38 protein-coding genes and 1 pseudogene are annotated in these 46,681 nt (G+C 71.9%); 17 read left to right on the forward strand and 22 right to left on the reverse strand.

The window, feature by feature from the left end:
- Positions 1-283 precede the first annotated feature (283 nt).
- Genes ACFQE5_RS16775 through meaB form a run of 3 tightly spaced genes read left to right on the forward strand, consistent with a single transcriptional unit; the run spans position 284 to position 5,366 of the window.
- Complete coding sequence (locus ACFQE5_RS16775; protein ID WP_379586209.1) at positions 284-2,191, forward strand: methylmalonyl-CoA mutase family protein; 1,908 nt, start codon at positions 284-286, stop codon at positions 2,189-2,191.
- On the forward strand, positions 2,188-4,386 hold the full coding sequence (gene scpA, locus ACFQE5_RS16780) for a methylmalonyl-CoA mutase (protein ID WP_379586211.1): 2,199 nt from the start codon (positions 2,188-2,190) through the stop codon (positions 4,384-4,386). The genes ACFQE5_RS16775 and scpA overlap by 4 nt, the downstream gene beginning before the upstream one ends.
- Positions 4,386-5,366, forward strand: coding sequence for a methylmalonyl Co-A mutase-associated GTPase MeaB (gene meaB / locus ACFQE5_RS16785; RefSeq protein ID WP_379586213.1), 981 nt, complete (start codon positions 4,386-4,388; stop codon positions 5,364-5,366). The genes scpA and meaB overlap by 1 nt, the downstream gene beginning before the upstream one ends.
- Before the next feature lie 36 nt (positions 5,367-5,402).
- Here the strand turns inward: meaB and speB are convergent, their stop codons facing one another.
- The 7 genes from speB to ACFQE5_RS16820 form a co-directional block, all read right to left on the reverse strand.
- On the reverse strand, positions 5,403-6,419 hold the full coding sequence (gene speB, locus ACFQE5_RS16790; RefSeq protein WP_379586215.1) for an agmatinase: 1,017 nt from the start codon (positions 6,417-6,419) through the stop codon (positions 5,403-5,405).
- 1 nt (position 6,420) lies between these two features.
- Complete coding sequence (locus tag ACFQE5_RS16795) at positions 6,421-7,866, reverse strand: aminobutyraldehyde dehydrogenase (RefSeq protein ID WP_379586217.1); 1,446 nt, start codon at positions 7,864-7,866, stop codon at positions 6,421-6,423.
- 19 nt (positions 7,867-7,885) lie between these two features.
- Positions 7,886-9,793 (reverse strand): primary-amine oxidase, encoded by a 1,908-nt coding sequence (locus ACFQE5_RS16800; RefSeq protein WP_379586219.1) that lies wholly within the window; start codon positions 9,791-9,793, stop codon positions 7,886-7,888.
- 11 nt (positions 9,794-9,804) lie between these two features.
- Entirely contained in the window at positions 9,805-11,343 is a 1,539-nt protein-coding gene (locus ACFQE5_RS16805; protein ID WP_379586221.1) for an APC family permease, read from the reverse strand.
- The gene (locus ACFQE5_RS16810) at positions 11,340-12,284 is read right to left on the reverse strand and encodes a universal stress protein (protein ID WP_379586290.1); all 945 of its coding nucleotides are present in this window, start codon (positions 12,282-12,284) and stop codon (positions 11,340-11,342) included. Before ACFQE5_RS16810 ends, ACFQE5_RS16805 begins: the two co-directional genes overlap by 4 nt.
- Before the next feature lie 102 nt (positions 12,285-12,386).
- Positions 12,387-13,955, reverse strand: a complete 1,569-nt coding sequence (locus ACFQE5_RS16815; protein ID WP_379586223.1) for a biotin carboxylase — start codon at positions 13,953-13,955, stop codon at positions 12,387-12,389.
- 32 nt (positions 13,956-13,987) lie between these two features.
- Positions 13,988-15,409 (reverse strand): amidase, encoded by a 1,422-nt coding sequence (locus ACFQE5_RS16820; RefSeq protein WP_379586225.1) that lies wholly within the window; start codon positions 15,407-15,409, stop codon positions 13,988-13,990.
- A gap of 212 nt (positions 15,410-15,621) precedes the next feature.
- On the opposite strand from ACFQE5_RS16820, the gene ACFQE5_RS16825 reads away from it, so the two are divergent.
- Together ACFQE5_RS16825 and gabT are read left to right on the forward strand one after the other, a co-directional pair.
- Entirely contained in the window at positions 15,622-17,130 is a 1,509-nt protein-coding gene (locus ACFQE5_RS16825; protein WP_379586226.1) for a PucR family transcriptional regulator, read from the forward strand.
- A gap of 124 nt (positions 17,131-17,254) precedes the next feature.
- On the forward strand, positions 17,255-18,592 hold the full coding sequence (gene gabT, locus ACFQE5_RS16830) for a 4-aminobutyrate--2-oxoglutarate transaminase (protein WP_379586228.1): 1,338 nt from the start codon (positions 17,255-17,257) through the stop codon (positions 18,590-18,592).
- A gap of 20 nt (positions 18,593-18,612) precedes the next feature.
- On the opposite strand, the gene ACFQE5_RS16835 is transcribed toward gabT, so the two are convergent.
- Positions 18,613-19,623, reverse strand: coding sequence for a C45 family autoproteolytic acyltransferase/hydolase (locus tag ACFQE5_RS16835; RefSeq protein ID WP_379586292.1), 1,011 nt, complete (start codon positions 19,621-19,623; stop codon positions 18,613-18,615).
- A gap of 136 nt (positions 19,624-19,759) precedes the next feature.
- Here ACFQE5_RS16835 and ACFQE5_RS16840 point away from each other — a divergent pair, with 136 nt between their 5' ends.
- Complete coding sequence (locus ACFQE5_RS16840) at positions 19,760-20,707, forward strand: YihY/virulence factor BrkB family protein (RefSeq protein WP_379586231.1); 948 nt, start codon at positions 19,760-19,762, stop codon at positions 20,705-20,707.
- Between the two features lie 16 nt (positions 20,708-20,723).
- Here the strand turns inward: ACFQE5_RS16840 and ACFQE5_RS16845 are convergent, their stop codons facing one another.
- Positions 20,724-21,014, reverse strand: a complete 291-nt coding sequence (locus tag ACFQE5_RS16845) for a hypothetical protein (RefSeq protein ID WP_379586232.1) — start codon at positions 21,012-21,014, stop codon at positions 20,724-20,726.
- Between the two features lie 285 nt (positions 21,015-21,299).
- Entirely contained in the window at positions 21,300-22,046 is a 747-nt protein-coding gene (locus ACFQE5_RS16850) for an HpcH/HpaI aldolase family protein (protein ID WP_379586234.1), read from the reverse strand.
- Between the two features lie 149 nt (positions 22,047-22,195).
- Between ACFQE5_RS16850 and ACFQE5_RS16855 the strand changes: the two genes are divergently transcribed.
- Positions 22,196-22,996 carry a metal-dependent hydrolase gene (locus ACFQE5_RS16855; protein ID WP_379586236.1) on the forward strand — a complete coding sequence of 267 codons (801 nt, stop codon included), beginning with the start codon at positions 22,196-22,198 and terminating at the stop codon, positions 22,994-22,996.
- A 26-nt stretch (positions 22,997-23,022) separates the two neighbouring features.
- Entirely contained in the window at positions 23,023-23,871 is an 849-nt protein-coding gene (locus ACFQE5_RS16860) for an NAD(P)-dependent oxidoreductase (RefSeq protein ID WP_379586238.1), read from the forward strand.
- On the opposite strand, the gene ACFQE5_RS16865 is transcribed toward ACFQE5_RS16860, so the two are convergent.
- The 3 genes from ACFQE5_RS16865 to ACFQE5_RS16875 all read right to left on the reverse strand — a co-directional run bounded on the left by ACFQE5_RS16865 (position 23,853) and on the right by ACFQE5_RS16875 (position 27,421).
- Positions 23,853-23,996: a hypothetical protein gene (locus ACFQE5_RS16865; protein ID WP_379586239.1), complete on the reverse strand. Its 144-nt coding sequence runs from the start codon at positions 23,994-23,996 to the stop codon at positions 23,853-23,855. The genes ACFQE5_RS16860 and ACFQE5_RS16865 overlap by 19 nt on opposite strands.
- A 10-nt stretch (positions 23,997-24,006) precedes the next feature.
- Positions 24,007-24,684, reverse strand: a complete 678-nt coding sequence (locus ACFQE5_RS16870) for a PadR family transcriptional regulator (RefSeq protein ID WP_379586241.1) — start codon at positions 24,682-24,684, stop codon at positions 24,007-24,009.
- Between the two features lie 199 nt (positions 24,685-24,883).
- Positions 24,884-27,421, reverse strand: a complete 2,538-nt coding sequence (locus ACFQE5_RS16875) for a DEAD/DEAH box helicase (protein WP_379586243.1) — start codon at positions 27,419-27,421, stop codon at positions 24,884-24,886.
- Between the two features lie 133 nt (positions 27,422-27,554).
- Here ACFQE5_RS16875 and ACFQE5_RS16880 point away from each other — a divergent pair, with 133 nt between their 5' ends.
- The gene (locus ACFQE5_RS16880) at positions 27,555-29,093 is read left to right on the forward strand and encodes an ATP dependent DNA ligase (protein ID WP_379586244.1); all 1,539 of its coding nucleotides are present in this window, start codon (positions 27,555-27,557) and stop codon (positions 29,091-29,093) included.
- 96 nt (positions 29,094-29,189) lie between these two features.
- Here ACFQE5_RS16880 and ACFQE5_RS16885 read toward each other — a convergent pair whose 3' ends face one another.
- Positions 29,190-29,579 carry a hypothetical protein gene (locus tag ACFQE5_RS16885; RefSeq protein WP_379586246.1) on the reverse strand — a complete coding sequence of 130 codons (390 nt, stop codon included), beginning with the start codon at positions 29,577-29,579 and terminating at the stop codon, positions 29,190-29,192.
- A 468-nt stretch (positions 29,580-30,047) separates the two neighbouring features.
- Between ACFQE5_RS16885 and ACFQE5_RS16890 the strand changes: the two genes are divergently transcribed.
- The 3 genes and pseudogenes from ACFQE5_RS16890 to ACFQE5_RS16900 form a co-directional block, all read left to right on the forward strand.
- Entirely contained in the window at positions 30,048-30,794 is a 747-nt protein-coding gene (locus tag ACFQE5_RS16890) for a beta-phosphoglucomutase family hydrolase (RefSeq protein ID WP_379586248.1), read from the forward strand.
- Positions 30,791-33,154 (forward strand): glycoside hydrolase family 65 protein, encoded by a 2,364-nt coding sequence (locus ACFQE5_RS16895; protein ID WP_379586250.1) that lies wholly within the window; start codon positions 30,791-30,793, stop codon positions 33,152-33,154. Before ACFQE5_RS16890 ends, ACFQE5_RS16895 begins: the two co-directional genes overlap by 4 nt.
- A gap of 117 nt (positions 33,155-33,271) precedes the next feature.
- Positions 33,272-33,571, forward strand: a pseudogene (locus ACFQE5_RS16900) (DJ-1/PfpI family protein); the annotation flags it as partial.
- Between the two features lie 18 nt (positions 33,572-33,589).
- On the opposite strand, the gene ACFQE5_RS16905 reads toward ACFQE5_RS16900, so the two are convergent.
- Positions 33,590-34,369 (reverse strand): RNA polymerase sigma factor SigF, encoded by a 780-nt coding sequence (locus ACFQE5_RS16905; protein WP_379586252.1) that lies wholly within the window; start codon positions 34,367-34,369, stop codon positions 33,590-33,592.
- A gap of 245 nt (positions 34,370-34,614) precedes the next feature.
- Between ACFQE5_RS16905 and ACFQE5_RS16910 the strand changes: the two genes are divergently transcribed.
- Together ACFQE5_RS16910 and fgd are read left to right on the forward strand one after the other, a co-directional pair.
- A complete protein-coding gene (locus tag ACFQE5_RS16910) occupies positions 34,615-36,870 on the forward strand; it encodes a HelD family protein (protein WP_379586294.1) in 2,256 nt (751 codons plus the stop codon).
- 134 nt (positions 36,871-37,004) lie between these two features.
- Positions 37,005-38,009, forward strand: a complete 1,005-nt coding sequence (gene fgd / locus ACFQE5_RS16915) for a glucose-6-phosphate dehydrogenase (coenzyme-F420) (RefSeq protein WP_379586253.1) — start codon at positions 37,005-37,007, stop codon at positions 38,007-38,009.
- Between the two features lie 83 nt (positions 38,010-38,092).
- Here fgd and ACFQE5_RS16920 read toward each other — a convergent pair whose 3' ends face one another.
- On the reverse strand, positions 38,093-38,389 hold the full coding sequence (locus tag ACFQE5_RS16920; RefSeq protein WP_379586254.1) for a transglycosylase family protein: 297 nt from the start codon (positions 38,387-38,389) through the stop codon (positions 38,093-38,095).
- A gap of 654 nt (positions 38,390-39,043) precedes the next feature.
- Between ACFQE5_RS16920 and ACFQE5_RS16925 the strand changes: the two genes are divergently transcribed.
- Positions 39,044-40,222 (forward strand): M20 metallopeptidase family protein, encoded by a 1,179-nt coding sequence (locus tag ACFQE5_RS16925; protein ID WP_379586256.1) that lies wholly within the window; start codon positions 39,044-39,046, stop codon positions 40,220-40,222.
- 78 nt (positions 40,223-40,300) lie between these two features.
- Here the strand turns inward: ACFQE5_RS16925 and ACFQE5_RS16930 are convergent, their stop codons facing one another.
- Entirely contained in the window at positions 40,301-40,678 is a 378-nt protein-coding gene (locus tag ACFQE5_RS16930) for a hypothetical protein (RefSeq protein WP_379586258.1), read from the reverse strand.
- A 355-nt stretch (positions 40,679-41,033) separates the two neighbouring features.
- Between ACFQE5_RS16930 and ACFQE5_RS16935 the strand changes: the two genes are divergently transcribed.
- The gene (locus tag ACFQE5_RS16935) at positions 41,034-41,414 is read left to right on the forward strand and encodes a histone-like nucleoid-structuring protein Lsr2 (protein WP_379586259.1); all 381 of its coding nucleotides are present in this window, start codon (positions 41,034-41,036) and stop codon (positions 41,412-41,414) included.
- Here ACFQE5_RS16935 and ACFQE5_RS16940 read toward each other — a convergent pair.
- A complete protein-coding gene (locus tag ACFQE5_RS16940; RefSeq protein WP_379586261.1) occupies positions 41,411-41,704 on the reverse strand; it encodes a three-helix bundle dimerization domain-containing protein in 294 nt (97 codons plus the stop codon). The two genes, ACFQE5_RS16935 and ACFQE5_RS16940, sit on opposite strands and share 4 nt — an antisense overlap.
- Before the next feature lie 262 nt (positions 41,705-41,966).
- Here ACFQE5_RS16940 and ACFQE5_RS16945 point away from each other — a divergent pair, with 262 nt between their 5' ends.
- Entirely contained in the window at positions 41,967-42,170 is a 204-nt protein-coding gene (locus tag ACFQE5_RS16945; RefSeq protein ID WP_379586263.1) for a DUF1918 domain-containing protein, read from the forward strand.
- Positions 42,171-42,335: 165 nt separating this feature from the next.
- Here ACFQE5_RS16945 and ACFQE5_RS16950 read toward each other — a convergent pair whose 3' ends face one another.
- The 4 genes from ACFQE5_RS16950 to ACFQE5_RS16965 all read right to left on the reverse strand — a co-directional run bounded on the left by ACFQE5_RS16950 (position 42,336) and on the right by ACFQE5_RS16965 (position 46,503).
- The gene (locus ACFQE5_RS16950) at positions 42,336-43,187 is read right to left on the reverse strand and encodes an AfsR/SARP family transcriptional regulator (RefSeq protein ID WP_379586267.1); all 852 of its coding nucleotides are present in this window, start codon (positions 43,185-43,187) and stop codon (positions 42,336-42,338) included.
- Positions 43,188-43,357: 170 nt separating this feature from the next.
- Positions 43,358-44,311, reverse strand: a complete 954-nt coding sequence (locus ACFQE5_RS16955) for an ATP-binding protein (protein ID WP_379586268.1) — start codon at positions 44,309-44,311, stop codon at positions 43,358-43,360.
- Positions 44,308-45,300 carry an MEDS domain-containing protein gene (locus tag ACFQE5_RS16960; protein ID WP_379586270.1) on the reverse strand — a complete coding sequence of 331 codons (993 nt, stop codon included), beginning with the start codon at positions 45,298-45,300 and terminating at the stop codon, positions 44,308-44,310. Before ACFQE5_RS16960 ends, ACFQE5_RS16955 begins: the two co-directional genes overlap by 4 nt.
- A gap of 162 nt (positions 45,301-45,462) precedes the next feature.
- A complete protein-coding gene (locus ACFQE5_RS16965) occupies positions 45,463-46,503 on the reverse strand; it encodes an SAM-dependent methyltransferase (protein ID WP_379586272.1) in 1,041 nt (346 codons plus the stop codon).
- Positions 46,504-46,681: the final 178 nt, after the last annotated feature.

The raw sequence follows: 46,681 nt of genomic DNA on the forward strand, positions 1-46,681 counted from the left end.
TCTGTAGTAGTTCTACACCTTGTAGAACCAAGGGGCTCGTCGGTGTGCGCGGAACTGCACTGTGGGTCCGGACACGCGGGGCCGATCGGCCCCGTCCGGCGGGGTGTGCGATCGATCGTCTCGATCGCGATGATCGCTCGGCGTGAGCCGCCTGACACATGCCGTGTCGCGGTCCGCCGTCCGCCCTAGACTCGGATGATTCGTTGCGGCAGGACACCTGCGTCCGCGACGACCACGCTGAACAGATGCCCGTCGCGGCCGCGGTGGCCGGTGAGGAGCACGGATGAGTACCCCCCAGGTGGATACGGACGCGCTGGACCGGGCCGGCCCGGATCAACCGGACGAGCTGGTGCTCGCCGGGGAGTTCCCCGCAGCCACCCGGGCGCAGTGGGCCGGGCTCGTCGACGGGGTCGTGCGCAAGACCGGCCGCATCGCGGCCGACGCGCCCGCGGGCGCGGGCGTGGCGAAGATCGCCTGGACGACCCCGGACGGGATCGCGGTGCGGCCGCTCTACACCGCCGAGGACCTCGCCGCGGCGATGCCGGTCGGCGTCCCGGGGGCACTGCCGTTCGTCCGCGGCTCCCGCGCTCACGGGCCCGCCCCGGCCGGCTGGGACGTCCGGGGGCACTATGCCGACCCGGACCCGCAGGCGGCGAAGAACGCGATCATGACCGATCTCGAGAACGGCGTGACCTCGCTGTGGCTGGCGGTCGGGGACAACGGCACCGCAGTCGCCGACCTGGCGCGGGTGCTCGCCGACGTGCGGCTCGATCTGGCGCCCGTCGTGCTCGAGGCGGGCACCGAGGCACCGGCCGCAGCGGAGGCGTTCCTCGCGCTGGCCGAGGAGCGGGAGGTGTCCGCCGGGGACCTGCGCGGCAACCTCGGCCTCGACCCGATCGGGCTGCACGCCCGCACCGGTTCCGGGCCCGCCGCCGACTCGGTCGTCGACCTGGCGCGCCGGGTCGCGCAGCGGTGTGCGGGGTTGCGCGCGATCGTCGTCGATGCCCTGGCCGTGCACGGCGCGGGCAGCTCCGACGCCCAGGAGCTGGGCTACTCCCTCGCCGCCGGGGTCGGCTACCTGCGTGCGCTCGTGGACGCCGGGCTCGACGTCGCCGCGGCCGCGGCGCTGCTGGAGTTCCGCTACGCCGCCACCGTGGATCAGTTCGCGACGATCGCGAAGCTGCGCGCCGCGCGCCGGCTGTGGGGCCGCGTGCTCCAGGCCTGCGGGGCGGACGGGCCCGGGCAGGCCCAGCACGCGGTCAGCTCGCCGGTGATGCAGACCCGCCGGGACCCGTGGGTGAACCTGCTGCGCGGCACCGTCGCCGGATTCGCGGCCGGCGTCGGGGGCGCCGACGCGGTGACCGTCGCGCCGTTCGACGCCGCGATCGGGGTGGCCGAGCCGTTCTCCCGGCGCATCGCGCGCAACACCCAGACGCTGCTGATCGAGGAGTCGCACCTGGCCAGGGTGATCGACCCGGCCGGCGGTTCCTGGTACGTCGAGCACCTCACCGACGACCTCGCCAAGGCGGGCTGGGCGTTCTTCCAGGAGATCGAGGCCGCCGGCGGCGCGGTCGCCGCGCTCGGCTCCGGCCTGGTGGCCGATCGGGTCGCCGGCGTGCGCGCGCAGCGCAGCCGGGGCGTCGCGAAGCGGACGGTCCCGCTCACCGGGGTCAGCGAGTTCCCGAACCTGGACGAGCTGCCCGTGCCGCGCCGTGCGCTGCCCGACGGCCCGGCGGCCGACGGTGGTCTGCCGGTCTTCCGGCTGGCGGAGCCGTTCGAGGCCTACCGGGACCGCTCCGACGAGATCCTGGCCCGGACCGGGGCCCGCCCGACGGCGTTCCTGGCCACCCTCGGCCCGCTGGCCGCCCACACCGCGCGTGCCGGGTTCGCCCGCAACCTGCTGCAGGCCGGCGGGATCGCGGCCCCCGACGCGGGCCCCACCGACACCCCCGCGGACGTGGTGACGGCCTTCGCCGCGGCGGGTACCCCCGTTGCGGTGCTCTGCTCGACCGACGCCCTCTACGCCGAGCGCGGCGCGGCCACCGTGGCGGCCCTGCGCGCGGCCGGGGCGACGACCGTGCTGCTCGCCGGCCGCGCCGACGTACCCGGGATCGACGGATATCTCCACGCGGGCTGCGACGCGCTGGCCGCGATCGAGGACGTGTACGGCGCTCTGGAGGGTTCGAAGTGACTGTTCCCGACTTCACGACGGTCTCGCTCGAGGCCCCGGACACGGCGACGGCCCCGGCCGACGACTGGGCGGCGGCGCTCGGCGGCGCCCCCGCGCCGCAGCCGTGGGAGTCGCCCGAGGGCATCACCGTCAAACCGCTCTACACCCCCTCCGACCTCGAGGGGCTCGACTTCCTGCGGACCTATCCGGGTATCGCCCCGTACCTGCGCGGGCCGTACCCGACCATGTACGTCACGCAGCCCTGGACGATCCGCCAGTACGCCGGGTTCTCCACGGCCGCGGAGTCCAACGCCTTCTACCGGCGCAACCTGGCCGCGGGGCAGAAGGGCCTGTCGATCGCGTTCGACCTGGCCACCCACCGCGGCTACGACTCCGACCACCCGCGGGTCGCGGGCGACGTCGGGATGGCGGGGGTGGCGATCGACTCGATCCTCGACATGCGGCAGCTGTTCGACGGCATCCCGCTGGACCGCATGTCCGTCTCGATGACCATGAACGGTGCCGTGCTGCCGGTGCTGGCGCTCTACATCGTCGCGGCGCAGGAGCAGGGGGTGGCGCCCGAGCAGCTCGCCGGGACCATCCAGAACGACATCCTCAAGGAGTTCATGGTCCGCAACACCTACATCTACCCGCCGCGGCCCTCGATGCAGATCATCTCCGACATCTTCCGTTACACGTCGGAGCGGATGCCGAAGTTCAACTCGATCTCGATCTCGGGCTACCACATCCAGGAGGCCGGGGCGACCAACGACCTCGAGCTCGCCTACACCCTCGCCGACGGCGTCGAGTACCTGCGGGCCGGGATCGACGCCGGCCTGGACATCGACCGGTTCGCGCCCCGGCTGAGCTTCTTCTGGGCGATCGGGATGAACTTCTTCATGGAGGTCGCCAAACTGCGGGCGGCGCGGCTGCTGTGGTCGAAACTGGTCAACCAGTTCTCCCCGCAGAACCCCAAGTCGCTGTCGCTGCGCACCCACTCGCAGACCTCGGGCTGGTCGCTGACCGCGCAGGACGTCTTCAACAATGTCGTGCGCACCTGCATCGAGGCGATGGCCGCCACCCAGGGCCACACCCAGTCCCTGCACACCAACGCGCTCGACGAGGCGCTCGCGCTGCCGACCGACTTCTCCGCGCGGATCGCGCGCAACACCCAGCTGCTGCTGCAGCAGGAGTCGGGCACCACGCGGGTGATCGACCCGTGGGGCGGCAGCTACTACGTCGAGCGGTTGACCTACGACCTGGCCCGCCGGGCCTGGGCGCATATCCAGGAGGTCGAGCAGGCGGGCGGGATGGCCCAGGCGATCGACGCGGGGCTGCCGAAGCTGCGCGTCGAGGAGGCGGCGGCGCGCACCCAGGCCCGTATCGACTCGGGCCGCCAGCCGGTGATCGGGGTCAACAAGTACGTCGTCGCGGACGACGAGAAGATCGACGTGCTCAAGGTCGACAACTCACGCGTGCGCGGCGAGCAGCTGGCGAAGCTGGAGCGGCTGCGTGCCGAGCGCGACGACCGGGCCGTGGACGCGGCGCTCACGGCGCTCACCGGCGCGGCCGCCGCGATCGCCGAGGGCGCCCGGCGCGGGTTCGACCAGAACCTGCTGGCGCTGGCCGTGGACGCGGCGCGGGCCAAGGCCACCGTCGGGGAGATCTCCGACGCGCTGGAGAAGGTTTTCGGGCGGCACTCCGGACAGATCAGGATCATCTCCGGTGTGTACGCACAGGAGGCCGGGAGGACCCCGGCGATCAGCCGCGCCCGCGAGCTGGTGAGCGAGTTCGCCGCCGAGGAGGGGCGCCAGCCGCGCATCCTCGTCGCCAAGATGGGCCAGGACGGTCACGACCGCGGCCAGAAGGTGATCGCCACGGCGTTCGCCGACCTCGGCTTCGACGTCGACGTCGGCCCGCTGTTCTCCACCCCGGCCGAGGTCGCGCGCCAGGCGGTCGAGGCCGACGTGCACGTCGTGGGGGTGAACTCGCTGGCCGCCGGGCACCTGACGCTGGTGCCCGAGCTGCGCGCGGAGCTGGCGCGGCTCGGGCGGCCCGACATCATGGTCGTCGTCGGCGGCGTCATCCCGCCGGGCGACGTGCCGGAGCTGCTGGCGATGGGGGCGGTGGCCGTGTTCGGACCGGGGACGGTGATCGCCGAGGCCGCCGTCGACCTGCTCGGGAAGCTGTCGGCCGCGCTGCACGCCGAGTCCTGATGGCGCGCACGGTCGACGTCGCGGCCCTGGCCAAGGGGGTCCTCGACGGCAACCGGGCGGTGCTGGCCCGGGCGATCACCCTCGTGGAGTCCAGCCGGCCCGACCATCGGCAGGCGGCGCAGCAGCTGCTGATGGAGCTGCTGCCGCATGCCGGGGCCGCCCGCCGGGTCGGGATCAGCGGGGTGCCGGGCGTCGGGAAGTCGACGTTCATCGAGGCGCTGGGCACCCGGCTCACCGGCGCCGGGCACCGGGTCGCCGTGCTCGCCGTCGACCCGTCCTCGACCCGCACCCGCGGCTCGATCCTGGGCGACAAGACCCGGATGGCGAAGCTGGCCTGCGACGAGAACGCGTTCGTGCGCCCGTCGCCGAGCGCGGGGACGCTGGGCGGGGTCGCCAGGGCGACCCGCGAGACGATCGTGCTGATGGAGGCCGCGGGCTACGACGTGGTGCTCGTCGAGACGGTCGGGGTCGGCCAGTCCGAGGTCACCGTGGCCGCCATGGTCGACACGTTCCTCATGTTGACCATCGCGCGCACCGGCGACTCGCTGCAGGGGATCAAGAAGGGCATTCTCGAGCTCGCCGACGTCCTCGCGGTGAACAAGGCCGACGGCCCGCACGAGAAGGACGCGCGCGCCGCGGCCCGGGAGCTGCGCTCGGCGCTGCGGCTGATGACCCCGACGAGCCCATCGTGGCGCCCGCCGGTGCTGACCTGCAGCGCGCACACCGGGGCCGGCCTCGACGAGGTGTGGCAGCGCATCGAGGAGCACCGGGCCACCCTGGAGCGGACCGGGGAGCTCGCCACCCGGCGCGCCGACCAGCAGGTCGAGTGGATGTGGGCCATGGTGCGCGACCAGCTCATGGACCGGCTGCAGTCGGATCCCGGGGTGGCGGCGAAGCTGCCCGGGCTGGAGCGCGACGTCCGCGACGGGCAGCTCACCCCGACCCTGGCCGCCCAGACGATCATCGAAACGCTGGGCTGAACCGCCGGGCCGGCCCGCGTCGCGCGGGCGGTCGGCCTACCGTCCCTCGAGCAGGGGCCTGCGACGGTCCCAGGTGGTGCCCTCCGCGGCGTCCTTGCGGCGCCGGGCGATACCCGACAAGGCCTCCAGCACGACCCGGTTGGCCAGCAGCGAGGTGATGTCGGCGCTGTCGTACGGGGGCGAGACCTCGACGATGTCGACCCCGACGACCGGCACCTCGTAGGCGATCCGGCGCACCGCGTCGAGCAGTTGGCGGGCGGTGAGCCCGCCCGGCTCCGGCGTGCCGGTCCCGGGCGCGTGCCCCGGATCGCAGACGTCGATGTCGACGGACAGGAACACCCCGTCGCAGTCGTCGGTGGCGATCGCGAACGCCTCGGTGAGGCATTCGTCGAGGCCGCGCGCCACGATCTCGGTCATCTCGTAGGAGCGCATGCCCTGTTCCGCCATCCAGGCGAGGGTCTGCGGCCCGGGCCAATACCCGCGCAGGCCGATCTGCAGGAACCGGTCGCCGCGCAGTGCCCCGGACTCGATCAGCCTGCGCATCGGCTGGCCGTGCCCGATCAACGAGCCGAACTCGATGTCGCCGGTGTCGGCGTGCGCATCGAAATGGAGCATCGAGACGCGGCCCTGACCGAGGTGCTGCGCGACGCCGGCCGCATCCGGCCAGGCGATCGTGTGGTCACCGCCGAGGATCAGCGGGATCGCCCCGGTCCTGGCCACGGCATACACCGCCGCCTGCAGGTCGCGCACCGAGCGTTCGGCGTCGCCGGAGAACATCTCCACATCGCCGGCGTCGTACACCCGCAGATCGGTGCCGAGCCCGTCGACGCGCAACGCCAGCGACGGGCGCGAGCCGTCGTGGGCCAGGTAGCAGGTCTGCCGGATGTACTGCGGGCCGAACCGGGTGCCGGCGCGATGCGAGGTGCCACCGTCGAACGGCGCGCCGAGGATGACGACGTCCGCGTCGGGGTAGGTCGAGGCGTCCGCCCAGTCGCAGCGGGGAACGCCGAGGAAGGTGATGTCGGGTCCGAACTGGGGGCCGTATCGCGCCATCTCAGCGGCCCAGGTAGGACATGACGTGCTTGACCCGGGTGTACTCCTCCAGGCTGTAGGCCGAGAGGTCCTTGCCGTACCCGGACTGCTTGACCCCGCCGTGCGGCATCTCGGCGACCAGCGGGATGTGGCAGTTGATCCACACACATCCGGTGTCGAGCGCGGCCGAGACCCGCAACGCGGTGCCGTGGTCGCGGGTCCACACGCTCGCGGCCAGCCCGAAGTCGGTGTCGTTGGCCAGCCGGACCGCGTCGTCCTCGTCGGTGAAGCCCTGCACGGTGATCACCGGGCCGAAGATCTCGGTACGGATCAGCTCGTCGCCCTCGCGCAACCCGTCCACGATCGTCGGGGAGTAGAAGTAGCCACCGCCGCCGACCCGCTCGCCGCCACGGACGATCCGCGCATGCGCCGGGGTCCGCTCGACGAGCCCGGAGATCTTCGCGAGCTGGTCGGCGTTGTTCACCGGCGGGATGTAGAACTCCTCGCTGCCGGTGGTCTCCTCGCGGGAGAGCCGGACGGTGGCCGCCTGCTCGGCGAGCGCGGCGACCAGGTCGTCGCGGATGCTCTCCGCCGCGATCACCCGGGTGGCGGCGGTGCAGTCCTGGCCTGCGTTGAAGTACCCGGCGACCGCGATGCCCTCGGCGGCGGCGGCGAGGTCGGCGTCGGCGAAGACGATCACCGGTGCCTTGCCGCCGAGCTCCAGATGCGCCCGTTTGACGGTGTCCGCCGCGGACCGGGCGACGGCCTTCCCCGCCGCGGTGCTGCCCGTGATCGACACCATCGCGGGCGTCGGGTGCGCGGTCAGCGCGGCGCCGGTGCTCCGGTCGCCGCAGACGACGTTGAACACCCCGGGCGGCAGGAGGTCGGCGAACAGCTCGGCCATGAACACGGCGCTGGCCGGGGTGGTGTCCGACGGCTTGAGCACGATGGTGTTGCCCGCGGCCAGCGCCGGGGCGAACTTCCACACCGCCATCATCATCGGGTAGTTCCACGGCGCCACCGAGCCGATCACCCCGACCGGCTCGCGGCGGATCGAGGAGCTGTAGTCACGCATGTACTCGGCGGTGGCCTTGCCCTCCAGCAGGCGGGCGGCGCCGGCGAAGAAGCGGATCTGGTCGACCATCGGCGGGATCTCCTCGCTGGTGGTCAACCCGATCGGCTTTCCGGTGTTCTCGGCCTCGACCGCCACCAGCCGTTCGGCGTTGTCCTCGAGCGCGTCGGCCATCCTCAGCAGGACGTTCATCCGCTCGCCCGGGGTGGTCCGCCGCCAGCTCGCGAAGGCCGCGTCCGCGGCGGCGAAGGCGGCGTCGAGGTCCGGCGCGGTGGACAGCGGCGCGGTGGCGTACACCTCACCGGTCGCCGGGTTGATCACATCGGTGTAGCGGCCCTCGGCAGGGGGCACGAACGCGCCGCCCACGAAGTTGGCCAGCTGGGTCTTCTCGCCCATCAGGATCTCCAGGTTGTGGTCAGTGACAGCTGTCGGGCCGCGACGGCGCGACGTCGAGCGCCGGGTTGTGGTCGAAGAATCCGACCGGCTTGAGCCAGAACGAGACCGTGTCGACCGGCATGATCGGCCAGTCCTCCACCCGTGGGACATGGTGGATGCCGAAGACGTACCAGAGCACGACATCGGTGTTGTCGATGGAGCGGTTGGCCGCGGTCCACACCGGCAGGCCCTCGTCGCGGGAGCTCTGGTTGACGAACTCGCCGCACGGCCAGCGTTCCCCGGGGTCGTAGGGGGTGACCCACAACGTGTGGCCGAGCACCTGGGCCCGCCGCAGGACCGGCGAGGACGGGTCGAGCATGGCCGGGATCGCGGCGCCGGGCACCAGCTTGTAGGCCACCGGGGCGCCGACCTTGTTCAGCCGGCCGGGATTGGTGATCTTCCAGGTCCGCTGGGTGGTCCAGTCGTAGTCCTGCCTGCCCTCGGCCTCGGTGCGCAGTGGGATGTTGCGCTGCGTGAGCGCGAGCCCGTCCGGGTTGTCCGGGCCGATCGGCAGCTGCGCGGTCTCGGACATCACGACGGTGTTGTCCGGGCCGTCGACCTCCATGTCCAGCCGGGCCACGAGGAAGTGCTGGTGGATCGGCGCGTAGGTCCCGGTGTCGACGACCGTGCCGTAGGGCGGCGCCTGTTCGCCCGCGTACGGTGTGGTCACCATGATCCCGGTGGCCCGGACCTCGCATTCGATGGCGCCGTCCTCGTGGAAGCGCCAGTAGATCAGGTACTCGTAGTTCGCGACGGTGACGTGTGCGGACACCACCAGCCGGCGCATCCGGCGCACCTCGGCGCCGGCGCGCTCGTCGACGTGCTTCCACAGGACCGCGTTGTCCTCCTCGTGCACGCAGACCGCGTTGCGGATCACCCGCGGCTCACCGGCGCTGTCGTGCACCACCGCGTCGAGGTAGGTGATCTCGCCGAGGCAGTCGCAGCCCAGCTCCAGCGAGGTCGTCATGAATCCCAGACCCCACTCGCCGATGTCGTAGGCGGTGCGGCGGACGTGGTCGGGAGTCGGGTCACGGTAGGGCACCACCATCTCGGCGAAGGACATCCGGTGCGCCACCGAACGCCCGTCATAGCCCACGGTGTGCAGCACCAGCCCTTCGCGCGGGGTGAAACCCACCCGCATCCGCCACTTCTGCCAGGACAGCTCGTTGCCCTCGAGGGTGAACGAGACGCCCTCGGGCTGGACGATCTGCAGCGGCTTGCGGTCGGATCGCGGGCGGTGGCCGGGCACGTGCTTGGGCACGTACTCGCCCTGCACCGGCGGAAACCCCGCGCCGGGGGTGTCCTCGATCTCCAGCAGTTCCATCGTGTTCAGGTCGACGACGAGCTTGAGTCCGCTGACCGGATGCGCATAGGGATTGGAATCCTCGGCCGTCCGCACCCAGATGTCGCACCAGCCGAGCCGCCGTCCCGCGTACCGGGCCGGGATCAGGTGCGCGCCGTAGGTCCAGACGTCGATGAGCACCAGCGACAGGTCGGTGACTCCGCGGCGGCGCAGGGCGGCGGCCACCTCCGGGTGCCCGCGCATCGCGGCGTCACAGTCGTGCCACTCGTCCACCGTCGCGTTGGGCTGGCGCCCGGGGTGGGCCTGCCAGGAGACGAGCGTGTCCTCGGTCAGCGATGCCACCGCGACGTATGCGGTGCCGTCCCCGGTGTGCCAGGCCACCGCCCGGGCCTCGCGGGTGAACTCCGTACCCGGTCGGAACCCGCGGACGAGTTCCTTGGCCGGCTCCGCGAGCTCGATCGAGGCGATCCGCCACTGCGGGCGCTCGACACCGCGCTCGCGCCGCAGGATCTGCTGGACCTGGCGGATCTCGGTCTCGGACAGGGGGTCGAGGGGGTGGGCGGTGGATATCGAAATGGCGGTCATGTGGACTCTCCTCATCCGGGAACGACGAGCGTCGGGGTGTCGTGGCGCAGGGTCTGGCCCGTGAAGAACGCCGGGTGCCGGACCCGCCAGACGAGCATCAGGACGGCACCGAGCAGCAGGAGCCCGAGGCCGAGGATGAACACCAGGCCGACCCCGCCGATCTGGGCGCCGCTGCCGTTTGCGGGGTCGTAGCTGTCGATCAGCGAGATCACGAAGACCACCCCGAGCATGGTGCCGCCCAGCAGCGGGAACACGAGCTTGAACACGACGTTGAACGCGCTGGTGAACAGCTCGTGGCGGAAGTACCAGACGCAGGCGAACGCGGTCAGCCCGTAGTAGAAGCAGATCATGATGCCCAGCGACAGGATGGTGTCGGTCAGGACGCGCTCGGACAGCAGCATCATCACGGCGTAGAACACCGCGGTGCCGATCCCGCAGGTCAGCGTCGCGTAGCTCGGGATGAGGAAGCGCGGGTGGATTCTGGCGAACCGCTGCGGGATGGCCTGGTACTCACCCATCGCCAGCAGGCTGCGGGCCGGGGGGAGGAACGTCGTCTGCAGGCTGGCGGCGCTGGAGGCCAGCACGGCCAGGAACAGCAGCAGGGACGGCCAGTGCCCCATCACCGGCTCGGCGAGCGCGGCGAACACGTCGGCGGAGGTCTCCTCGTTGCCGAGGCCGATGCCCCGGGTGCCGATCCCGGCGTACATCATCGCCGCGATCGCGACCAGCAGATACGTGGCCAGGATCGTCAGCACCGTCAGCAGCGCGGCCCGGCCGGGCATCTTGTCGGCGTCCTTGCTCTCCTCGTTGACGGTCAGGCAGGTGTCCCAGCCCCAGAAGGCGAAGATCGAACCCACCACGCCCGCGATGAACGCGGTGAGCGTCAGGTCGGTGAACGGGTTGAACCAGCTCCACTCGAACGCGATGCCGGTCGGGGCGGAGAACGAGGCGACGATCGCGGCCACCACGAAACCGGCCAGCACGAGCATCTGGAACGCGACGAGCACGGACTGGACCCGCTCGGTGGTCGTGATGCCGCGGTAGGCGATGAACGTGGCCACCCCGATGAACGCGATGCAGGTCGCGATGTTGACCGCCGTGTTCGAGGCCAGCTCGGCGATCGATTCCACTCCGGTCAGCCGCGCCAGGAACAGGTAGAAGAACGTGACGGCGACCCCGGCGAGGTTCGACAGCACGATGACGGTCGCGACGACCGCCCCCCAGCCGCACAGCCATCCGACAGAGGGGCCGAACGCCTTGGTCGCCCACGTGAACGACGTGCCGCAGTCGGGGATGCGCCGGTTGAGCTCCCGGTAGCCGTATGCGGTGAGGAACATCGGGATGAAGCCCGCGATGAAGATCGCCGGCATCTTCAGCCCCACCGCGGCCACGATGATCCCGAGGGTCGCGGTGAGGGTGTAGGCGGGCGCCACGCTGGACACGCCGAGCGTCATGCTGCCCAGGAGTCCGACCGACCCGCTGGACAGTCCCTTGACGTGCACGTCCGATCCGGTAGCGGCGACGCGGGAGACCCGTTGCGTGTCACTCATCGGTGCACCTCGCTCGGCATCGGCCGGATCGCCGGCAGTTCCGTGGTGACGTCCAGCGGCACCTCCGTCCCGCCGCGCGGCACGGCGACGACCGGGAGCGGGCAGCCGCGTAGCAGGCGTGAGGCGGTGCCACCGAAGAACACCCGCTCGACCGGACCGGCGTCGGAGGAGCCGAGCACCAGCACATCGCCGTCGGCGGTGTCCAGCCCGGCGAACCCGGCCGCGACATCGGGCCCGGCGGCGATCGCCGTATCGGCTTCGACGTCCGCATCCACCATGGACAGTGCCTCGGTCAGCGCGGTGTGCGCCTCCGCGCGATGGCGGCGCACGATCTGTTCGACGTCACCCGCGCCGAGCATGCCGACGCCGTCCGGGACGACGAAGGTCACCAGCCGCAGCGGTGCGCCGCTGCGGCGGGCGAGCTGCATCGCCGCGGTCAGCGCCTCGCGGCTGCGCGCGGTGCCGGCGTAGCCGCACCAGACGCGATGCACCGGCCGGTCGGCGGCGATGTCCAGGCCGCGCGGCGCGAGCGCCAGCGCGACCGGGGAGGAGTGCAGCAGCTGGCCGGAGACCGTGCCGATGCCGAAGTGGCGCAGGCTCGAGGTCCGGGAGCTGCCCAGCACGATCATGCTCGCGCCGGACCGGGTGGCCAGCTGCGCAAGCCCTCGGGCGGGCGAGTCGGCCGCCACCACGCGGGCCTGCACCCGGACGCCGCCGCGTGCGACGACCCAGCTTTGCGCCGCCTGCAGCCACTCGTCGACCTGCGCCTCGATCTCCGGCGGGAAGGACGAGCGGGCGTGCGCCCGGGTGGCGATCGGGAACTCCTCGGGCACCACGTAGGCCACCGTCAGGTCGGCCTCGTGCTGGCGGGCCAGCCAGGCGCCCAGGGCAAGAGCTTCCCGGCCGTGGTCGTCAGCGGCATATCCCACGATGAAGTGCATGCTCACCTCCAGGAATCCGGCCGGACCCGGGCTCGAAGCGCGGCCCGACCGCCCATCGTTGTGATCGTTGTCTCAGTCGGCAAGCCCGATCGTGCGGGCCCGTCACTTCGCCGCGGGAACCGTCGCGGAATCCGGCAGCTCACCCACCGGGGTCGCGCGGACCTGCCGGCGGAGCCCGTCGACCCACCGCCGGCACAGCGGGGTGAGGGTGCCTTCGCCGGACTGGAGCCGTCCCCGGCTGACCAGGATCCCGATGTCGGCGCCCTTGTAGAGGTAGTCGCCGGGCCCGGCGATTCGCAGGTAGAAGCCCTCGGTGTCATCGCAGAGGTCGTGCCAGTCGGTGGCCGGCCGGTCGAAGGTCACGCGGCCCCGCGGGCCGCTGCGCCAGATGCCGGTCGCCGGTGCCTCGGTCAGCAGGCCGACGTCCTCGCCGGTGTGCTTGATCACCAGTTGGCTCCAGACGTCGATGGTGTCCGGGTCGGCCCACCGGGAGTTGATCTCCGCGACGTCGATCTCGTAGTCGACGTCGAGGAACTCGAGCAGGTGGAACAGGAACAGCGGCAGCTCGGCGTAGGCGCCCGCGGTCACGTTGGTCATCGAGCTGATCCCGGACAGCCGCGGGTTGAGCTCGCCCAGGTACAGCTCGCCGCTGCCGGTGTCGACGAGGTAGTCGACCTCGAAGAAGCCCCGGTACCCCTCGCTGGCCAGCCGGTCGCCGAGGTGCTCGGTGAGCACCCGCGCCCGGGCCCGCTGCTTGTCGTCGAGAACGTCGAGGTGCACGTCGTTGCCTGCCCAGCCACCCTGGTAGGGGGTCAGTTCGGGGTGCCCGGTGATGTCGGCCATGATCGGCCCGACGAGCGTGCCGTGCCGGGTCAGCACGGCCTCCACCGCGACCGCCCGGCAGTCGATCCGTTTCATCACCTTGAGCTCGACGCCGGTGAGGACGTGTTCGGCGGCTGCGGCCTCGAAGGCCTGCCGGCCGTCGACGAAGAAGGTGGTCTTTCCCGAGTCGCCCCAGGGCAGCTGCACGACCAGGTCCTCGCCGAGCCCGGCCGAGGCGGACAGCGCGAGCAGGCCGTCGTAGTCCTCGACCCGCCCGAGCACGTTGGGCACGCTGGGCACGCCGGCCTCGTTGCCCAGCCGCGTGGTGACCAGCTTGGAGTCCAGGCGGTGGCGCAGCGCGGCGGACGGCATCGCGATCTCGATGCCCAGTTCGCCGGCCAACCGCTCGGTCTCCTCGTCGAACATCACCAGCACCGCCTTGCCGCGGCCCTTCTCCCGCACCAGGTCGTAGACCTCCGGATGGGCGAGCAGGTGGTTGTTCATCTCCTCCATCGAGCCGAACCCGTCGACCCCGCGTGCCTGGGGGACGAACACGCGCGGATGCGTGCCGTCGAAGGAGTCGAGGTAGTTGACGTAGTGGAAGCCCGAGACCCACCGGTCCACCCCGAGCAGGTTGAACGCCGTGGGGGAGACGAAGTAGATCGGCGTCGTGTTGCGCCGGAAGAACGCGCGGATCTGCGACACCCCGCGCAGCGGCTTGCGGGCGGGTGTGCCCGGCTCGGCGAGCCGGGTCTTGCCGGCCTGCTCGCGGGCCCGGCGCGGGGTCCCCGGCGTCGTGGGTTTCGTCGTCGTGGGTTTCGTCGTCGTGGGTTTTGTCGTCTTGGCCATGGCCGTCGTTCCCTTGTTCGAGGTCGTGGGAGTCAGTGCCGGTCGAGGGCGTCGGAGAGCAGCCCGGCGATGCGCAGCAGGTGCCGGTCCGAGCAGCGGGGCCCGAGCAGCTGCCCGCCGACGGGCAGCCCGCCCTCGCCCGTTCCGATCGGGACCGTGCAGGCGGGCAGGCCGGCCAGGTTGGCGTCGTAGAGGAACGGTGCCCAGTCCAGCCAGGGCTCCTCGACCGCGACGCCGCCGATCCGTTCCGGGTACGCGCGACTGGCGTCGAACGCCACGCAGCCCAGGGCCGGGGTGAACAGCGCGCTCGTGCCGGTGGCGGTGAACAGGTCCACATAGGCCCGGTGGATCTCCTCACGCCGGAACTGCGCCCGGATGTAGCGCTCGGCCGTGACGGTCTCGCCGAACGCGAGGTAGTCCCGGACCTGTGGAGACAGCAGCCCCGGGCGCGCGGTGTACTCGTGGGCCTGCGCCCATCGGGCCTCGGCCGCCGCGATCACGGCCCAGTCCCGCACCGAGCTGCCCAGCCCCGGGTCGGCCGGCACGATCTGTGCTCCCGCCGCGGCCAGTGCGTCCACCGCACGGCGGAACGCGGTCCGCACGTCGGGGTCGACGGCGGCGAAACCGAGGTCCTCGCTGACCGCGACCCGCAGCGGCCCGGACCTGGCCGGTTCGGGGGCGGCGTGGACGGAATGCCGGTCCCGGGCATCGGGACCGGCCAGCACGTCCAGCAGCAGGGCGGCGTCCGCAGCGGTGCGGGTCAGTGGCCCGACGGCGACGAGGGTCTTCCACCCGGGGTCGGAGGGTTCGTGGCCGACGAGCCCGAAGGTGGGCTTGTGGCCGACCAGCCCGCAGAACGCCGCCGGGATCCGGATGGACCCGCCTCCGTCGCCGCCGAGCCCGACCGGGCCGGCGTAGGCGGCGACCTGCGCCGCGGCGCCGCCGGACGACCCTCCGGCGGTGCGGGTGAGGTCGTGCGGGTTGGCGGTGACGCCGAAGGCGGGCGCGGTGGAGATCCCGGAGTAGCAGAACTCCGAGGTGGTGGTCTTCGCGAAGACCACGGCGCCGGCGTCGATCACCCGGCGCAGACAGCTGAGGGTCGCGGCCGGGACGAAACCCGGGCGGGCCCGGCTGCCCGAGGTGGTCGGCACGCCGGCCAGCCACTGCGAGTCCTTCGCGGTCACGGGCAGTCCCTCCAGGGGCCGCGCCGTGCCGTTCGCGATTCGCCGGTCCGACTCCGCAGCCGCGGCCCGCGCCTGCTCGTCGAGCCGGATCGCGAACGGGTTCACCGGGCCCGCGATCTCGTCGCATCGGCCCAGGACCGCCTCGAGCACCTCGGCCGCGCTCACCTCGCCCGCCCGCAGCAGCGCGAGCAGTTCGGTGGCCGAGGCGCGCAGCCGGGGATCCGCCGGTGGCGTCAGCCCGGCCGGTGCGGCGGATGTGGGGAAGGTCATATCCGGAGTGTGTGGGCGGGCCGGTCTCCCCGATATTGGACGAATCCGATACTTTTTCGGATGATCTGCCATTCTGTCTAACTACAGATTCCGCGGTCGCGGGATCGACTCGGGATCGACGGTCGGAAGGGACAGCGGGTGGACGACGGATCGGCGTGGCCGGCGGGCGAACCGTGCCGGACCGTCCCGCGGGGGGCCACACGATGATCACGGTGCGCGAGCTGCTCGGGATGCCGGAGCTGCGGTTGCGGTTGGTCGCCGGGGCCGCCGCGGTCGGGCGGGAGGTCACCTGGGCGCACGCGAGCGAGCTGGTGAACCCGACGGAGTTCCTGGAGGGCGGCGAGCTGCTCCTGCTGACCGGCGTCAACCTCCCGCAGGGGGAGACGGCGCTGGGCGAGTATGTCGCTCGCCTGGCGGCGGCCGAGGTCGCCGCGATCGGGTTCGGGACCGGCCTCGGCTGGGACACGGTGCCCCCGCCGCTGGTCGAGTCGGCCGAACGCCTGGGGCTGCCACTGCTGGAGGTGCCCAGGGCCACGCCGTTCCTGGCGATCACCCGAGCGGTGGCGCGGGCGATCACCCGCCGCGAGCTGGCGGCCAAGGAGTACGTCCTGCACGCCCAGCACACCCTCACCGCCGCGGCGGTGGGTCGGGGCGGGGTGGCGGCGGTGCTGGACGAGGTGGTGCGCCTGACCGACGGTTGGGGCCTGCTGCTCAACCGGGCGGGGACCGTGATCGCCTCGGCACCGGCCGTCGCGGCCGAGCGGACATCGGCGCTGCGGGCCGACCTGGTCCGGCTGCGGGACGCGCCCGGCGCGGCCAGCGTCGTCACCCGCGAAGGCCCGGCGGAGACCTGGGTGCAGTCGCTGACCGCGGGCACCGAGGTCCTCGGCTTCCTCGCCGTCGGCCGGGCCGGCGCGCTGACCTCGGCCGAGCGGCAGGTCGTCAACGCCGCGGTCCCGCTGCTGACGCTGTCGCTGAACCGCTCGCGGATGGTCAGCCAGGGCGGCCGCCGGCTTCAGGCCAGCGTCCTGCGGCTGCTGTTCGCCGGCCAGACCGAGCTGGTCGGATCGGTCGCCGCCGACCTGTGGAACGGGCTTCCGGCCGAGCCGGTGTCGGTTCTCGAATGCGCGGGGACACGGTACGCGCTGGCCGCGGCGCGGGACCGGCTCGCCCGGGACCGGCACGTCGCCGCGGCGCGGGCCCTGCACGGGCAGATCGACGAGGGTCTGGTCTGCGTGGTCGCGGCCGACGGGGATGACGAGCAGGTGCTGCTGCGCGCGCTCGGCGGGATCGAGGGGCTGCGGATCGGAGTGTCGGAGCCCGCCGGTTACGGCGACCTGGACCGGGCCCGGACCGAGGCTCGGCGCGCGGCCGCGCACGGGGCGGCGGAGGGCAGCCGGACCACCCGGTTCCGCGACGTGCCGCGCCCGGGTCTGCTCGAGCTGCTCCCGGCGACGGCCGCCGCGCAGTTCAGCGCGTCGCTGCTGCGGCCGCTGCGTGAGGACTCCGCGGCCGAGCGGGGGGATCTGCTGCGCTCGCTGCGGGCGTGGCTGTCCCACCACGGACAGTGGGACCCCGCCGCAGCGGAGCTCGGCGTGCACCGCCACACCCTGCGCAACCGGGTGCGCAAGGCCGAGAAGCTGCTCGGTCGCCGGCTGGACTCACCGGATCTGCGGGCGGAGATCTGGCTGGCCATGCAGCTGTCGGAGCAGTCGGGGTAGCACCGTGCAACTGGACGATCCGGCACGGTCGATCCTGGACCTGTACGAAGTGGCCAATTCCGCCAGGCCTGGATCCGCCTAGCCTCGAATCGCTGACCGACCGCGTCGACACCGAGGAGCTGCGATGGTCGCCCGGTACCCCCTGCTCGCGACCGACGTTCCCGGCCCGGCGTCGGCCGCCCTGCACGCGCGACGGACCAAGGCGGTGAGCGCGGCCGTCGGCACCGGGCTTCCGGTCTACATCGAGGAGGCGTCCGGAGCGCTCCTGCGCGACGTCGACGGCAACGAGCTGATCGACTTCGCCAGCGGGATCGCGGTGACGAGCGTCGGCAACGGCGCTCCGCGCGTCGTCTCCGGGGTCCGCGAGCAGGTGGAACGGTTCACCCACACCTGCTTCATGGTCACCGCGTACGAGCCGTACGTGGAGGTCTGCGAACGGCTCAACGAGCTGACCCCGGGCCGGCACGACAAGCGCTCCGCGCTGTTCAACTCCGGTGCGGAGGCCGTGGAGAACGCGGTGAAGATCGCCCGGTACGCGACCGGCCGCGACACCGTCGTCGCCTTCGACCACGCCTACCACGGCCGCACCAACCTGACGATGGCGCTGACCGCGAAGTCGATGCCGTACAAGTCCGGATTCGGCCCCTTCGCGGGGGAGATCCATCGGGTCCCGATGGCGTATCCCTACCGATGGCCCACCGGCCCGCAGGGATGTGCCGAGGAGGCGTTCGAGGGGTTCGTCGCCCAGGTGCGTGCCCAGGTCGGCGAGCAGAACACCGCCGCGGTGATCCTGGAGCCGATCCAGGGAGAGGGCGGGTTCATCGTGCCGGCGGCCGGCTTCGTCGCCCGGGTCGCGCGATGGTGCCGGGAGAACGGGATCGTGTTCATCGCCGACGAGATCCAGACCGGGTTCTGCCGCACCGGAGACTGGTTCGCCTGCGAGCACGAGGGCGTCGTACCCGACCTGATCACCACCGGTAAGGCGATCGCCGGTGGCCTGCCGCTCGCCGCGGTCACCGGCCGCGCGGAGCTGATGGACGCCGTGCACACCGGCGGGCTGGGCGGCACCTACGGCGGCAACCCCGTCGCCTGTGCCGCCGCGCTCGGCGCGATCGAGACGATGCGCGTGGAACACCTCGCGACCCGGGCGGCCGAGCTCGGGGAGATCCTCCGTTCGCGGCTCGTCGCGCTCGCCGAGAAGTACGACGCCATCGGCGACGTGCGGGGACGCGGGTTGATGCAGGCCGTCGAGCTGGTGAGCGACCGGGACGCGAAGACTCCCGACGCGGCCACCACCGCCGCCGTGAACCAGGCCTGCCACCGGGCCGGTCTGCTCACCCTGACCTGCGGCACGTACGGGAACGTCGTGCGCTTCCTGCCACCGCTGGTGATCACCGAGGAGCTGCTCGACCGCGGAATATCGATCTTCGAATCGGCCCTGGGAGAGGTGGCCGGGACCTGAACCGCGCCCGCACCGGCCGGCTAACGCACCAGGAGCGGGTCCGGCTCGCGCAGCGTGACCGTCCTCGTCGCGTCGGGGTCGTCGAACCCGCGCCGCCACCGCCGGCCCGGCCAGTGGAGGTCGACGAACCCTGCGGTCGGCCGGTACAACGCCGTGTACAGCGTCCCGAACGCGCGGGAGAAGCCCGTGTTGTAGAGGGGGTCGGCCAGGAACGCGGTCACCAGCTCGGTCGTCCCGGGCTGGTGCGCCGCCAGCCCCAGCAGTGCCGAGCGCCGCTGCACGCTGCGCAGCCCCTGGGCACGTTCGGGGTCATCGGGTGGCTCGCCCCGGTGGTTGGTCGCGGCGCCCGACGCGGAGAACTCGGGTGGGCCCCCGGGGTCGAGATATGCGGTGACCACGGTGCCGGTGGCGTCGATGATCGTGAGGTTGTAGCTCATCGACACGGGCAGCCGGACGAGCACCTCGCGGGCCTGCGCCGTCGTCTCGGCGACCTCGAGCAGGTAGCGCACCACCAGTGGGATCCCGAAGCCCTCGCCGCAACCCGCCCGGCCGCCGAAGGCCAGTGAGACGGCAAGGCCCGCATCGTTCATCCCGTCCAGCAGCCCCCACAGGCAGTCGGCCATGCCGAGCACCCGCCGCCCGGTGAACCGGGTGGAGTACACCACCGCCTCGAACAGGTCGGGTGCGTAGTCGTAGTTGCGGCACAACACCGGCCACGGCCTCGCGAGCGCCAGCTGCGAACAGCCGGGCAGGAACCGCGGTGGGTTCCACAGGCTCAGGAACCGCGCCGCGGTCTCGTCCTGGCCGGTCAGGTCGACGAGCCGGTGATAGGTCGCGGCCAACTCCGGCATGTGCCGCAGCACCATGCGCTCGGCGGTGGCCCGGTCCGGTCGGGGGGTCCGATCCGGTCGCAGGTACCACCGGCGGTAGCCGGGCCAGGTTGCCGCGAAGCGGCGCTGCCAGCGGGTGGCGGGCTCGGCCTCGGTGACCGCACGAAGAACCTGGCGGTACTCTAGGGCGCCGCCCTGCATCGCCACGTCCGGTCACTCCTTCCGCTGCGCGCCGCGACCCCGTCGCGTCCCGTCCCGCGGCGTGGGCGATCAGGGACAGGGTAGTGCGAGCGGGCGGGAATGGGCGGCGGCCCGGCCGTGGGGGCATCCTGACGGGGTGAACGACGGGCCAGCCGCGACGTCGGGCGCCGCGGACCGGGACGGCTCGGCGACGACGGCGCCCCGGACCGGCGTTCGCGCCCTGGCCGCGCGCACCCTCACCCGGGCGTGGGACGACAACATCTTCTCCGAGGCGGCGGCCGCCGCGTTCTGGCAGACGCTGTCGCTGCCGCCGTTGCTGCTCGGACTGCTGGGTGCACTCGGGTACATCGGAGGCTGGTTCGGGCCGGACACCGTGGAGGTCGTCCAGGACCGGATCATCACCTGGACCAGCGGGGTGTTCAGCCGCAACGCCGTCGACCAGATCATCGCCCCGACCGTGGAGCAGATGCTGTCGACGGGGCGCAGCGAGCTCGTCTCGCTCGGCTTCCTGATCTCGTGGTGGTCGGGATCCTCGGCGATGTCGGCGTTCGTCGACGCGATCACCCGCGCCCATGACCAGTATGGCCACCGCAACCCGGTCTGGCAGCGGATCCTGGCCCTGCTGCTGTACCTGGTCGGCCTGGTCGCCGGCATCATCGCCCTGCCGGTGCTCGCGCTGGGCCCGGACCTGCTGCCGCAGCTGCTGCCCGGACCCTGGCGGCCGACCGCGGTGACGCTCATCGGCCTGCTCTACTACCCGGTGCTGGGCAGTTTGCTCGTGCTGGCGCTGACCACCCTGTACAAGGTGGCGCTGCCGGCGAAACCGCCGTGGTGGCGCGGGCTTCCCGGCGCGCTGCTGGCCGCGATCGTGTTCCTGCTCGGGGCCACCGGGCTGCGGATCTACATCAACTGGCTGACCACGACGGGCTTCACCTACGGCGCGCTGGCCGCCCCGATCGCGTTCCTGCTCGCCGCGTTCTTCATCGGGCTGGCCATCGTGCTGGGCGCGCATTTCAACGCCTCGATCCAGGCGGTGTGGCCGGCCCGACTGCGCACCCGGCGCAGGGCGCGGCCTCGCGGCTGAGCGACCAGTCCGACTGTCAGCTCGCCCGGTGGAACACCGCTCGTTCGAGCCGTTCGAGTCGGGCGACCACGTCGTCCCCGCCGGATCGCCGGTCCTCGATCCATCGGCGGATGAGCGCGGTCGGCTTCACGCGTTCCCGGTCGGCCTGCTCGCGGACCCAGTCGAGCAAGGACCTGGGCAGCCGCAGGGACGTGGTGACCATCGGATCCGGGTCGACGTCGCGTTCCCAGCGGGCCTGCTCGATCTCGCCGCTGAGGTCGGTGCTGTCGAAGTGGTCGCGAAGTTCAGCCAGCTCCATCTGGTTCATGGGATATCCGTCCTCCTGTGGGCGGGGTCGGTCACTGTGCTCGGCGCTGAAAGGCGCGGCGTTCGCCGTCGGTCATGTCGCGGGCCGTCACGACGAAGCTCCGGCCGTCCTCGGCCTCGGCGAGGACCACCCAGCACAAAGCAATGGTATGCATTGCGTCGAATTGCGGCGGGTCGTTGTTCGGCCGGTCGCGGCCTCGCGGCTGAGCACGTTACGGAGCCATGACGCGGTCCAGGGCCAGTGTGTGGCGACGTGATGGATCCATGACGCGGTCCCGGGGTCGGGTCAGCGGCGGGCCCGGCTGGCCGCCAGGTGCTCGGCCGCCGCGGCGACGAGCATCGAGGCCTCCGACATCAGCGCGAAGTAGGTGAATCCCAGGCCGCGGTAGTGGTGCACATGCCCGGCGGAGGCGCTGTAGATGCCGACGGGCAGGCCACGGTCCCGGCATGGCCGCACGATCCGGCGCAGGAGGGCGTCGAACCGCGGGTCCCCGACGGGCGCACCGAGCGGGAGCCCGGCGCTCAGCGCGAGGTCCGAGGGTCCGACGAACACCGCGTCGATCCCGCCGACGGCGAGGATCGCATCCAGTGCCTCCACCGCCGCCACCGTCTCGATCATGACGATGCACAGCGGTTCCCGGGACTGCGGCGCCAGGCGTGAGCGCCACCCGGCCCGCACCGGACCGAAGCTGCGCGAGCCCGCGGGCGGATAGCGACAGGCCGCGACCGCGGCCGCGGCCTCGGCGGCGGAGCTGACCAGCGGGACGACCACGCCGTCCGCGCCCCGGTCGAGCGCCTTGCCGATCAGGGCGGGGGAGTTGCCCGCCACCCGCACCAGCGCCGGTGTGCCGGTCGCGGTGAGCGCCTGCAGCATCGGCAGCAGCGCCTCCTCACCGATCAGGCCATGCTGGGTGTCGAGGCAGACGAACCCGAAACCGATCGACCCCATGAGCTCGGCGGTCGCCGAGCCGGGCAGCTGCATCCAGCCGCCCACGAGGTCGTCGCCGAGCCGCGCCACGAGGTCCTCGGTCACACAGGTACCCTGCCCGATCGGCTGCCCCCGCCGCGTGCCGGGTCGGGTCCGGACGGCTCGGGCCGACCGCCGCCCCGGCACGGTGTGATCATGCCCGCCGGCCGGCCGGATAGGCTCGTCCGCCGGTCACAACGGGAGTAGGTGGGCGGGTGCTCGGGGTCAGTCACGCCCTGTCGGGTGCGGCGTTGGGTCTGGCGGTGGCGGGTTTCGGGTCCTGGCTGGTCGAGGTGCCGCCCACCGCGGGCAGCGTGCTCACCTTCGCCGCGGTCTGCGCGGGCGCGGCGCTGCTGCCCGATCTCGACCACCCGAGCTCGACGGCGACCCGCCGGTTCTCCTGGGCATCGATGATGGCCAGCCGGGTGGTGCGCCCCCTCTCGGCGTTGCTCTATCGGCTCACTCGGGCGCCCCGCGACACCGGTCGCGGCACCCACCGCGGCCTCACCCACACCGTCGTCTGCGCGGTGCTGATCGGGATGGCGGTGAACCTCGCCTCGGCGCGCTGGGGCACCCCGGTGCTGGTCGGCACGCTGTTCGTGTGCCTGGCGCTGGCGATCAAGGGCCTCGACGCGCTCGTCCCCGGACCGCCGTCGCTGGTGATCGCGGCGGGGCTCACCTACGCCATCGAGGCCTGGGTGCCCGGCGGCACCGCCGGGACGGCGGGATGGCTCGGCGCGGCGGTGACCCTGGGCATGCTGGTGCACGCGGTCGGCGACGCGGTCACCGAGTCCGGCGCGCCGCTGCTGTGGCCGCTGACCATCCGGCGCCGCCGCTGGTACCCGGTCGGGACTCCGCGGCCGCTGCGGTTCCGCGCGGGCGGACGGGTGGAGACGATGCTCGTGGCGCCCGCGCTCACGGTCGGCGTGCTGGTGCTGGCGGTGCTGGTCGTACCCGGGGTGCTGCCGCTCGCGGTGGAGATCGGCGACCGGCTCGGGCAACTGGTGGCGCGCTGAGGGCCCCGATGGACGATGATGCGCCCATGGAGCACAGGCTCGGGCCCCGCCCGGTGATCGGCATCCTCCATCCCGGGGCGATGGGGGCGGCCCTCGGCTCGGCGCTCAAGCCGGTGGCGGGCGCGGTGGTCTGGGCCGCGGCGGGTCGCAGCCACCAGACGGCCAAGCGCGCGGAACTGGCCGATCTCGTCGGCGTCCCCGACGTCGCCGAGCTGGCCCGCCGCTGCGACGTGATCGTCTCGACCTGCCCGCCGCATGCCGCGCGCGAGGTCGCCGAACAGGTCGCGGCGGCGATCGCCGGACGCCCGGATCCGCCGCTGTTCGTCGAGGCCAACGCGGTGTCCCCGGACACCGTGCGCGCGATCGGGACGCTGCTGGGCGCGGCGCGGGTCGTCGACGGTGTGGTGATCGGCCCGCCGGCCTGGGAACCGGGACGTTCGGTGCTGTGGTTGTCGGGGGAGGCGGCGGGCGCGGTCGCCGACCTGTTCGCCGGCTCGCCGTTCGCCGCGCAGGTGCTCGGTACCGAGCTCGGTGCCGCGAGCGCGCTCAAGGCCTGTTTCACGTTGCACAGCGAGGTGCGTGCGGCGATCTGGCTGCAGGTCGCGGCCGCCGCGAACCGGTTCGGGGTGGACGAGGCGTTGCGCGGCGAGCTGGCCCGGACCGGCGTGGATCTGGCCGCCGAGCGGTCCGCGGTGGCTCAGCTCGTGGGGACCACGGCGAGGCGGTGGGCCGCCGAGCTGGACGAGGCCGCCGACGCGATCTCGGCGATCGGGCTGCCCGACGGCGTGGGCCGGGCCGCCGCGGAGATCTACCGGCGTGTGGCCGCCGGGTCGCTGCCGGGTTTCCCGGCTTGCGCTCAGCCGGCCGCGACGTAGCTGGGGCCGCTGTCCCAGCCGCGGTTGGCCGCGGGATCGGCCTTCGCGGCCGTCGCCCACCCGATCGTGAGCGCCGCGACGAGCGCGCTGAGCAAGGTCGCCGACACCAGGCGGGTGCGCTTCATGAGGAGCTCCTTACGTGGGGGTATCGCCCAGCGTGGCTTCATCGCCCGTCAGCGTCGTGGTCGTTGACCGAATGTCACTCGAAGGTGTGGCTCGGTCTGTCACGGTGCGCTGCGTCTCGGGGTCCTCGCGGATCCGGCGCCCGTGCCGCAGCCGGTCGAGGTCGTCGTCGGCGAGCGCGGTCCAGAACCGCAGCGCCGCATACTCGATCTCCAGCCCCAGCTCGACGGTCGGCCTGCGCGAGCGGGCCATCCGATCGTCGCCGAGTCGGTCCTGCATTCGCTCGTAGGCCGCGATCCGGTTCTCGTGCCGCTTGATCTGCTCCTGGGCGAGCGCGGCGACGTCGAGGGCGTCGCCGATGCAGCCGAAGAACAGCTTCAGCTCCGCGACGTCGCGGAGCTGAAAAAGGTCGTCGGTCGGGGCGGTGAGCCAGGCCTCGAGCGCCGCGCGCCCGGCCGCGGTCAGCGAGTACGTCCTGCGCCGCCGCCCGGTGTCCTCGATCGCCACGTCCAGCAGCCCGAGCGTGGCCAACCGGGCGGGCTCGGAGTACAGCTGCGCGTGCGGGAAGTGCCAGAACAACCCGACCGAGGCGCCGACCACCCGTTTGAGGGAATACGGCGTCGAGGGCCCACGAACCGCGATCATGCCCAGTACGACATAGGACGTCGTCGACAATCGGAGGGCGTTCACGGAGGCGATCGTAACGGTCGCCGTACGTGACGGAAGGTTTTCCATAATCACCCTTGAAGGGGGCTGCGGCGCGGTTCATCGTCACGGACAGCCGAAGGGTCGACCCCCGCCATCTGTCATCCAATCAATGACGCACCGCCGGTGTGGGCCTCGGCGCCGCCTCCATGGCCGGTCGGCTCTCGACGGACGCACCGCCGCGTCAGAAACCCCCCAATGGCTCTACCGAGGTCACCCAAACCACCGGGGCGCCCTCCTCATCGGACGCGATGAGGTCGACCTCCGCGCTGATCGCCCAGTCGTGATCGCCGGCGGGATCGTCGAGCACCTGTCGGACCAGCCAGCGCTCCGGTTCCTCGGTGATCGTGATCAGGTGTGGGCCGCGCGCGTTCGGACCGGTGCCGATGGCCCCGTCGTGGCCGTGCTCGGCGAAGTACGGCTCGAGCGCCGTGTGCCAGGCCGTCGCGTCCCAGCCGGCCGGTCCATCCAACTCCCCGAGGGCGTCCCACCGGCCCAGCGCCGCGAGCTCGACGCGCCGGAACATCGCGTTGCGGACCAGCACGCGGAACGCCCGGGCGTTGCGGGTGACACCCGCGGGTCCCTGGGCCAGGGCGGGCGGGTGCGCCTGTTCGCCGGTGCCCGCGCCGGCGGCGAGCGCCTCCCATTCGTCGAGCAAACTGGAGTCGACCTGGCGCACGAGCTCCCCGAGCCATTCGATGACGTCGGCGAGCTCCTCGGTCTTGGCGTCGTCGGGCACGGTCTGGCGCAGCGCACGGTAGGCGTCCGCGAGATAGCGCAGCACGAGACCCTCGGAGCGGGCGAGCTGGTAATACGAGATGTACTCGGCGAACGTCATGGACCGCTCGAACATGTCCCGCGCGACGGATTTGGGGGACAGGCGCGCGTCGGCCACCCACGGATGCCCGCCGCGGTAGGTCTCCAGGGCGGCGCCGAGCAGTTCCTCGAGAGGCCTCGGGTAGGTGACCTCCTCGAGCAGCACCATGCGCTCGGCGTACTCGATGCCCTCGGCCTTCATCGCCGCGACGGCCTCCCCGCGCGCCTTGTTCTCCTGCGCGTACAGCACCGCGCGGGGGTCGTCCAGGGTCGCCTCGATGATCGACAGGACGTCCATCGGGTAGTCCGGTGAGGATCGGTCGAGCAGGTCGACCGCGGCCAGCGCGAAGGGCGACAGCGGCTGGTTGAGCGCGAAGTCGAGCTGCAGGTCACCGACGATCCGTACCCGGCGGCCCTCGGCATCGGGCTCGGCGAGCTCCTCGACGACCCCGGCGGTGCGCAGCGCGCGGTAGATCGCGATCGCCCGGCGGATGTGGCGGCGCTGCCGCTCACGCGGCTCGTGGTTGTCCTCCAGCAGATGCCGCATCGCGTCGAACGCGTCGCCGGGGCGGGAGATGACGTTGAGCAGCATCGCGTGACTCACCACGAAATGGCTGGTCAGCGGCTCGGGCTGGGCGTTGCAGAGGCGCTCGTAGGACGTCTGCGACCAGCCGACGAACCCCTCCGGCGGCTGTTTGCGCACGACCCTGCGGCGTTTGCGGGGATCGTCGCCCGCCTTGGCCAGCGCCTTGGCGTTCTCGACCTCGTGCTCCGGGGCCTGGGCGACGACGGTGCCGACGGTGTCGTAGCCCGCGCGGCCCGCGCGCCCGGCGATCTGATGAAACTCCCGGGCCTTGAGGCCGCGCGTGCGCACCCCGTCGTACTTCGCGAGCGCGGTGAACAACACCGTGCGGATCGGCACGTTGATCCCGACGCCGAGCGTGTCGGTGCCGCAGATGACCTTGAGCAGCCCGGCCTGCGCGAGGGTTTCCACCAGCCGCCGGTAGCGGGGGAGCATGCCCGCGTGGTGCACCCCGATGCCATGCCGGACCAGCCGGGAGAGCGTCTTGCCGAACCCGGCGGTGAACCGGAAGTTCCCGATCAGGTCCGCGATCGCCTGCTTGTCCTGCTTGGTGGCGACGTTGACGCTCATCAGGGCCTGTGCCCGCTCGACCGCCGAGGCCTGAGTGAAGTGCACCACGTACACCGGCGCCTCGTGCGTCTCGAGCAGCTCGGTGATCGTCTCGTGCAGTGGCGTGAGCGCGTAGCGGTAGTGCAGCGGCACCGGCCGCTGCGCCGAGGTGATCACCGCGGTGGTCCTGCCGGTCCGCCGGGTCAGGTCGTCCCGGAGGGCGGAGACGTCGCCCAGGGTCGCGCTCATCAGCAGGAACTGCGCCTGTGGCAGCTCGATCAGCGGCACCTGCCAGGCCCAGCCGCGGTCCGGGTCGGCATAGAAGTGGAACTCGTCCATCACGACGCTGCCGACCTCGGTGCGCGAACCCCCGCGCAACGCGATGTTGGCCAGGATCTCCGCCGTGCAGCAGAGGATCGGTGCCGTCTCGTTCACGGCGGCGTCACCGGTGAGCATGCCGACGTTGTCCGCGCCGAACACATCGATGAGCGCGAAGAACTTCTCACTGACCAGCGCCTTGATCGGCGCCGTGTAGAAGGTTCGCTCGCCGCGGGCCAGCGAGGTCGCGTGCGCCGCGATCGCCACCAGCGACTTCCCCGAGCCCGTCGGGGTGGAAAGGATGACGTTGCAGCCCGTGACGAGCTCGAGCAGCGCCTCGTCCTGGGCCGGGTACAGCGACAGGCCCTGCTCGGTGAAGGCCCAGTCGGCGAAGGTCTCGACGAGCGCATCGGGGTCGAAGGGGGTGGGCAGCCGGTCGGTGAGCGTGCGCGTCATGGTCCGTCGATCGTCCCCTTCGCCCGTCCGCCGGGCGTGCGCGGGTCCCGGCCCGGAGCCGCTCGTCCCCTCCACGGGCGCCGCGCGGCTACCGAGCGCCGGGCGAGACGCGGCTGCTGACTACGCTGAGTGTGTGATCCGTCGGGCCCGATCGGGCGGTATGCCCGAGTTCGTGCCCGCGATGCACGCCGCGCTCGGTGCCTTCCCCACCGGCCAGGGCTGGGCCATCGAGCCCGGGTGGGAGGGTCTGCGGTGCATCGCCTACGTCCGTCCCGGCCATCTGCGGCTGCTCACGGTGCGCGACCAGCCCGTGGCGGGCATGTTCCCCGAGCTGCGGGCGCTCACCGCGGCCGCGCCGCGACGGGGAATGGTGCTCGACGGCACGATCGTCGCGCTCGACGACGCCGGCGTGCCGCGCGGGCGGCTGGTGCATCGGCGCATCGGCGTCAGCAGACCGGGCGCGACGCTGCTCGCCGAGGTACCGGCCGGTTTCGTCGTCGGCGACCTGTTGTGGCTCGACGGTGCGTCCACCATGGGTTTGCCCTACAGCCGCCGCCGGACCCTCATCGAGGAGCTCGGCCTGGCCCGGGAGCCGGTCGTGCCGCCGCCGTCGTGGCCGGCCGGTGACGCCGGGAACGTGCTGCACAGCGCCCGCCGCTCGGGCATGGACGGCGTCTACGCGAAGCGGCTCGACGCCCCCTACCGTCCGGGCCGGTGTACCCGGAGCTGGCTGCGGGTGCCGGTGCGCCGTGTCCAGCGAGTCGTCGTCGGCGGCTGGAACCCCGCCGACCCGCGTCGGCCGGCGTCGGTGGCGGCGCTGCTGCTCGGCCTGCCGGACCGCGACGGGCTGCACTACGTCGGGCGGGTGGGCCTCGGTTCGGGTCCCGACCACCGCGCGATCGCTGCGCTGCTGCCCGGGCTGCGGGCCGGGGCGTCGCCGTTCACCGAGCCGCTGCCGGACTCGGTCGCCCGTGACGCCGTCTGGGCGGTGCCGCGGCTGGTCGGCCGCGTCGAGTTCGGTGAGTGGACCGCGGACGGGCGGTTGCGGCTGCCGGTCTGGCTCGGTCTCGGCGACGACGCCGAGACCGACCCGGGACCGCCCGCGGCCCCCGAGAAACCGCCCGCGGCCCGCGGCGGCTCCGCCGCGGTGCCGCCGAGCGGCCCCGCCGCCGCGGCCGCGGCGACCCGGCCGCAGCCGCCGTCCGGTCCCCCGGTCGAGCAGACCCGGAGCCGCCGGCTGGAGCAGCACTTCGTCTACAACGCGCTCAGCACGATCGCGGCGCTCGTGCGCACCGATCCGGGCCGCGCCCGCGAGCTGCTGCTCGGCTTCGCGGACCTCACCCGGGCCGCCGACCAGCCCGCCGATGCGCCCATCCCGCTCGACACCGAGCTGTCGTCGGTGCAGGCCTATCTCGATCTCGAGCAGGCCCGCTTCGGACGGCGGCTGCGCGTGGCCGTCTCCGTCGCGCCGGCGCTGCTGCAGGTACCGGTCAGCCCGATGTCGGTGCTGACGGTGGTCCGTGACAGCGTCCAGCAGGGCATCGAGCCACGACCGGAGGGCGGCAGCCTGGTGGTCACGGTCGGCGCCGACGGCACCGACTGCGTCGTCACGGTGCTCGACGAGACGACCGGGCAGCGACAGGAGCAGCGGATCGGTGCGGTGCCGAGATGAGGCGCCGACGCGGCCGGACCCGGCCCCGAGCGAGAGCGGTGCGGACGGTGGCGTTCCCGGGTGCGCGGACCGGGCGACCCGGCCCGAGATCCCGGGCTACTCGCCGGACGAGAGCTGCGGGGGTTGTTTGCGCCGCCCGCCGCGCTGCATGTCGCCGGTCGTGATGCGCCTGCGCGGATCGATCAGCCTCTTCCACTTGGCGTGCGCGGCCTGCCGGCTCGACAGCTGCGCCTCGACGGCCTCGGCCACCTGCCGCCAGGTCATCCCATCGGCGCGCAGACCGCGGATGAGGTCGCGCTCGTAGTAGTCGGCGAGCCTGCGCATCTCGTGCACCAGCGCGTACCAGGCCGCCGGACCGCGCCGGGGCAGCTCGCCCGCCTTGGCCAATTCCTTGAGCCGGTCGAGTTGCTCGGCCAGCGAGGGCCCCGGATGTTCCGGGAACGGTCCGATCCGCTCCATCCAGCGTTGCGCCTCGTCATACTTCATGTGTCAATCATACATTGACGCAACCCGGGCGAGCAAGGGCCGTGCCGATGGCACCCACGGCGATACCCCGGGCCCGGGGGAGTCACCGTCGGCCGGCATCGGCTCCGACATCGCTGTGGGCCACAGTGGCCCGGGGGCACCGCCCGGGGAGTCGCGATGAGCCCGCGATGACGTCGCGTCCGATCGGGCGCCCGGGTCGGCCGATCGGCGGCGCGGAGGCGCCGCGTGCACCCCACCCCCCATTGTCATCCATTCATTGACGCACCGTCGTACTCACCGCTGGGCACGTCCACCCTCGACCGGACCTCCACACACACCAACCCCGAAGGGGACCGGCCGGGCGAGATCCCGTCGGTCCGGAGTTCTGTCCGGATCTGTGCCGAGCCCCCGACGACCGTCGTGGCGGATGGCCTTCGCCATCGGAGTCCTGCTCCGTGCTGGTGTCCGGCTACCCGCTACGGTGCGCATATGCTGGGCCTTCCCGATGGCACCCGGGCCTGCCTCTTCGACCTGGACGGAGTCCTGACCGACACCGCGAGCGTGCACGCCGCGGCCTGGAAACAGATGTTCGACGAGTTTCTGCGCGCCCGTGCCGACCGGTCCGGTGAGCGGTTCCGACCCTTCGACATCTCGGCCGACTACGGCCGCTACGTGGACGGTCGGCCCCGTCTGGAGGGCACCGCGACCTTCCTGCGGTCCCGCGGCGTCGAGCTGCCGATGGGGTGCCCGGACGACCCGCCGGCCGCCGACACCATCTACGGGCTGTCCACCCGCAAGAACGACCTGGTGCAGGAGAAGATCCAGACCGACGGGGTGGATGTCTACCCCGGTTCCGTCCGCTACCTGGACGCGGTCCGAGGTGCCGGACTGCACATCGCGGTCGTGTCGTCGTCGGCGAACGCAGGCCAGGTCCTCGACGCGGCCGGGCTCGCCACGTACATCGACCTTCGGGTGGACGGGCTCGTGGCCAAGGAACGGGGTCTGCAGGGCAAACCGGCTCCCGATACGTTCCTCGCAGCTGCTGCCGACCTCGGGGTGAAACCGGCCGAGGCCGTTGTCTTCGAGGACGCGCTGGCCGGGGTCGAGGCCGGCCGCGCGGGGCGTTTCGGGGCGGTGGTCGGGGTCAACCGGCTGGACCAGGCCGCCGCGCTGCACGCACACGGCGCCGACGTCGTCGTCGACGACCTGGCCGACCTGCTGGAGCGGACACCGTGACCGCGGCGGCGGATTCCGGGCGGCCCTTCACGGTCGAGCCGTGGGTCGTGCGCGAACCGGCCCTGCACCTGGATGCCATGGGGCAGACGGAGTCGGTGTTCGCCCTGTCCAACGGTCATATCGGGTTGCGCGGCAACCTCGACGAGGGGGAGCCGCACGCGATCCCCGGCACCTATCTCAACTCGCTCTACGAGCGCCGTCCGCTGCCCTACGCCGAGGGTGGTTACGGTTACCCGGAGTCCGGCCAGACGATCATCAACGTCACGAACGGCAAGCTCATCCGGTTGCTCGTCGACGACGAGCCGTTCGACCTGCGGTACGGCCAGCTCCGGCGCCATGAGCGGGCGCTGGACCTGCAGTCGGGCATTCTCTCCCGCGACGTCGAGTGGGTCTCGCCGGCCGGACGCGCGGTCCGGCTGCGGAGCGCGCGGCTGGTGTCGCTGACCCAGCGCGCGATCGCCGCGATCAGCTACGAGGTCGAGGTGCTCGACGCGCCGGCGTTGCTGGTCGTTCAGTCGGAGCTCGTCGCGAACGAGCAGCTACCCGCGGTCGACGATGGTGACCCGCGGGTCGAGGCCGCGCTGGCCGAGCCCCTGGTGGCCGAGCAGCACCGCAGTGACGAGGCCGGGGCGACCCTCGTGCACCAGACCCGGGTGTCGGGGTTGCGGCTGGCGGCCGCGATGGACCACGAGGTGCACGGCCCGGAGCGGGTCAAGGTCACCTCGGAGGCAACCGAGGACATCGGCCGGACCACGGTGATCACCCGGTTGAAACCGGGGGAGAAGCTTCGGGTGGTCAAGTACCTGGCCTACGGCTGGTCCTCGCGCCGCTCCCTACCCGCCGTGCACGACCAGGTGCGCGCGGCGCTGGCCGCTGCCCGGTTCACCGGATGGGACGGGCTCGTGGCCGAGCAGCGCGCCTATCTCGACGACTTCTGGGCGACCGCCGACGTGGAGATCGACGGTGACGCCGAGCTGCAGCAGGCGATCCGGCTCGCCACGTTCCACGTGCTGCAGGCCGGGGCGCGCGCCGAGCGCAGGGCGATCGGGGCCAAGGGCCTCACCGGTAACGGCTACGACGGGCACACCTTCTGGGACACCGAGACGTTCTGTCTGCCGATGCTCAGTCATCTCGCCCCGGACGCCGCCGCCGACGCGCTGCGGTGGCGGCAGTCGATCCTGCCGCTGGCCATCGAGCGGGCCCAGCAGCTCGGGCTCTCCGGCGCCGCGTTCCCGTGGCGCACGATCCGTGGGCAGGAGTGCTCCGGGTACTGGCCGGCGGGCACCGCGGCGTTCCACATCAACGCCGACATCGCCGACGCGGTACGCCGGCACGTCGCGGCCACGGGTGACACCGACTTCGAGCGGGAGGTCGGTTTGGAGTTGTTGGTGCACACCGCGCGGCTGTGGCGCTCGCTGGGCCACCACGACTCGGCGGGGGAGTTCCGCATCGACGGGGTCACCGGCCCCGACGAGTACACCGCGATCGTCGACAACAACGCCTACACCAACCTGATGGCACAGCTGAACCTGCAGTACGCCGCCGAGGTCGCCGCGCGCTACCCGCGGGCGGCGGCGCGGCTGGGCGTCAACGCCGAGGAGATGGCCAGCTGGCGGGATGCGGCCAGGGCGATGCGGATCCCCTACGACGAGAACCTGGGGGTGCATCCGCAGGCGGAAGGATTCACCGACCATCAGCGGTGGGACTTCGAGAACACCCCGCCGGAGAAGTACCCCCTGCTGCTCAACGTCCCCTACTTCGACCTGTACCGCAAGCAGGTGATCAAGCAGGCCGACCTCGTCCTGGCCATGCAGCTGCGGCCCGAGGTGTTCAGCCCGGAGCAGATGGCGCGCAACTTCGCCTACTACGAAGCGATCACGGTGCGGGACTCGTCGCTGTCCGCGGCGACGCAGGCGATCGTCGCGGCGTGGACCGGGCATCTCGACCTCGCCTACGACTATCTGGCCGAGGCCGCGTTGATCGATCTCAATGATCTGGCCGGTAATACCGACAACGGTATCCACATTGCGTCGATGGCCGGAACGTGGAGCGCGGTCGTCGCCGGATTCGGCGGAATGCGTTCGGATCGGGACGGGATCACCTTCGCCCCGCAGCTGCCGTCGGCCCTGTCGCGGGTCTCGTTCGGGCTGAACTGGCAGGGCCGACAGCTGCGGGTCACGATCACCAAGGATGAGGCGGAGTATCGGCTGGTCAGCGGGCCGCCGATGCGCCTGTGTCACCACGACGAGCCGCTCGCGCTCGCCGATGAACCGGTGATCCGGACGATGCCACCGCCACCGGTGGTCGATCCGGTGGAACAGCCGTACGGCCGCGCGCCGCGCCAGCGTCATCCCGGTTGAGCACCGCGTCGGCCCTGCGGCCGGGTGGTGGCCGGCGTCCGACCGACCTCGATCCGGGCCGCGGCCGTTTGGCGCCCCGACGGGCGGGTAGCCGATCGTGGTGACAGGACAGGCGGAAACGCGGACCGGCTCCGGATGAACCCTGACGTTCGCACCTTCGTGGCGGAGATGGTTCGGGCCGCAAGGCCGGTCGGGGTGATCTGCCACGGCCCGTGGACGCTGATCGACGCCGACGTCGTCAAGGGGCGCACCCTCACCTCGTACCCGAGCGTGCGCACCGACCTCCGAAACGCCGGAGCGGAGACCGTGGACGCGGAGGTCGTCAACGACCGCGGGCTCGTGTCCAGCCGCAGCCCCGAGGACCTGCCCGCGTTCTGCGCCGCGATCGTCGAGGAGTTCGCGCGTCGCTCGGGATGAACCCCGCCCGGCGTCGGCTCAGCCGATCACGTGCCGGCGCAGGGTTGCCACGGTCTGCGCGAGCAGCCGTGACACGTGCATCTGCGAGATGCCGACCTCGTTCGCGATCTGGGTCTGCGTCATGTCGCGGAAGAATCGCAGCACGAGGACCGTGCGTTCGCGCTGCGGCAGTCGGTCGAGCAGCGGGGCGAGCGTCTCGCGGTACTCGACCTTCTCCAACGCTGCGTCGGGCTCGCCCAGGGTGTCGCGCAGCACGGCGTCGGCACCGTGCACGAGTTCGTCGAGCGAGGTCGAACGGTGGGCGTTCTGGGCGGCGAACCCCGCCAGCACCTCCTCGGGGTCGATACCGAGCCGCTCCGCGACCTGGCTGGGGCGCGGTGCCTGGCCGAGTTCCTGGGAGAGGGAGTCGACCGCGGAACTGATCAAGCCCTGCAGTTCCTTGAGCCGCCGCGGTACACGCATCGACCACGTCCGGTCGCGGAAGTGCCTGCGTACCTCGCCGGTGATCGTCGGCACGGCGTAGGACAGGAAGTCGACGTCGCGGGTGGGGTCGAACCGGTCCACGGCGTTCATCAGGCCGATCGTGCCGACCTGCTCGAGGTCGTCGACGGGCTCGCCGCGGCCCGCGAACCGTCGGGCGATGTGTTTCACGACCGGCAGGTACCCGGTGATGAGCCGGGACCGCAACCGCTCGTGTTCGGGACTGCCCGGATCGAGGGCGGCCAACTCGGCGAACAGGGGCGCGAGATGGGCGTACTCGGAGCCGGAGCGACGTTCGGGCCACTGGTCACCGACCATGCCGCGCCGGAGGAGTGCAGAAGGCGAAACGATGCACGGGGCGACCTACCCGGCGTTCCAGATCAGGAAACCCGACCGCTGGTAGGTTGGATAGTCGCGTGCTCGCGGGCGTCGTGCATCGTCCGGGAGTTCGTCGTCCGCCCACGTGTGAAGGTGTTGTCCTGGTGTCGAACAGCGCGTCGTCCGTCGGTCCGCTCGATCCCGATGGTCAGGATGCCCTCGCTCATGAGCAGCGGTACGTCGCGATGCTGTACGCCCGTCTCGACGATCGCCGCAAGGAGACCTCGCGGCGGCTGCAGGAGGTCATGCAGGGCGAGACGGTCGGAACGCCACAGGCACTCACCGAGCGTGACGCCGCGGTCGCGATGTACACCGACCGGCTCGCCGCGTTGCGCGCCGCCGAGCACGGGCTGGCCTTCGGCCGGTTGGACACCGATACGGGGGAGACACGCTACATCGGCCGGCTCGGGTTGCTCGATGAGGAACGCGAGTACGAACCCCTGCTGATGGACTGGCGTGCGCCGGCGGCCCGGCCGTTCTACACCGCGACCGCGGCATCCCCCGAGGGCATGCGCCGCCGCCGTCACCTGCGGACCCGCGCACGCACCGTCGTCGCCATCGACGACGAGGTGCTCGACCTCGCCGACGCCGAAGCGCTGGCCGGGCACTCCGGTCTGACCAGCGAGGCCGCGCTGATGGCTGCGGTGTCGCAGGCCCGCACCGGCAGGATGAGCGACATCGTCGCCACGATCCAGGCCGAGCAGGACCGGATCATCCGGTCCAAACCGACCGGGGTGCTGGTGGTGCAGGGCGGACCGGGGACCGGGAAGACCGCGGTCGCGCTGCACCGCGCCGCCTATCTGCTCTACACCCACCGCGACCGGCTGGCGCGCCGCGGGGTGCTTGTGGTCGGCCCGAACGCCACGTTTCTGCGCTACATCGGGCAGGTGCTGCCGTCGCTGGGGGAGACGAGCGTGGTGTTGGGCACCGTCGCGCACCTGCACCCAGGGCTCCATGCCCGGCGGGTGGAGGATGCCCGGACGGCCGAGCTCAAGGGACGAGCGGAGATGGCCGCGGTCGTCGCCGCCGCCGTGCGGGATCGGCAGCAGCTTCCGCGCAAACCGGTCGAGCTCGTCATCGAGCAGCAGCGGGTCCGGTTGGACCGCGAGGTCGTGAACGCCGCCCGGACCCGGGCCCGGCGCTCGCGCAAACCGCACAACGAGGCGAAGCGGATCTTTCATCGGGAGGCGGTGCGGCTGCTGGCCGAGCGGGTCGCGGCCGACCTCGGCAGCGGTGGCCTGCTGGCCGCCGGGGACCTGGAGGACATCCGCGCCGAGCTCGCCGACAGCCCGGAGCTGACCCGCGAGCTCGACGCACTGTGGCCCACGCTGTCGGCCGAGCAGCTGCTGACCGACCTGTTCGCGGATCCGAAGCGGCTGAGTCAGGTGGCCCGGCGGATCCCCGCCGCGGAGCGCGCCTTGTTGGCCCGGGCGGCCCCCTCGCCGGACGTCCCGATCGACGAGCGCTGGACCCCGGCCGACGTCCCGCTGCTGGACGAGGCCGCGGAGCTGCTGGGGGACGATGGAAGCGCCGCCGCGGCGGAGGCGGCGGCAGCGCTGCGAGCGGAGGTCGAGTATGCCCAGGGGGTCCTCGACGTGCTCGACCTCGAGGAGGACCTGGACCCGGAGTTGTTGCGCGCCACCGACATCGTCGATGCTGACCGGCTCGCCGAGCGGCAGCGGGTGCGCCGCTACGACTCCACCGCCGAACGCGCGGCCGCGGACCGGGAATGGACCTATGGGCATGTGATCGTCGACGAGGCGCAGGAGCTCTCGCCGATGGCGTGGCGGTTGATCATGCGCCGGGTACCGAGCCGGTCGATGACGGTGGTCGGCGATATCGCCCAGACCGGCGATCTCGCCGGGGCTCGTTCGTGGCGGGAGGTGCTGAGCCCCTTCGTCGCCGACCGCTGGCGGATCGAGCAGTTGACGGTCAACTACCGGACGCCCGCCGAGATCGCCGACGTCGCCGACGATGTGCTCGCCGAGATCGATCCCAGCCTGGCCCCGCCCCGTTCGGTCCGCAGCACCGGCGTGCCGCCGCAGACGTTGCAGGTCGCGCCCGGCTCGCTGGACGGCACGGACGGGGTGCTGGCCGACGTCGTGGCCCAGGAGCGCGAGGCCGTCGGTGAGGGCCGGGTCGCCGTGCTCGTCCCCGCGGCGCGGGCGGCGGTGCTGCGCGGGACCCTGCTGGGGGCGGCGGACGAGAACGACGGGGACGACCTCGAGGCGCCGGTGGTGGTGCTGCCGATCGTCGCCGCCAAGGGGCTCGAGTTCGACTCCGTGGTGCTGGTGGAGCCCGCGGCGGTCCTCGCGGAGTCCCCCCGCGGCGCCAACGATCTCTACGTGGCGCTCACCCGTGCCACGCAGCGGCTCACCGTCGTCCACGCGGACGAGCTGCCGCCCCTGCTCAAACGCCTCCGCCGCCCGGCGGGTGCGTAGCGGCGTTCAGCGCTGCGCGTTCCTGGGTGCAGGAGGGACGTCGGCACCGTGTGTCGAGGTGGGTCTGCCCGCGGCGGGTGTAGCACGCTGGGGCGGTCGCGATGTGTGGCGACGACGATGGCGGAAGGAACGACGTGAGCCTGAAGATCGGCTACAAGGCCTCGGCGGAGCAGTTCGGGCCCCGGGAGCTGGTGGAGTACGCGGTACGGGCCGAGGAGTTGGGCCTGGACAGCGTGGTGGTGTCCGACCATTTCCTGCCCTGGCGGCATGAGGGCGGGCACGCCCCGTTCGCCCTGAGCTGGATGGCGGCCGTGGGTGAGCGGACGCGGCGGGTGCAGATCGGCACCAGTGTGTTGACCCCGACGTTCCGCTACAACCCGGCCGTGCTCGCGCAGGCTTTCGCCACGATGGCGCTGCTGTACGAGGGGCGGATCATGCTCGGGGTGGGCACCGGGGAGGCGCTCAACGAGATCGCGGTGTCGGGCCGGGAATGGCCGGAGTTCTCCGAGCGGTTCGCGCGGTTGCGCGAGGCGGTCCGGCTGATCCGCCAGCTGTGGTCCGATGACGACGTCGACTTCGATGGCGAGTACTACACGCTGGTCAACGCCAGAATCTACGACCGTCCGAAGATCCCGGTGCCGGTGTATGTCGCCGCGGGCGGCCCGGTGGTCGCCCGCTACGCCGGACGCGCCGGTGACGGGTTCATCTGCACGTCGGGCAAGGGTATGGATCTCTACACCGACAAGCTCATGCCGGCGCTGGCCGAGGGTGCCGCGGCGGCGAACCGTGACCCGGCGCAGATCGACCGGATGATCGAGATCAAGCTGTCCTACGACCGCGATCCGCTCGCCGCCCTGGAGAACACGCGGTTCTGGGCTCCGCTGTCGCTGACCGCGGAACAGAAGCACAGCGTCGACTCGGCCCAGGAGATGGAGCGCCTCGCCGACGAGCTGCCGATCGAGCAGGTGGCAAGGCGCTGGATCGTGGCGTCGGATCCCGACGAGGCGGTCGCGCAGATCAAGCCTTACCTCGACGCCGGGCTCAACCACCTGGTCTTTCACGGACCCGGCCACGACCAGCAGCGGTTCCTGACACAGTTCGCCGCGGACGTGCTTCCCCGGCTGCGGGCGCTGAGCTGACCTCGCCGCCGGAGTGCCGGGGCTGACGGTTGCCTGCGCGCGACCGGCCGCCGCCGGGGCATCGGCGGCGGCCGGTCCTGGCCTCAGCGCAGGCCGAGCTTGCTCGAGCAGGCGGGCCAGGCACCCCAGCCCTGCACGGCGAGCACCCGCTCGGCGACGGCGATCTGCTGTTCCCGGCTTGCGTTGTGCGCGAGCCCGGTGCCGCCGAAGGCCCGCCAGGTCGACGGGGTGAACTGCAGACCCCCGGAAAAGCCGTTGCCGGTGTTGATGGCCCAGTTGCCGCTGCTTTCGCATTGGGCCAGCCGGTCCCAGACCGATGCCGGCGCGGCGTTCGCGGTGCCGGTGATCGCGAGGGGGGCGGCCGCGAGAGCGCTGGCCACAGCCAGTCGTGCGACGTTCCGACGGGAGAATACGGTGCGGAGAGTAGACATGGTGTTCTCCAACCGCGCCATCGAGGAATTCACACGGATTGTGGGCATGCGAATGCCCAGCCGGTCGGGCCGGCCGCGGTCCGCAGATGTTCTCGCCGAATCTACGGCAATATTCCTCGCCCCGTCCTGGATTCCGCTATCGACGGACCGACGCCGCAGGACGGGTATGGCGCGACGGGCCGGGTGTGCATCCTTGGCCGAACTCGGGGGGACGACCGGGCACAGACCTTACGCACCTGACCCGGGGCCAACACAAATCGATCTCGGGTGATGAATCTCACGAGGGGTGGCGTGGTCGGCGCGACTCGACGAGTCCGGGCCGGTCAATGGCGAATTCGATCACGAACACATCACGGTGCGCTCAATTGCTGTCGAACCGAACACTTCTGTCGTGGTCGCATCCGACCCTGGATAAGCGTCGATCTTTGGCGCGGCCTGCGGTGTCGCAGCCCGCCGCGATATGTTGTTGACGCGGGCACCATCCGGTACCGAGTGGAGGGCCGGGATGCTGGGAATCCGGGTACGCCAGCCTGAAACGGCGCTTGGCGGGGCGACGGTTGATGCGATCGGCCGCCCGAGCGTGGTGGCCTACCGGGACCCCTCATGACGGACGCGCTGTTCCGTGCGGTCTCCGCCGCGCTGCAGGACGAGCTCGTTGACGCGGTGGCGCTGCGCCACCGGCTGCACGCCCATCCGGACCTCTCCGGTGACGAGGCGTGGACCGCGGAGCGGGTGGTCGACGCGCTCGGCGGCACCGAGGTGTATGAGGTCGCCACCACCGGCCGGATGATTCCCGTCGGCGGCTCCGAGGGACCGATGATTGCCGTGCGCGCCGAGCTCGACGCCCTTCCGATCATCGAGGACACCGGGGCGCCGTTCGCGGCGCCCGGCGTGGCCATGCACGCCTGCGGGCACGACGTGCACCTTGCCGCGCTCGTCGCGCTGGCCCGCGCGGTTCGGCAGGTCGGTGCGCCGGTGCCGCTGCTCGCCGTCCTGCAACCCCGGGAGGAGACCCGACCCTCCGGGGCGCTGGACCTGGTGCGCGAGGAGGCGTTCACACGGTGGCGGGTGCGCGCCGTCATCGGCGCGCACTTGCAACCCGCGCTGCCCGCGGGGTGGGTGAGCGCCACCCCCGGCGCGGTGAACGCCTCGTTCGACGAGGTGGAGATCACGATGCAGGGTCGCGGCGGTCACGGCGCCTACCCGCACCTGAACCGTGATCCGGTGCTCGCGCTGATGCACGCGCTGGTTGCGGCGCACCAGGTGGTCGCCGTACGCACCGACCCGATGCACTCGGCGGTGTTCACCGTCGGGCATCTTGACGCGGCCGGGACCGCCAATGTCGTCCCGGACTCGGCGACCGCGCGCGGCGCCCTGCGCGCCCTGCACGCGGCGGACCGGGCGATGCTGTGCCGCGAGGTGGGGCGCGCGGTGCGCTCAGCGGCCGAGGCGTTCGGCTGTCGATGCCGGCTGCAGATTCGCGACGGCCAGCCGGCCGTGGTGAACGACGATCGGCTTGCCGGCGCGGCTCGGCGGTGGCTCGATCTCGCCGGTTTCGCGACCGACCGCACGTTCCGTTCCTGCGGCAGCGACGACTTCGCCTACTACGCCACCGCCGCGCCGTCGCTGATGATGTTCGTCGGGGTGGGGGACGGCGACGGTGTGGACGGACTGCACAGTCCCCGATTTCTCCCGCCGGACGCGGCGGTCGGCGATGTCGCGCGAAGCATGCTCGCCGGCTACCTGGCGGGCGTGGACGTCGCCGGTGGCCGGCCGGGCTGAGGGCCGCGGTGCCGCCCGTCCGGCCGGTCCGGCTGTTCGGCCAGCGGGCTGCGGCAACTCCGAATCCGGCGGTGCGTCTCAACGATGCGCAAGCGTCGCCACGATCGAGCGCGGTCGGCACGTCCACGAGGGCGCGGGAGGGTGGGGGTCCGCCGGATCGTGGGGGCGCGCGGTGATGGTGATCCGGGCTTGACCTTCTGGCTGAACGTCCACCCGGCCGCAAATCTCGACCTGCAACGGTGAACTCGGTCGTAACTGCCCGGGCCGCGAGTTCGCCCGCCGGATGGCCTCGATGAGGGCGTCGCCGAGCCTGTCCAAGATCTCGGAATTCCGCGTCGGCGGCCAGCCGAGGCCGTTGAGCCAGTAGAGCACGACGCTGCGCGCGGCCGTCAGCACGGTCGGGTCGGCGGAAACGAGCATGACGAACCCCCCGCCTGGCGTCGAGAACACGCGCACCGTCGTGCGCCGTGGTCGCTCGGGCATCGTGGGTTGCGGCTCTTGCGAGGCACAGGGGGGATCACCCCCGCTGCTCCGGCGCGATGTCCCGGGCATGCTGGTGAACCCTCCGCCAGCTCTCATATAGTGAGTTGGATCACATTCCTTGCCTAGAATACTGCCACCAACAAATGAATGCCGATCGAACTGCGCTCCTGCTGGCCTCAGTGCCAAGGCACGGGTGGGCGCCGAACCAGGGACAGGGCTGGACCTCACCGAATCGATCTGGTGGCGGCCCGGGCAGTTCTCGGGATTCTCCTCGCCGGGACCGATGATCTCGCCTTGGGACAGTGAGCAGTGACGATGGAGGGCGGCGATGGTGCAGATTCAGGAGGTTCGGCTGGTCGATGACCTGACCGGCGAGGAGGCCGATGAGACGGTCGCGTTCAGCCTGGACGGCAAGGGCTATGAGATCGATCTGTCGAAGGCGCACGCCGACTCGCTGCGCAACGCGCTCGCCGCGTTCGTCGCGGCGGCGCGCCGGGCCGACGGCAGGCGCCGCGCGCGGCGCGGTGTCGCGGGTCCGGGCCGACGAGCGGCGGCCGGATACAACGGCGGCCCGGCCTCGCGCCCGACCGCCGCAGACCGCGCGCAGAACCAGGCAATTCGGGAATGGGCGCGCGAACGTGGAATGAAGGTCTCGGAGCGCGGCCGGATCCCTGCCGAAGTCCTGCGGGCCTATCACCAGGAGCATTAGTCACCGGCCGAAGGACGGGATTCGGCCTTCGGGTTCACACCGGGATTCGCGTCGGCCTCGACGGCCTGCAGGAGCCGTTGGCGGGCACGGCGTTCGATGAGTTCGGCCAGCGTGTCCACCGGTTCGCCGTGCAGGTCGTGGCGACAGGCGAGAACGGTGCGGCTGATCATTGCCAGATCGAGTCGGGACTCGAATTCGGCCAGGAGCCGCTCGGTGACATCGGCCAGGGAGGGATGACCATGTGGCGTGGATTCCGTGACGGTGCTGGCGGAGGTGGTCGGGTGCGACATCGTGGGCCTCGGGTCAGCAGCGCTGGATGAGTCTTCCTCCATCCAATCTCAAAAACTTGCAGTCATGAGACTAGCTATTGCCGTCCCACGGGGCCATCAGGACGTCCTCGGGTATCGGCGGACCCACCGTCGTCAGCCGCCTCGCGGTCCGAAACCGATCGGGTCGGCGACGCCGAACAGCGCTCGCGCCTTGACCCCCGCCGGACTGCGGCGAAGATGAGGGTTCACCCAGCAAGGACGAGGTGGAGGAGGAGATCCTGCGGTGAAGGCGTCAGTCGGTGACCGCATCACGGTGTACGGGACGCACGTCGGCGACCCATCCCGCTGCGGTGAGGTGATCGAGGTCAAGGGTGCGGACGGTGGACCTCCCTTTGTGGTGCGCTGGGACACCGGCCAGGAGGCTGTACTCATCCCCGGCGCCGATATTCGGATCCACCCGGGTACGACGGGGGCGACGGACCGGTAGGCCGGGTTCGCCGCACCGGTTCCGCTACCGGATCCGCGCGCCCCGCCGGCCCTGTCGGCTGCGGTCATCTCCGCGGACGACGGGGCCGCTTCCGGTCACCCGCTGTGGATCAGCCCGGCGCACAGGGGCCGGTGGCGCGTGCAGTGACCTCGCCCGGGCGCGGGTTCAGCGGCTGGAACCGGGAACCGATCCGCCGGCGACGAGCCGCCGCGATCCCGTTGAGGCGTAACGGATCGAGCGCAGGCCGGGCAGTGCCACCGCCGAACGCTGAACCGGTCGGCGGAAGCCGCGCACGACGGGCCACGCCGGAGCCGGCGGGAAGATCCCGTCCAGATTGGACGACACCGGGGCACCGACGCTGGAGCGCAGCAGCTCGCGGTACTCGTCGTACTGTGCGACGGCCTCCGCGATGTTGCCCTGCGCGAGATGTGCCTCGATGAGCGCCCGGCGCGCACTCTCCCGGCTGGGCGCGGCCGCCACCGCCGTCGTGGCCAGTTCGACGGCGGACTGGTGGTGACCGGCGGCCGTGAGCCGCAGGCTCAGGTCCTCACACGCGTTCAGCCGGAGCTGGCGGAAGCGTTCGCGCTCGACGGCGATCCACGGCGCGGTCCAGGAGGGGAGAATGTCGGAGCGCAACGCGGAGGTGTCGGTGACGTCGGTGGCGGGCCGTTCGGGCAGCGTGCGTACCAGGGTCATCGCCTCGGCGAGGTCGACCTCGACGTCGGCGGCGAGTGCCAGGCGCTCGTCGGCGCCACCGGGTTCGGCGCCGACCAGAAGGCCGGGCACGTCGATCGCGGCGAGGGCATCGTCCAGCAGCCGCAAGGCGGCCCGGGCCGGGACCTCGGGCCACAGGTCGGTGGCCAGCGCGATCCGGGGCTGTGGTCGGGGATGTATGGCCAGGTAGGCCACCACCCGGCGAGCATCCGCGCCCAGCGGCACCGTGGCGCCGTCCTGGGCGAGGGCAAAGGATCCGAGCACCGTCACCCGGTGCAACGGCCGTCGCTGATCGTCAGGCATGGATATCCCCGCAGGTGGTGGAACGTCTGTGTCAACCCGTCCGCAGGCCTCATGGCACCCGAGTACGTCAGCGAGTCTTCTCCGCCGCACACAGCTTGCCAAGGGGCTCTTCCGTCACATCTGCAGCCTTGGTACGGCGTACGGGTGACTTCGATCGGGCCGATCTTAGCTCACGAAGCCGCGTGGAGCCGAACGTGGGTCCCCGTATGGTCTTGCCACACATGCAGCAGGTCACACAGCTGACGCGCGATCCACATGCCGCGCCCCCGTGGGTCGGTCGGTCGCGGCGCCCGCAGACCGGGCAGCGGATCGGCGAGCCTGCCACCGTCGTGCACCTCGCACACCAAGCCGTCGGTGGAGAGCCACAGCGACAGCTGCGCCTCGCGCGTGCCGTGCTCGACGGCGTTCGTCGCGACCTCGTTGATCGCCAGCACGACGTCTTCGATCCGGGTGGAGCCGAACGCGCTGTCGGTCATCAGGTTCGTGACCGCGGCGCGCACGTCGCGCAGCTGCCACGCGGTGTAGGTGAGCTGAACGGCGGGCGCGCCGAGCAGCGCCGGCGCCGGCGCAGGGGTTTCCGCCAGCACGTCCTGGGGGGTGCGGTGGGCGGGGTTGGGCCGGAACTCGCCGTCGGCGAGCAGCAGCGGATGGTTGCGCCGGGCGCCCTCGAGGATCTCCAGGTGCAGGGGCAGTTCGGGATAGAAGCACAGCAGGCTCACCGGAAGATCGCCCAGCGCGATGTTGGCCGCGGCATCGAACTCGGTCCAGTATCGGCCGTCGACGCCGTCGTATCGGCTGTCGTGTTCGCTGATGAGTGTGGCATGCGCCGAGGACCGGGTCAGCTCGCGCAGCTCACGGGCGAGCCGCACGGCGGTGGTCTGGCCGGAACCGCGGCTGAACGGGTAGGGCTCGGTCAGAGCGATGAGCCCGCCACGGCGGCCGAGCGCGGTGTACAGCGCCCGTTCCGTCCCGGGGCGCACCGCGAGGGCGACCGGCTCTCCCCGCTCGAGCGCCCTGCTGACCAGGGGGAGCAGCTGCGCGACCAGATCGTCGAGGGAGCTGAAGTATCCCGCCGCGTGCTGCAACCGGAGCGGGGCCGCCACCCGGTTCCGCTCGACCTTCATCGCGCCTCTCGAAGGGTCTCGGCCGAGGGCTCCGCAGCGGCCTCCGGGGTGTGCGACGGTTGCTCCTGCCCGCCCGGCGCACCGTCACCGGCCGACGATGGGGTCGCGACGCTCTCCTGCGGACGGTCGAACTCCAGCACCGCGAGCTGGGCGGCGAACGGCGCGCCGCAGCGGTCGAGTACCCGCACGGTCCGCGGCCGCACGTCCCGCAGGACCAAACGATGTGTGCTGGGGAACGCCTCGGCTCCCTGAACCAGGGCAACCGCCCCCGCGACATCGATGAATCGCAGCGACGCGAGGTTGAGCTCGATATCGGCCGGGGCCGAATGCGAGCGCAGCGCGTCGTCGAGCATCGTCTCGAGCAGCCGGGTGACCGCGGGCCGGTTGCTGTGGTCGACGTCGCCGGCCAGCCTGGCGCCGGTGATCCCGGTGCGAGTGATGCGCAGCAGCCCGTCGTCGTAGGCGGTCGGCGGGGTCAGCTCCTTGTCGTGCAGGCCGCGCAGCTGTTCGATCTGCGACTCCGTATAGCGCGCGCGGTCGTAGAGGCACAGCGTGGTGACGCCACGGCTGCGGACCAGGTGGTCGAGCTCGGTGTCGAACTCGATGATGTCGAGCAGGCCGGGTCGGACGATGCCGTAGCTCATCTGCCCCGTCATCCGCAGGCCGGTGTACCCGAGCGACTTCGACGCGTCGATCCGGGCGAGCATCATGCTGCGGGCCTCGGAAAGCGGCGAGTGGAACAACTGCCGCGTCAGCTCCGCCGGGACGACCTCCAGCTGCCCGGTACGGAGTGGCCGATCCACCGGGACCCGGTCATCGGCGAGCCGACGCAGCACGGGCTCGATGGTGCCGTCGTCGAAATAGCAGACCTGCTCGTTGCGGACCAGCCCGTCGGCCACGAAGCCCGCCGACAGTTCCCAGAGCTGTTCCTCGCTGACCGGAATCGCACAGGCGTGATCGCCGGGGCCTACCTCAGCCGTCGGTCTCACCACCGCGCACCCACTCGGAACCCTATGCCGTGTCAACCCTGTGCTGTGTCGATGGCGACACTGTATGGCCTCAGAGCCGTTCGGTACCGCCCCGATGCCGGGTTCGGGCCGAACCGGCCATCCGGCGCGATGAACGGGTGGGCAGGCGCCTCGGGTCCGCCGTCAGCCGGGTTTGGCCGTGGTCAGCACCGTGAACCCGGCGCCGACCACGCGGCGGTCCACCCGGCCGGTCAACCCGGCGGCGCGCAGCAGCTCCTCCTGTTCCTCCCGGGTGGGCAGCACGTTGCCCCACAGCAGCTCCTCGAACCCGGTCATCAGGGGGAACCAGAACTGCGGTTCGCGGGCCTGCTGCGGGGTCGAGGGATAGGTCTCGTCGACGATCACCAGCCACCCCCCGGGGCGGAGGGCAGCGGCAGCGTCGGCGATCACTCGCGGCCGCTGCGCGGGCGCGATCTCATGCAGGACCTCGACCAGCACGATCACATCGACCTGCGCACCGTGGACCGCGTCAGCGACCGACCCGCGATGCAGCCGGACCCGGTCGTCGACGCCCGCCGTCACGAGCCGCTCCGCGGCCACGCCGAGCGAGTCGGTGTCGATGTCCACTCCGACGCAGTGCGCGGACGGGAACCGCTGCGCGATCGCCACCAGAAGCGTCCCGGTGCCACAGCCGATCTCCAGCACGGTCCCGCCCGCGGCGAGCGCGTCCGCGACCCCGGGCAGCTTCGGCAGGATCGTGTGTACCGTCATCGTCTGCAGCCCGCGGGTCGCCTCCGCGACCAGCCGGGTGAACCCGTCGCCGCGACCTTGGAACGGGACAACCGCTCCGGTGCGCATCGCCTCGGCGGTCGCCTCGAGGTCGCGGGTCGCGATCTCCGTGCCCAGCAGGACGTAGCCGGCCAGATAGCGAGGGTCGGTCGCGTCGGTGAGGATCGTGTCCAGGTGCGGCGCCAGGCGATAGCCGCCGTCCTCGAGGTCCAGGACTCCCAGCCCGTGGGCCGTGCGGCACCACGTCGCCGTGTAGGCCTCGTGCAACCTCAGGCGGTCCGCCAGCGTCGCCGCCGTCGCGCCCGGATGCGCGGCAAGATCGTGCACGATCCCGGTGCGCAACCCGATCGCGAGCAGCCAGGTGACAACGAACCCGCGCCGCCATTCGAAGATTCGTTCGACCTGCTGGTCGGGGGTGGGCTCGCGGATGCTCATCGCGGCACCCGGGCCGGGACGTCCGCCTCGATCAGGAGTGGACCGGGTTCGGCGAAACGGACCTCCATACCGCCGCCCACCGGCGTCCGCAGCAGAGCCCGAGCTCCGTTCACGTTCCCCCTCCTCCACCCCCGCTGTGAGTGCGTAACAGTGTTCTAACACTGTTACGCACTCACGG

Origin of the sequence: Pseudonocardia hispaniensis (genome assembly GCF_042658695.1) — a bacterium.
Classification (GTDB): domain Bacteria; phylum Actinomycetota; class Actinomycetes; order Mycobacteriales; family Pseudonocardiaceae; genus Pseudonocardia; species Pseudonocardia hispaniensis.

What these genes read in the sequence shown, in the direction of transcription:
- ACFQE5_RS16935 (WP_379586259.1), top strand. Translation starts at nt 41,034, where the DNA reads ATGGTGCAGATTCAGGAGGTTCGGCTGGTCGATGACCTGACCGGCGAG.
- ACFQE5_RS16950 (WP_379586267.1), bottom strand. Translation starts at nt 43,187, where the DNA reads ATGCCTGACGATCAGCGACGGCCGTTGCACCGGGTGACGGTGCTCGGA.
- ACFQE5_RS16805 (WP_379586221.1), bottom strand. Translation starts at nt 11,343, where the DNA reads ATGAGTGACACGCAACGGGTCTCCCGCGTCGCCGCTACCGGATCGGAC.
- ACFQE5_RS16890 (WP_379586248.1), top strand. Translation starts at nt 30,048, where the DNA reads ATGCTGGGCCTTCCCGATGGCACCCGGGCCTGCCTCTTCGACCTGGAC.
- ACFQE5_RS16860 (WP_379586238.1), top strand. Translation starts at nt 23,023, where the DNA reads ATGGAGCACAGGCTCGGGCCCCGCCCGGTGATCGGCATCCTCCATCCC.
- ACFQE5_RS16810 (WP_379586290.1), bottom strand. Translation starts at nt 12,284, where the DNA reads ATGCACTTCATCGTGGGATATGCCGCTGACGACCACGGCCGGGAAGCT.
- speB (WP_379586215.1), bottom strand. Translation starts at nt 6,419, where the DNA reads ATGGCGCGATACGGCCCCCAGTTCGGACCCGACATCACCTTCCTCGGC.
- ACFQE5_RS16910 (WP_379586294.1), top strand. Translation starts at nt 34,615, where the DNA reads ATGCTGTACGCCCGTCTCGACGATCGCCGCAAGGAGACCTCGCGGCGG.
- ACFQE5_RS16835 (WP_379586292.1), bottom strand. Translation starts at nt 19,623, where the DNA reads ATGCAGGGCGGCGCCCTAGAGTACCGCCAGGTTCTTCGTGCGGTCACC.
- ACFQE5_RS16795 (WP_379586217.1), bottom strand. Translation starts at nt 7,866, where the DNA reads ATGGGCGAGAAGACCCAGCTGGCCAACTTCGTGGGCGGCGCGTTCGTG.
- ACFQE5_RS16800 (WP_379586219.1), bottom strand. Translation starts at nt 9,793, where the DNA reads ATGACCGCCATTTCGATATCCACCGCCCACCCCCTCGACCCCCTGTCC.
- meaB (WP_379586213.1), top strand. Translation starts at nt 4,386, where the DNA reads ATGGCGCGCACGGTCGACGTCGCGGCCCTGGCCAAGGGGGTCCTCGAC.
- ACFQE5_RS16965 (WP_379586272.1), bottom strand. Translation starts at nt 46,503, where the DNA reads ATGAGCATCCGCGAGCCCACCCCCGACCAGCAGGTCGAACGAATCTTC.
- ACFQE5_RS16925 (WP_379586256.1), top strand. Translation starts at nt 39,044, where the DNA reads ATGACGGACGCGCTGTTCCGTGCGGTCTCCGCCGCGCTGCAGGACGAG.
- ACFQE5_RS16815 (WP_379586223.1), bottom strand. Translation starts at nt 13,955, where the DNA reads ATGGCCAAGACGACAAAACCCACGACGACGAAACCCACGACGACGAAA.
- ACFQE5_RS16875 (WP_379586243.1), bottom strand. Translation starts at nt 27,421, where the DNA reads ATGACGCGCACGCTCACCGACCGGCTGCCCACCCCCTTCGACCCCGAT.
- ACFQE5_RS16905 (WP_379586252.1), bottom strand. Translation starts at nt 34,369, where the DNA reads ATGGTCGGTGACCAGTGGCCCGAACGTCGCTCCGGCTCCGAGTACGCC.
- ACFQE5_RS16845 (WP_379586232.1), bottom strand. Translation starts at nt 21,014, where the DNA reads ATGAACCAGATGGAGCTGGCTGAACTTCGCGACCACTTCGACAGCACC.
- ACFQE5_RS16940 (WP_379586261.1), bottom strand. Translation starts at nt 41,704, where the DNA reads ATGTCGCACCCGACCACCTCCGCCAGCACCGTCACGGAATCCACGCCA.
- ACFQE5_RS16775 (WP_379586209.1), top strand. Translation starts at nt 284, where the DNA reads ATGAGTACCCCCCAGGTGGATACGGACGCGCTGGACCGGGCCGGCCCG.
- ACFQE5_RS16955 (WP_379586268.1), bottom strand. Translation starts at nt 44,311, where the DNA reads ATGAAGGTCGAGCGGAACCGGGTGGCGGCCCCGCTCCGGTTGCAGCAC.
- gabT (WP_379586228.1), top strand. Translation starts at nt 17,255, where the DNA reads ATGGTCGCCCGGTACCCCCTGCTCGCGACCGACGTTCCCGGCCCGGCG.
- ACFQE5_RS16865 (WP_379586239.1), bottom strand. Translation starts at nt 23,996, where the DNA reads ATGAAGCGCACCCGCCTGGTGTCGGCGACCTTGCTCAGCGCGCTCGTC.
- ACFQE5_RS16820 (WP_379586225.1), bottom strand. Translation starts at nt 15,409, where the DNA reads ATGACCTTCCCCACATCCGCCGCACCGGCCGGGCTGACGCCACCGGCG.
- ACFQE5_RS16885 (WP_379586246.1), bottom strand. Translation starts at nt 29,579, where the DNA reads ATGAAGTATGACGAGGCGCAACGCTGGATGGAGCGGATCGGACCGTTC.